This window comes from Herbiconiux sp. 320_LB, from assembly GCF_059691755.1.
In genome coordinates this window covers 1-57,671 of the sequence record NZ_JCAWAD010000005.1, presented here as the reverse complement: position 1 = coordinate 57,671, position 57,671 = coordinate 1, and the positions used below count along the sequence as shown (strand labels likewise).

The window sequence follows — 57,671 nt, the reverse complement described above, 5'->3', positions numbered from 1 at the left end:
TGACGAAGATGCCGCTGATCACCGCCAAGGTCGGTGTCGACCCGGATGACGCGGTCGCCATCTTCGCCCAGCACAAGATCGAGAAGCTCCCGATCGTCGACGACCAGGGCCGGCTCAGCGGTCTGATCACGGTCAAGGACTTCGACAAGAGCGAGAAGTACCCCAACGCGACGAAGGATGCGGCGGGCCGGCTCCGCGTCGGAGCGGCCATCGGCTTCTTCGGCGACGCCTGGCAGCGCGCGACCAACCTGCTCGACGCCGGCGTCGACGTGATCGTGGTCGACACCGCCAACGGCGACAGCGCCGGCGTGCTCGACATCATCAAGCGACTGAAGAACGACCCGGCCTTCGCCGAGGTCGACGTCATCGGCGGCAACGTCGCGACCCGCTCCGGGGCGCAGGCCCTGGTCGACGCGGGCGCCGACGCCATCAAGGTGGGCGTGGGCCCGGGATCGATCTGCACCACGCGGGTGGTCGCCGGCGTCGGCGTGCCCCAGGTCACCGCGGTCTACGAGGCCTCGCTCGCCGCCCGCGAGACCGGTGTCCCGGTGATCGCCGACGGCGGTCTGCAGTACTCCGGCGACATCGCCAAGGCCCTCGTGGCAGGCGCCGACACCGTGATGCTCGGCTCGATGTTCGCCGGCTGCGACGAGAGCCCGGGCGACCTGGTCTTCGTCAACGGCAAGCAATTCAAGAACTACCGGGGCATGGGTTCGCTCGGCGCGCTGCAGACGCGCGGCGAGAAGACCTCCTACTCGAAGGACCGCTACTTCCAGTCCGACGTGCCGAACGACGACAAGCTGATCGCCGAGGGCATCGAGGGCCAGGTTCCTTACCGCGGCCCGCTCGCCAACGTCGCGTACCAGCTCGTCGGAGGCCTGCGGCAGTCGATGTTCTACGTCGGCGCCCGCACCATCGGCGAGCTGAAGCAGCGCGGCAAGTTCGTGCGCATCACGCCGGCCGGGCTCAAGGAGTCGCACCCGCACGACGTGCAGATGGTCGTCGAGGCGCCCAACTATCGGGGCTGATGCCGGTGCTGGCGGGGTCTGGGTTTCCCTCCCCGCCTTCGGCTGAGGCGAGCTCAGAGGCGGCGGGGAGCGAAACCCAGACCCCGCCAGCACCGGCCCCGCTCTGTTGACGCCTCCACGCTGTGAGAAATGCCCCCGATAGGATGAGGCGTGATGGAAATCGAAATCGGTCGTGCCAAGCGCGGGCGCCGCGTCTACTCCTTCGACGACATCGCGGTCGTGCCCTCCCGGCGCACCCGCGATCCTCAGGACGTGTCGGTCGCCTGGTCCATCGACGCGTACCAGTTCGACATCCCGGTGCTGGCGGCCCCGATGGACTCGGTGGTCTCGCCGCAGACCGCGATCATGATCGGTCAGCTCGGCGGCGTCGGCGTGCTCGACCTCGAGGGTCTGTGGACCAGGTACGAGAACCCTGAGCCGCTGCTCGAGGAGATCCGCTCGCTGCCCGAGGGTCGCGCCACCCAGCGCATGCAGGAGATCTACTCCGAGCCGATCAAGCCGGAGCTGGTGGAGGCGCGCCTCGCCGAGATCCGTGCATCCGGTGTCACCGTCGCCGGCGCCCTGTCGCCGCAGCGCACCCAGGAGCTCTACGAGACGGTCGTCGCGGCGGGCGTCGACCTCTTCGTCATCCGCGGCACCACGGTCTCGGCCGAGCACGTCTCCAAGACGGTCGAGCCGCTCAACCTGAAGAAGTTCATCTACGAGCTCGACGTGCCGGTCATCGTCGGCGGCGCCGCCACCTACACGGCGGCCCTCCACCTCATGCGCACGGGCGCGGCCGGGGTGCTCGTCGGTTTCGGCGGCGGAGCGGCCTCGACCACCCGCGCGACCCTCGGCATCCACGCCCCGATGGCGACCGCGGTCGCCGACGTCGCCGGCGCGCGCCGCGACTACATGGACGAGTCGGGCGGGCGGTACGTGCACGTCATCGCCGACGGCGGCCTCGGCACCTCGGGCGACATCGTCAAGGCCATCTCGGTCGGCGCCGACGCCGTCATGCTCGGCACCGCGCTGGCGCGCGCCAGCGACGCCCCGGGCGGCGGCTGGCACTGGGGCCCCGAGGCCCACCACTCGCAGCTGCCCCGCGGCAACCGCGTGCACGTGGGCCAGGTCGCGCCGCTCGAGCAGATCCTCTACGGTCCCTCTCCGGTGGCAGACGGCACCGCCAACCTGATCGGTGCGCTGCGCCGCTCGATGGCGACGACCGGGTACTCGGACCTCAAGGAGTTCCAGCGCATCGAAGTGGTTGTGGCCCCCTACCGCGTTGATTAGCGTGGGAGCAGACACAGCGCGCTGCTGATCTGCGACGAAGGAGAGTCTCATGGCCACCACCTCGGTTTCGCACTCGACGAAGATCGGCCCCGAGGAGCGTGCGGCGGCCATCGAGACCTTGAAGACCAAGGAGCTCGACATCCTGGTGGTCGGCGGCGGCATCGTCGGCACCGGGGCGGCGCTGGACGCGGTGACCCGCGGCCTCCGCGTGGGCATGGTCGAGGCGCGCGACTGGGCCTCCGGCACGTCGAGCCGCTCGTCCAAGCTCGTGCACGGCGGCATCCGCTACCTCGAGCAGCTCGACTTCCGGCTGGTCCGCGAGGCGCTGATCGAGCGCGGTCTGCTGCTGCAGCGGATCGCGCCGCACCTGGTGAAACCCGTGCGCTTCCTGTACCCGCTCAACAAGCGCATCGTCGAGCGCGCCTACATCGGCGCCGGCATGCTGCTCTACGACATCTTCAGCTACTCCGGCGGCCGGCCGCCCGGGGTGCCGCACCACCGTCACCTCTCGCGGCGCCAGGTGCAGACCCTGATGCCGAGCCTGGCGAAGGACGCCCTGATCGGCGGCATCACCTACTACGACGCCCAGGTGGATGACGCCCGCTACGTCGCCAGCCTCGCCCGCACGGCGGCCTCCTACGGCGCCCACATCGCCAGCCGGGTCAGGGTCGAGGGCTTCCTCAAGGTCGGCGAGCGGGTGGTCGGCGTGACCGCGCACGACCTCGAGACCGACGAGCGGTTCGAGATCCGGGCCAAGCAGGTCGTCAACGCGACCGGCGTCTGGACCGACGACACCCAGGCCATGGTGGGCGAGCGCGGGCAGTTCAAGGTGCGGGCCTCCAAGGGCATCCACCTCGTCGTGCCGCGCGACCGCTTCCAGGGCAAGTCGGGGCTGCTGCTGCGCACCGAGAAGAGCGTGCTCTTCGTCATCCCCTGGGGCCGGCACTGGCTGATCGGCACCACCGACACCGACTGGCACCTCGACAAGGCGCACCCCGCGGCGACCGCGGCCGACATCGACTACCTGCTCGAGCACGTCAACAAGGTGCTCGCCGTGCCGCTGACCCGGGAGGACGTGGAGGGCGTGTTCGCCGGGCTCCGGCCGCTGCTGGCCGGCGAGAGCGACCAGACGTCGAAGCTGTCGCGGGAGCACCTGGTCGCGCACTCCGTCCCGGGGCTCGTCGTGGTGGCGGGCGGCAAGTGGACCACTTACCGGATCATGGCGAAGGATGCGATCGACGCGGCCGTCTCGGCCCTCGACGGCAAGATCTCGCCCTCGGTCACGCAGGACATCGCGCTGCTCGGGGCCGAGGGCTACCAGGCGGCCTGGAACAAGCGGGCGAAGATCGCGCGCAAGTTCGGGGTGCACACCGTGCGGATCGAGCACCTGCTGAACCGCTACGGCACGCTGACCGACGAACTGCTCGACCTCATCCTCGACGACCCGTCGCTCGCCGACCCGCTGCCCGGCGCCGACGACTACATCGGGGCCGAGGTGGTCTACGCCGCCTCGCACGAGAGCGCGCTGCACCTGGACGACGTGCTCGCACGGCGCACCCGGATCTCGATCGAGGCCTGGGACCGCGGGGTCTCCGCCGCCCCCGTCGCCGCGCGCCTGATGGCCGGGGTGCTGGGGTGGGACGACGAGCAGGTCGACCGCGAGGTCGCCTTCTACCTCGAGCGGGTGGCGGCCGAGCGGGCGAGCCAGGAGCAGCCGGACGACGCCTCGGCAGAGCGGGTCCGCCTCCAGGCCCCGGACATCGTCGAGGTCGACTGACATCGTCGAGGTCGACCGAGCCGTGCGCCCTCTGCGAACAGCGGCCCGCGACGGACGGCGCGCCGCGGCGCTCGCCTAAACTGGAAGCACCGCAGACCTTCCGGCCGCGGTGAGCTGGTGAGGAGACATCCGCATGGTCGACGTCCGTCGCGTCAAGCTTCCCGGAGTGGGGGTGCTGCACACCTTCTACACCTCCGACGGCGGGAAGGTGGGCGTCATCGCGCACCGGTCGGGTCACAGCGACCTGATCACCTTCGCCGACGCCGAAGACGGTCCCGACTCGAGCAAGGTGTCGCTCCGGCTCTCCGAGGACGAAGCGCACACGCTCGCCGAACTCCTCGGCGGCACGCAGATCACCGAGTCGCTCAGCGCCCTCGACCAGATCCCCGGTCTCAGCATCGACTGGTTCTCGGTCGACTACGAGGACCACATCGCCGGTCAGCCCCTGGGCAGCCCCGCCGAGCGCGGGATCGCGGGTCTCACCGTCGTCGCCGTCGTGCGCGGCGACTCGGCCAACCCCGCCCCCGCGCCCGACTTCAAGGTCTTCCCGGGCGACACGCTCGTGGTCGCCGGTTCGCCGGAGAAGGTCGCCAAGGCCTTCAACTTCTTCCGCACCGGCGAGATGAAGCCGAAGGCAGGGGTCGTCTCCACGCCGCCCAGAAGCTAGGGCGCGCGTATGCACCTCGGCCCCGACCTCCTCGTCCTCGGTGTCCTGTTCGTCATCGCGTACGTCCTGGGGCGTCTCGGCAAGTCCATCGGCCTCCCCGCCATCCCGATCTACATGGTGGTGGGGCTGCTCGCGAGCCCGTACTTCGCCTGGTTCCCGCTCGAATTCGCGCACACCGACTACATCGAGCTGATCGCGGTCTTCGGGCTGATCCTGCTGCTGTTCAACCTGGGGCTCGAGTTCGATCAGGACGAGTTCTTCGGCAACGCCGGTCGCCTGCTCGTCTCGGGCGGCTCGTACATCCTGATCAACATGGCCGTGGGCTTCGTCTTCGGCTTCCTGGTCGGCTGGGGCAGCCGGGAGGCGCTGGTCATTGCGGGCATCACCGCGACCTCCTCGAGCGCGATCGTCACCAAGCTGCTGATCGAGCTCAATAGGCTGGCGAACCGCGAGACCCCGATGATCCTCGGGGTGACCGTGGTGGAGGACGTCTTCATCGCGATCTACCTCGCGATCGTGTCGGTCGTGCTCTCCGGCGAGACCGAGATCTGGCCGGTCGTCGGCAAGCTCGGCATCTCGTTCCTCTTCCTGGTCGTCATGTTCGCGGTCGCGCGCTGGGGCGGGCGCTTCGTCTCGCGCATCTTCCGCACGAAAGACGACGAGCTCTTCACGATCCTGTTCTTCGGCCTGGCAATCATGTTCGGCGGCCTCGGCGAGATCCTCGGCGTCACGGATGCGATCGGTGCGTTCCTGATCGGCCTCGTGCTGGGCGCGACCCGGTACCGCAACCGGATCGAGCAGATCGCCATCCCGTTGCGCGACGTGTTCGGCGCCTTCTTCTTCCTGAACTTCGGGCTCGGGCTCGACCCGACGAAGTTCGGTGCGGTGATCGTGCCCGTGGTGCTCGCGGTGGTGATGACGATGGTGCTCAACATCATCGCGGGCCAGTTCGTCGCCTGGCTCAACGGCCTGGGGCCCCAGGCCGGCATCAACACGACCGCCATCCTGCAGAACCGCGGCGAGTTCGCGCTGATCCTCGCGACGCTCGCGCTCGCGGCCGGGCTGGACGAACGCATCCAGCCCTTCGCGGGCCTCTATGTGCTGATCATGGCCATCGTCGGGCCGGTGCTGGCGGTGAACTCGGAGCGGATCGGGTCGTTCGTGCTCGGGACCAAGCGCAAGCGGGTGCGGGCGGCGGCTGCGGCCGCTGCGGCGGCGGCTGCGTCTGCCTCGGGTTTGGCCTCGGCCTCGGCCGATGCCGGCTCGACGGGTCGGCCCGGCCTCTCCCAGGCCGAGGCCATCGCCCTGATGAGCGGGATCCCGACCCCGGCGTCCGGCGGAGGATCCGCGGCACCCGGCGCATCCCCGGCCGAGACCGATTTCGAGGCGGATGCCGACCTCGACGACCGCGACCCCGCCCAGCAGCGCCTGATCGAGCAGGCCATGCTCCAGTCCGACGAGACGCACCCGACCGCGAGGGAGGACGAGTATTGAGCACGGTGACCGTCTTCCAGGTGATGCGGCGTCCACGCTGGATCGCCGCCCTCGTGCTCGCGCTCGCAATCGCCGGGGGCTTCGCCGCACTCGGCCAGTGGCAGCTCGGCCGTGCCGTCACGAACGGGGCGGTGCTGAACACGGGCAGCGAGACGATGCAGCCGCTGCAGGAGATCGCGGCCCCGCAGAAACCGGTGCTCGAGGCGGAGGCCGCCCAGCGCATCGAGACCAGCGGCCACTGGGTCGGCTCGGGCTACGACGTGCTCGGAGGGCGACTGAACGACGACACGTCCGGCTACTGGGTGATCGGCCAGTTCTCGGTCGACCAGCCGGCCGACACCTATCTGGCGGTGGCGCTGGGCTGGACCACGGATCTGGATCTCGCTCGCACGACCGCACAGGCGTTGTCGGGCGCGGCAGCCGCATCCGGGGCCGCCGCATCCGCACCCGCCGCATCCGCCCCGTCGTCGGCGGAACCCTCGGTCACGCTGCAGGGCCGCTACCTCCCCACCGAGGCCCCGGTCGCGAGCGACCAGCAGCAGCCGGTGCCGGGGGAGTCGCTCGACGGCACCCCGCTGCAGACCAGCATGTCGGTCGCCGCCCTGGTCAACCGGTGGCCGCAGTTCGACTCCGACGCCGAGGTCTACGGCGGGTACCTCGTGCTCGACACCCCGCCCGCACCGCTCACCGCGATCGTGTCGCCCGAGCCCGACCGCTCGGTGCAACTGAACTGGCTGAATATCTTCTACGCCGCCGAGTGGGTCGTGTTCGCGGGCTTCGCGATCTACTTCTGGTACCGCCTGGTGCGCGACGCCTGGGAGCGCGAGACGGAGGAGCAGGCGGAGGCCTCCGCAGATAACGCTCCGGATGCGCGAGTAGGCTAGATCCATGGCCCTCGCCCCGAAACCGAAGGACTTCCCGCGCATCCGCGGTGCGCTGAAGTTCTACCAGGTCGCCTCCATCATCACCGGCACGATGCTCCTGCTGCTGTGCGCCGAGATGCTCCTGAAGTACACCCCGATCGGGCTCGAACTCGAGCTCGGCGGGCCCCGCGGCTTCCTCGCCTTCGTGCCGTCCGGCACGACCGTCGCCGTCAACCTCAGCCTCCTCATCCTGATCGCGCACGGCTGGTTCTACGTCGTGTACCTGTTCTCGGACTTCCGGCTCTGGAGTCTCATGCGGTGGCCCTTCCTGCGCTTCGTGCTGCTCGCGCTGGGCGGCGTCATCCCCTTCCTCTCCTTCTTCCTCGAGGCGCGGACGGCGCGCGAGGTGAAGGCCTATCTCGCCTCGCGTGAAGCCGAGGCCGCGACCCCCGACACTGCGACGACCGACACCGTGGAGGCCACTCATTAGCGGATCACCGACCCCCGACCACGACGAGCTCACCCGCCCGGTGCTGGTCGTCGACTTCGGCGCCCAGTACGCCCAGCTGATCGCGCGACGCGTGCGCGAGGCCAGCGTGTACTCCGAGATCGTGCCGCACTCGATCAGCGCCGCGGAGGTGGCCGCGAAGAACCCGGTCGGCATCGTGCTGAGCGGCGGGCCGTCGAGCGTGTACGAGGAGGGGGCCCCGGCCCTGGACCCGGCCATCCTCGAACTCGGCGTGCCCGTCATGGGCATCTGCTACGGCTTCCAGGTGATGGCGAAGGCGCTCGGCGGCGAGGTCGCGAAGACCGGTGCCCGCGAGTACGGCTCGACCGACATGGCGCTCGACGAGCCCGTGGCCGACGGATCGGTGCTGTTCGCCGGCCAGCCCGGCTCGCAGTCGACCTGGATGAGCCACGGCGACTCCGTCGTGCAGGCGCCCGAGGGCTTCGAGGTACTCGCGAGCACGGCGTCGACCCCCGTGGCCGCGTTCGCCAACCCGGAGCGCGGGCTCTACGGGGTGCAGTGGCACCCCGAGGTCAAGCACACGCCGTTCGGGCAGGACGTGATCGAGAACTTCCTGCACCGTGCCGCCGGCATCCCCGCCGACTGGAACCCGGGCAACGTGATCGCCGACCAGGTCGCCTCGATCCGGGCCCAGGTCGGCACCGGGCGGGTCATCTGCGCGCTCTCGGGCGGAGTCGACTCCGCCGTCGCGGGCGCCCTGGTGCACGAGGCCGTCGGCGACCAGCTGGTCTGCGTCTTCGTCGACCACGGTCTGCTGCGCGAGGGCGAGCGCCGTCAGGTCGAGGAGGACTACGTCAAGTCCACGGGCGTGCGCCTCGTGACGGTGGATGCGCGCGAGCGCTTCCTCACCGCTCTCGAGGGCGTCAGCGATCCCGAGGAGAAGCGCAAGATCATCGGGCGCGAGTTCATCCGCACCTTCGAGCAGGCCCAGGCCGACCTCCTCGCCGAGGCCGAGGCCGACGGCGACCCCATCCGCTTCCTGGTGCAGGGCACGCTCTACCCCGACGTCGTCGAGTCCGGCGGCGGCAGCGGGACGGCGAACATCAAGAGTCACCACAACGTGGGCGGGCTGCCGGAAGACCTGCAGTTCGAGCTCGTCGAGCCGCTGCGCGCCCTGTTCAAGGACGAGGTGCGCGCCATCGGCCGCGAGCTCGGCCTGCCCGAGGAGATCGTGTCGCGTCAGCCGTTCCCCGGCCCGGGGCTCGGCATCCGCATCGTCGGCTCGGTCACCTTCGAGCGCCTCGAGCTGCTCCGTCACGCCGACGCCATCGTGCGCGCCGAGCTGACGGCTGCGGGCCTGGATGCGGAGATCTGGCAGTGCCCGGTCGTTCTGCTGGCCGACGTGCGCTCGGTGGGTGTGCAGGGCGACGGCCGCACCTACGGTCACCCGATCGTGCTGCGGCCCGTCTCCTCCGAAGACGCGATGACCGCCGACTGGACGCGGGTGCCCTACGACGTGCTGGCCCGGATCTCGAACCGGATCACTAACGAGGTCGCCGGGGTGAACCGGGTCGTGCTCGACGTGACGTCGAAGCCGCCGGGAACCATCGAGTGGGAATGACAGAAGGGGCCGTCCAGCTGGACGGCCCCTTCTTCGTGCGGTGCGGGTGAGCGGGTCGCGTCTCGCGCGCTCGGCTCGCCTCGCCTCGCGCTAGTTGCGGAAGATCGCGATGATCCGCAGCAGCTCGAGGTAGAGCCAGACGATGGTGAGGGTGAGGCCGAAGGCCGCCGACCAGCCGTACTTCCGCGGCGCACCGGCCTTGACGCCGCGCTGCACGGAGTCGAAGTCGAGCACGAGCGAGTAGGCGGCGAGGATGACGGCGAGCACGCCGATCACGAGGCCGAGCGGGATGCCGAAGATCTCGACGCCGCGGAGGCCGAAGGCGTTCGGAACGGCGCCGGTGACCATCAGCACGAAGTTGATCAGCGAGAACACGCCGTAGCCGATGATCGCGATCAGGAAGATCTTGGTCGCCCGCTTCGAGGCGCGGACCTTACCGCTCGCGAACAGCGCCAGCGTGACGCCGAACACCGCGAAGGTGGCGAGGACGGCCTGGATGACGATGCCGGGGTACCGCGACTCGAAGAAGCCGGAGAGGCCTCCGACCGCGAGACCCTCGAAGGCGGCGTAGGCCAGGATCAGCGGAGCGGACGGCTCGCGCTTGAAGGCGTTGACGAGGCCGAGGACCAGACCGCCGATGACGCCGACGATCATGAGGCCGAGGCCCAGGGCGGTCGGCTGGGGGTAGTTCGCCAGGAAGCTGACCGCCGCGGTGGCGATCAGGATGACGAACATCACGACCGTCTTGACGATCGTGTCTTCGTAGCTCATCCGGCCGGTGTCGGTCGGGGTCGCGGCGGGTCGCTGGTACATCTCCTGGAGGCCTTCGGCGGAGATCGTGGGCGTGTTCGCCACGCCCTTGCCGTTGAACACCGGATTCCGTGCGAAGGCGGGGTTGCTGGACTCTGCTGCCATGTCGGTCTCTTCCATGTGGGAACGTGATCGTGGTCCTACAAAGGTATCGGGGATGCTCGTTCCCTGCCTGCCAATTCACTGTCGGCGGAATGCTGTGAGACCATTTAGCAATGTCCAAGGACGCTCCGAGCTCTCCGCTGGCCGTGCCGGCACCATCGCCGCTTCCGGCGACCGGGCGGGGCGGTCCCGGTTTCTTCGGCCTCCTCGACCAGTTGCGCGGCATCGCCGCCCTGCTCGTGGTCTGGGCGCACCTCGTCGGATTCTTCCTCGAGGCGGCCGGCCGGTCCTGGCTGCCGTTCCGCCTGGTCGACCGCTTCATCGAGAAGCCGCTGGCGATCGTGGAGAGCTTCGGCTGGTTCGGGGTGGCGCTGTTCTTCTTCATCTCCGGCTTCGTCATCACGCACGCCGCGACCCGTGAGACCGGGCGCGAGTTCATCACCAAACGCATCCTGCGGATCTACCCGCCGCTGGTCTTCGCGGTGCTGCTCGCGCTCGCCATCGCCTTCCTCACCGGGAGCCCGGCCAAGAGCGGCGACGGGGGAGCGCTCACCGGGTGGGACCTGCTGACCAACTTCAGCCTGGCGAACTATGTCGCCGAGCCGCGCACGATCATCCTGGTGGTGGCGTGGACGCTGGCGGTCGAGATGTCGTTCTACCTGCTGATGTGGGGGCTGAAGACGCTGCTCCCGAAGGTGCCGTTCCTGCTCAGCCCCGCCATCCTCGTGATCGTGCTGGTCGTCTTCGCGGTGAGCGGCCTGGCGCGCCCCCTGTTCTTCCTGATCATCACCGTCGGGATGGTGCCGCTGCTCGTGCTCGGGCAGCTGACCTACCTCGTGGTGACCAAGCGGCTGAAGCTGTGGCTCGCCGCGCTCTACGGCATCGCGGCCTGGGTGGTCTGGATCATCTGCATGGAGCTGATCTACCCCTCGAACCTGCTGCCGGACTACTCGTACCCGACGAACGCGATGTTCGCGTTCCTCATCTTCCTGATCGCCGTGCTCGCAGAGGGGCGGCTGAAGCCGTTCAAGCCGCTGTCGGTCGTCGCCCGGCGCAGCTACAGCCTCTACCTGGTGCACGCGCCGCTCGGCCTCGGCATCCTCGGGCTGCTCAACGCGCGCACCTCGCTGCCGTACACGGTCGAGCTCGCGATCGCGCTGGTGGCCGTCGCCATCGCGACCGAGGTCTGTTACCGCTTCGTCGAGCGGCCGAGCCAGGCGCTGGGCCGGCGGCTGTTCCCCAAGGCGAAGAAGGTCGCACGCGCTAGCGTGTGAGGGTGTCGTCGCCAGCTCGTCGCGTGTCCTCGTCTGCTCTCGTCATCGGGCATCGGGGGGACAGCGGCCATCGGCCCGAGCACACCGCCTCGGCGTACCGCTTGGCGTTCGCCTCCGGGGCCGACCTCGTGGAGCCCGACGTCGTGCTCTCGCGGGACGGCGTGCCGGTCGTGCGGCACGAGAACGAGATCTCGGGCACGACGGATGTGGGCGACCGCCCCGAGTTCGCCGATCGGCGCACCGAGAAGATCGTCGACGGCGTCGCCCAGAACGGCTGGTTCGCCGAGGACTTCACCTGGGACGAGCTCGCGACCCTGCGCGCGCGGGAGCGGCTGCCGGCGCTCCGTCCGGACAGCGCGGCCTTCGACGGCGCCGAGGGGGTGCTCCGGCTGCGGGACGTGCTCGCCATCGCGGCCGATGCGGGCCGAGGCGTGGTCGTCGAGATCAAGCACGCGAGCTACTTCGCGGGGCTGGGCATGCCGATCGGGGAGATCGTCGCTCGGGAACTGGCCGAGGCGGGGTGGGGCGACGGCGCGCATCCGCTCGTCATCGAGTCGTTCGAGAAGACCGTGCTGCTGGCGCTCCGTGCGTCGGGGCTGCCGGCGCGGTACGTCTACCTGCTCGAGGCCTCGGGCGCGCCCTTCGACGAGGTGGTTCGGCGCGGGGCGGCGGCGGCACCGTACTCCAGCTCGCTGACGGATGCCGGGCTGCGCGCGCTGGCCCGGGAGGTCGACGGGGTGAGCCTCGACAAGGATCTGATCCTGACCCGGGATGCGGCGGGGCGGTCGACCGGGGTCGCGGACGTCGTGGAGCGGGCGCAGGCCGCCGGACTCTCGGTGTTCACCTGGACGTTGCGGGCCGAGAACGCGTTCCTCCCGGTCGACTACCGGAGTGACGGCGGGCCGGCGGCGTTCGGGAGGTGGGCGGAGGAGTTCGCCGCCATCCTGGGCAGCGGGGTCGACGGGGTGTTCGCGGATCAGCCGGAGCTGGCGGTGCGGGTGCGCTCGGCCGGTGCCGGTGCCGGTGTCGGTGTCGGTGTCGGTGGGGGTGCTGGTGCTGATGGGCTTGGTGGCGGTGTCTCTGGCGGCGCCGACGCCGGTGTCGGTGGGGCGAACTAAACTTGTCGCAGCATGAGCGACACCACCGAATCGACCCCGGCCCGCATCACCCCCGTGATCGTGGACGGTCGTGGTGATGCCTCGGATCAGGGTTCGGGCGACGACCCGTTGCTCGAGGGGCTGAACCCCGAGCAGCGCGAAGCCGTCGTCTACCGGGGCCCCGCCCTGCTGATCGTCGCCGGTGCCGGCAGTGGCAAGACCCGGGTGCTCACCCACCGCATCGCCTCCCTCATCCGCAACGGCGAGGCCTGGCCCAGCCAGATCCTCGCCATCACCTTCACCAACAAGGCCGCGGCCGAGATGCGCGAGCGCGTCGGGCACCTGCTCGGTCAGGTGGCGGAGGGGATGTGGATCTCGACGTTCCACTCGGCCTGCGTGCGCATCCTTCGTCGCGAGGCCGAGAACTTCGGGTTCACGAAGGCCTTCACGATCTACGACTCGCAGGATTCGCGGGCGCTGGTGAAGCGGATCATCAAAGACCTGCAGGCCGACACCTACGGCTTCACCGTCGCGCAGGTGACGGGCAAGATCTCCAAGCTCAAGAACGAGCTCACCGACGTCGAGAGCTACGCGCGCCAGGCGAACTTCTCCGACCCGAACGACGCGATGTTCGTCGAGTGCTTCCGGGCCTACACGCGGGCGCTCCGCGATGCGAACGCCTTCGACTTCGACGACCTGATCAGCCAGACGGTGTACCTGTTCCGCGCCTTCCCGCAGGTGGCTGAGAAGTACCAGCGGCGGTTCCGCCACATCCTGGTCGACGAATACCAAGACACCAATCACGCCCAGTACGCGCTGATCCGCGAGCTCACCCGTCCGCCCGAGTCGAACGAGCTGGCGGGGCTGCCCGCCTTCGGTGGCGGGGGAGCCTCCCTCACGGTCGTCGGTGACTCCGACCAATCGATCTACGCCTTCCGGGGCGCCGACATCCGCAACATCGTCGAGTTCGAGCGTGATTTCCCGGGCGCCAGCGTCGTGCTGCTCGAGCAGAACTACCGGTCGACCCAGAACATCCTCACCGCCGCCAACTCGGTGATCTCGAACAACTTCGACCGCAAAGACAAGAAGTTGTGGACCGCGGTGGGCGACGGCGACAAGATCGTCGGCTTCACCGGGTACTCCGGGCACGACGAGGCGCAGTTCGTCGCCGACGAGATCGCGAAGCTGCACGAGGGCGGAACGCCCTACAACCAGATCGCCGTGTTCTACCGCACGAACTCGCAGACCCGTGCGCTGGAGGAGATCTTCATCCGCTCGGCGCTGCCGTACCGAGTGCTCGGTGGCACCAAGTTCTACGAGCGGGCCGAGATCAAGGATGCGATGGCCTACCTCACGGCCGTCGCGAACCCCTTCGACGGGCTCGCGCTCCGCCGCATCCTGAACACCCCCAAGCGCGGCATCGGCCCCGCGACCGAGACCCAGCTGGCCTCGTTCGCCGAGCGCGAGGAGATCAGCTACCGCGAGGCGATGCGCCGGGCGAAAGAGCTCGGGCTCGGGCCGAAGGTGACCGGCGCCATCCTGCAGCTGGCCTCGTTGCTCGACGAGGCCAGTGAGCTGGTCGACCCCGAGCGCCCGGGCGGCGAGGCGCAGGTCGGCGAGGTGCTGCAGGTGCTGATGGAGCGCAGCGGTCTGGTCACGAGTCTGCGGGCGACGCGGGATCCGCAGGACGAGGCGCGGGCCGAGAACATCGAGGAGCTCCTGGCGGTCACGAAGGAGTTCAACCGCAACAATCCCGACGGCACGCTGGTCGACTTCTTGACCGAGGTGTCGCTCGTGGCGGCGGTCGACGACCTCGACGACTCGAGCGGCACGGTGTCGCTGATGACGCTGCATACCGCGAAGGGCCTGGAGTACGACGCCGTCTTCCTCACCGGCATCGAGGAAGACCTGTTGCCGCACCGGATGTCGGCGAGCGAGCCCGGAGGCCCGGCCGAGGAGCGGCGGCTGTTCTACGTGGGGATCACGCGGGCGCGCAAGCGGCTGTTCCTCTCTCTGGCGATGACCCGCGCGCAGTTCGGCGAGACGGCGGTGGCGATGCCGAGCCGGTACCTGCAGGAGATCCCGGCCGAGCTGATCGAGTGGATCCAGTCGCCCGGGATGGCGACCTCCCGCGGCGGCACCGAGCCGCGGGCGCTGAACGCCTCGCGGGGCGGCCGTGGCTTCGGCGGTGGCGGGGGCGGCGGGAATTCTCGCTGGAATTCCGACTCCGGTTTCGGCATCCCGCCGGGGCCGCCCCGGCCGAAGACCGAGTGGGCGAACCGGGTCACCGGCCAGGTGCGTGACAACGGCGACCTCGAGCTGGCGCCCGGAGACCGCATCCGCCACACCGACTTCGGTGAGGGCCGGGTGAACCAGGTCACGGGCGAGGGCTCGAAGCGCGTGGCGCACGTGAACTTCGAGTCGGCGGGCCCCAAGAAGCTCCTCATCAAGATCGCCCCCATCGAAAAGCTCTGACCCGCCGACCGGCGCCCGCTGACCAATAATCAGTGGTTGTCAACCTGCGGCCGCTGGCCGGCAACTGGGCCGTGCGGGTCAGGGCCAGCGGCGGAGGGCCAGGGCTAGGCCGGCCAGGCCGGTCATGACGCCGAGGACTGCCGCGGCGATCGCGAGCGCCCCGGAGGGTGCGGGGGCGCCCGTGCTCGCGAGGGCGACCGGGCGTTCGGGAGCGGCGAAGGGCGGGGGAGTCGGCGTCGGCGTGCCCACGACCGGCGGTGCCGGCGGAGTCACCGCGGGTGGCGGGGTGAGCACGAACGATTCGGCCTGCAGCACCCGATTGTCCGAGAAGGCCGCCACCAGTACCGGTGCTTCTACCGCCACCGGCTCAGCCACCGGGCTTGATGGGTTTGCTCCGCGTGCTGCCGACGACGAATCGCCGCCCGGCTCGGTGCCGTCGAGGAGGCGGCGCACCTCGGTGGTGTCCTCACCGCTTGGACGGGACGACTCTGCCGACGGCACGGGTGACGGGACCGAGCCGGGGGTGGCCTCGAAGACGAAGTAGTAGAAACCCGGTGCGGTAACCGGGATGCAGTCGGTCAGGTGGGTGCCGTCTGCGCCGAGCGTCGTGGTCACGCGACCCGCCACCGGAAGCGACCCGGCGGGCCGGGCTAGCTCGCGCGCCACGCCCGCACTCGCATCCGCATCCGCACTCGCATCAGCATCCGCAGTCGCAGCCGGGTCCGCAGCCTCGGATGGGGTCTTTACAGTGTCGGCGGGGAGCGGCCCGATGAGGGTGGACACGACGGCGAGCGGCGGGGCGCCCTCGGGCAGCCCCGAGAGCACGAGCCGGTCGCGCGCGCAGAACGGTTCGCCACCCGAAGCCGGCGCCATCATCGACGGCGGTGCGCTGTCATCGGTGGGGGCGACCGCGGTGGGGCCCGAGGCGGGGGCGGGGGTGAAGGTGGCGGTGGTGTCGAGGCGGGGGGTGGCGGGGACGAGGGTGGTTTCGGAGGCGACTCCGAAGGGGGAGGTGAAGCCTTGGAGGCGCGTGCCACCGCGGTCGGCGGGGGTTCGGGCGGGGTCGATCGAGTCGGTCCAGACGTAGTAGCCGGGGGAGGGGATCGTGCAGGGGGCGCTCTCGTAGACGCCGGGACCGGTCTCGATCCGGAGCTCGCTCCGGCAGACGGCCCGCGCATCCGCCGGCACCGTCGACGACAACACGGGTGGGGTGCCGAACGGACCCCAGAGCACACTCGCCACCACGACCGGCACGGGCAGCAATGCGCCGTCCGGCGCCTGGTAGAGGCCCCACTGCCCACCGGTCGCCGACTCCGGATGCGCGTCGAGTGTCAGCCGGTCGGTCAGCGCGGTGCCCGGCGAGGCCACCGCGGCGCTGGTGACCGTCTCGACCCGCGGGCGGAAGGGCAGTTCCGAGGTCGAGGTCGTGTCGGCCGTGGCGGCCGCGCTCAGCAGGTTCGGCTCGCTGACCAGGAGGCTCTGGCTGCCACCGGTGTTGCGACCGAAGCGGAAGTCGGCCCCGAAGGGGAGCGCGTGGTACTCCACCCGCGCCGAGATGGTCTCGAGGCCGCCCTCCTCGTCGGGCACGATCTCCTGCATGACGCCGTTCGCCAGATAGGCGCGGTGGCTGCCGTCGGCGAAGGTCGCACCCACCAGGGTCACGTCGCCGTAGTAGCTCGCGGGAGCCAGCGGATGCGCGCCGCTCAGGAAGTCGACCCACAGATCGGTGAGGACCCGCGCGCCGACACCGCTCGCATCCAGGCCCAGCGTGGCGGCCACGCCTCGGGACGCACCGGAGTCGCCGTTCGCGAGCTCGAGCATCCGATTCGCCGTCTGGGTCACGAGCGCGGCATCGCCGTTGGCGCGACGGGCGAAGAAGGCCTGGTCGTGGCCGCCGAGGCCGGTGACCGTCCAGGTCGCGAGCTGCGCCGCGGCGGCCGTGAGCGCGTCGCCGGGCGCACCCCAGTGCCGTGAGAGGAACGCCAGTCGCGCGGCGTCGTCGGTCGAGTAGCCGGCGGAGGCGCCGGGGAGGTAGTCGACGTCGGACCCGCCGGGCGGCGCCTTGGTGACCTCGAGGCAGTAGCCCGAGCGTCCGTCGGCCAGACGGTAGTTGCCGAGCCAGGAGGTGTGGTCGCCCAGCCAGGTGACACCGTCGCCGTGTGCGAGGGCCCGGACGGCGTTGGCGGGTGGAGCCGCCCCCGCGAGGAGGAGGAGCGGGAGCAGGACGGCGCCGGAGAGGAGCGACGCGAGGAGTCGGAAGGTTCTGGTCATGGCCCAAGGGTCGTCGGGCGGACGCGAGGGCCGAGCCCGGGGACGGGATCTGTGGAGAACACTGCACCGATCCGCGCCAGGGGAGGACCGGGTGCAGGAGCGGACCCCGAGGTCGGACGCAGACGTTCAACGCCGAGGGCGGACAGACGAGCGCAGGCGCGGACACCCTCCGGCACCGAACCGAACTCTCCACATCCCCTGGGAGCCTCCGGAACGCCCGCCGACCCTGCGGGGGTAGAGTTCTCTACGGTGTCCGGAGCGACGGAGTGGGCATCCATTCCGCCGCGCCATCAGTCATGTCCCCCACCCGGGGACGACGAGTTGAAAGCGGATTGGAAGACCAGCGTGGATCTATTCGAGTACCAAGCCCGAGACCTGTTCGAGAGCTACGGGGTCCCCGTGCTCCCGGGCATCATCGCCGACACCCCCGAGGAGGTCAGGGCCGCAGCCGAGACCCTCGGCGGAGTGACCGTGGTGAAGGCCCAGGTCAAGGTGGGTGGCCGCGGTAAGGCCGGCGGCGTGAAGGTCGCGAAAGACCCCGAAGCCGCCGAGGAGGCCGCGAAGGCCATCCTGGGCCTGGACATCAAGGGCCACGTGGTCAAGCGCGTCATGGTCGCCGGTGGTGCCCGCATCGACCGGGAGTTCTACTTCTCGGTGCTGCTGGACCGCGCCAACCGCTCCTACCTCTCGCTGACCAGCTACGAGGGCGGCATGGAGATCGAGCAGCTCGCCGTCGAGCGCCCCGAGGCCCTCGCCCGCATCGAGGTCGACCCCATCGCGGGCATCGACCTCGAGACCGCGCGCCGCATCGCCGTGGACGCCAACTTCCCCGAAGACCTGGTCGAGAAGGTCGCCCCCGTCTTCGTGAAGCTGTGGGAGGTCTACAAGGGCGAGGATGCCACCCTGGTCGAGGTGAACCCGCTCGTGCTGACCGAGGAGGGCGAGATCATTGCCCTCGACGGCAAGGTCTCGCTCGACGAGAACGCCGACTTCCGTCACCCCGAGCACGAGGCGCTCGAAGACGCCGAGGCCGCCGACCCGCTCGAGGCCAAGGCCAAGAAGCTGGGCCTGAACTACGTGAAGCTCGACGGCGAGGTCGGCGTGATCGGCAACGGCGCCGGGCTCGTGATGTCGACCCTCGACGTCGTCTCCTACGCCGGCGAGAAGCACGACGGTGTGAAGCCGGCCAACTTCCTCGACATCGGCGGCGGAGCATCCGCTCAGGTGATGGCCAACGGTCTCGACGTCATCCTCGGCGACGAGCAGGTCAAGAGCGTCTTCGTGAACGTGTTCGGCGGCATCACCGCCTGCGACGCGGTGGCCAACGGCATCGTCGGCGCCCTCGAGGTGCTCGGCGACACCGCCACCAAGCCCCTCGTCGTGCGGCTCGACGGCAACAAGGTCGAGGAGGGGCGCCGCATCCTCGAGGAGGCGGCCCACCCGCTCGTGACCCTGGCACTCACCATGGACGAGGGCGCCGACAAGGCGGCCGAGCTCGCCGCGGCTGCGAAGTAAGAAGAGGACGAGAGAACATGTCGATTTTTCTGAACAAGGATTCCAAGGTCATCGTCCAGGGCATCACCGGCGGTGAGGGCACCAAGCACACCGCTCTGATGCTCAAGGCCGGTACCCAGGTCGTCGGCGGTGTCAACGCCCGCAAGGCCGGCACCACCGTCAGCCACACCGACCAGGACGGCAACGCCGTCGAGCTGCCCGTGTTCGGCACGGTCGCCGAGGCCATCGAGAAGACCGGCGCCGACGTGTCGATCGCGTTCGTGCCCCCGGCGTTCTCGAAGGACGCGATCATCGAGGCGATCGACTCCGAGATCCCGCTGCTGGTCGTCATCACCGAGGGCATCCCGGTGCAGGACTCGGCCGAGGCCTGGGCCTACGCCACGGCCAAGGGCAACAAGACCCGCATCATCGGGCCGAACTGCCCCGGCATCATCACCCCCGGTGAGTCGCTGGTCGGCATCACCCCGGCCAACATCACCGGCAAGGGCCCGATCGGCCTGGTCTCGAAGTCGGGCACGCTGACGTACCAGATGATGTACGAGCTGCGCGACCTCGGCTTCTCGACCGCCATCGGCATCGGCGGCGACCCGATCATCGGCACCACGCACATCGACGCGCTCGCCGCGTTCGAGGCCGACCCGGAGACCAAGGCGATCGTCATGATCGGCGAGATCGGCGGCGACGCCGAGGAGCGCGCGGCCGACTTCATCAAGGCGAACGTCACCAAGCCGGTCGTCGGCTACGTCGCGGGCTTCACCGCCCCCGAGGGCAAGACCATGGGCCACGCCGGTGCGATCGTCTCCGGCAGCGCCGGGACCGCTCAGGCGAAGAAGGAGGCCTTGGAGGCCGCCGGCGTGCGCGTCGGCAAGACCCCCAGCGAGACCGCCGCCCTCCTCCGCGAGGTCTACGCGGCGCTGTGAATTCCCGGGGGGCCCGTGCTGCGCGCGGGCTCCCCGGCTCGCGCCGCCACCCAGGGCCGTCGGCTACGGCCGGCGGCTTCCCGCTGACCTCGGCGGTTCTGGCAGGATGAAGGCGTGGAGACCGATGTGACCGGGGGCAGCAGAACAGTCGGCGACGGGCAGACCGTGTCGCTGTATCAGCGGCTGCGGCACGAGCTGGTGACGCCGGAGTCGATCTACGGCACCATCATCGTCAGCGCCCTGATCGTGCTCGTGGAGGACGGGGAGAGCGACTTCAGCCTGATGGTCGCCGTCGCCGCCACGAGCTTCGTGTTCTGGGTCGCGCACGTCTTCGCCTCGACGGTCGCCCACCACGGCAAGCGCGACGGCGTCGAGATCCCGCTCGGCGAAGCGCTCGGCCGCGCGGTCCGGCACTCCTCCGGATTGCTGCTCGCGGCGATCATCCCGGTCGCGGCCCTCGGGCTCGGGGCGGCCGGCGTGCTGCCGGAGGACGACGCCTATCTGCTGGCCCTGTTCGTCGGCGTCGCGGTGCTGTTCGTGCTCGGCTGGCTCGCCTTCGCCGAACGCGGCAGCCGCTGGTTCATCTGCCTGCTGGGGGCGGTGGGCACCGCGCTCCTCGGCGTCATCGTCATCCTCCTCAAGGCGTTCTTCCACTGACGGAACGGCCGCCGCAGAGTCGGAGCGCCGCCGGAGGATCCCCGGACTCGGCAGGTAGGCTCGGCCACGCATGAACCGCCCACTCACCGCCCTGCTCGCCGCCCTCGACGCCCTGATCGTCGTCGCGATCGGCGTCGGCATCCCCCTGATCCCGCTCACCCTCCTCTGGGCGACGCAGTTCGGGCTCGCGGTCGACTGGCTCGTGTTCTGGCGTGCCTCGGGCGACCTGTGGCTGCTCGGCAACGGCGTCGACGTGCTCTTCGCCATCGACCCGGCACTCGCCCTGCGCCTCGGCGTCGACGGCGCGGCCACCCCCTTCACCGTCGGGCTGGCCCCGCTCGGCTTCGCCTTCGTCACGGTGCTGCTGGGCACCCGCGCCGGCAGACGTCTCGGGTCGACGGCCTTCCCGGTCACCGGCGCGCTGGTCGGGATGCTCGTGGTCGGCCTGCTCGGACTCCTGGTGCAGCTGGGCGTGCGCATCGACGGCGCCGAGCCCTCCCTCGTGCAGAGCATCGTCTTCCCCGCCGTCGTCTACGGTCTCGGCATCGCGATCGGCTACGCCTGGACGGGTCGGCGGACGCCGCCGATCGAACTCGGCGCCGCGAGCGGCTTCCGCCGCCGGCTCACCGCCCGCTGGACCACGCTGCCGACCGGGGACCGCGGTCTCGTCGCCCTCGCCTTCCGGGCGGGTCTCGCCTCCGCCGCCGGGATCGTCGGGGTGTCGGCCGTCGCGCTGGCGATCGTCGTGGTCGCCGGCTTCTCTTCGATCGTCGCGCTCTACGAAGGGCTCCAGTCCGGCCTCATGGGCGGCATCTCGCTGACCCTCGGCCAGCTGGCCCTGCTGCCGAACCTCGTCGCGTGGACCATGTCGTGGTTCGTCGGCCCCGGGTTCGCGATCGGCGCGGGCTCGACCGTCTCCCCGCTCGCGACCCAGGTCGGGCTCGTGCCCTCGCTCCCGGTGCTCGGCGCCCTCCCGCAGGGCACGCCCGCGCTGGGGTTCGCGGGGCTCGTCGTGCCGGTGGCCGTCGGCTTCGTCATCGCATCGCTCCTGCGACCGGTCTACCTCGAGGCGGTCCGCGGCCGCGGCGGCCGGGTGGTCCGGCTGCTCGCCACCGCGGTCGGCGGCGCGCTCGTCGGGGCGACCGCGCTCGGACTCATCGCCCTCTGGTCCGGCGGCGCCGCCGGCCCCGGCCGTCTCGCCGAGGTGGGGCCCGACGCCGGTGCGGTCTGGCTGTGGTCGTTCGTCGAGCTCGTGGTCTCCATCGCCCTCGGTCTCGTCGCCGGCGCGACCCGGGCCACCCCGGGCGCCACCCCGGCCGCATCCACCCCGGCCGCATCCACCCCGGCCGCATCCGCCCCCACGCGCACCCCCGCATCCACCCCCGCCCCCGCGCGCACGACCCCCTCCGACCCGGCCGATACACTGTAGGCGTGCTGTCCCTCCTCGTCCTGATCTCCGGGGGAGGCTCCAACCTCCGCGCGCTGCTGGAGGCGACCACCGCCGGCGACCTCCCCGCCCGTGTCATCGCGGTCGGGTCCGACAACCACGCCGAGGGCCTCGCCCACGCCGAGGAGTTCGGCATCCCCGACTTCGTCGTCGAGCCCGGCGACTTCGACTCCCGTGACGCCTGGGGCCGCGCGCTCCTGGAGCGCATCGAAAGCTACTCGCCCGACCTCGTCGTCTGTGCGGGCTTCATGCGCATCCTGCCGCCTGTCGTGGTGGCGGCGCTCACCCCGCGACTGATCAACACGCATCCGGCCCTCCTCCCCGCCTTCCCGGGCGCCCACGCCGTGCGCGACGCGCTCGCCGCGGGCGTGGAGACGACCGGGGTCACCGTCCACGTGATCGACGAGGGCGTCGACACCGGGCCCGTGATCGTCCAGGAGTCCGTGCGGGTCGAGCCGGGAGACACCGAGCACGATCTGCACGAGCGCATCAAGACCGTCGAACGGCAGCTGCTGGTGCAGGCCGTGCGCGACATCGCAGACGGATTAGTCGACCTCAAGGAGACAGCAGCACGATGAGCGGCCCCCAGCACGACCCGAGCCTGTACACCCACCGCGACACGGTGCCGATCACCCGGGCGCTGATCTCGGTCAGCGACAAGCGGGGGCTCGCCGAGCTCGTGCAGGGCCTCGCGACCTCGGGCGTCGAGATCGTCTCGACGGGGTCGACGGCGAAGGCGATCGCGGATGCGGGGGTCGCCGTGACCGAGGTCTCCAGCGTCACCGGGTTCCCCGAGTCGCTCGACGGCCGGGTGAAGACCCTGCACCCCGGCGTGCACGCGGGCATCCTCGCCGACCTGCGCCTCGAGTCGCACCGCTCGCAGCTGGCCGACCTCGGCATCCGCCCGTTCGACCTCGTCGTGGTCAACCTCTACCCGTTCCGCGAGACGGTCGCCTCGGGGGCCGAGCCCGACGCGGTGATCGAGCAGATCGACATCGGCGGCCCCGCCCTGGTGCGCGCGTCGGCCAAGAACTTCGCCAATGTCGCGATCGTCGTCTCGCCGAACCGCTACGATGACATCGTCGCCTCGCTCGCCGAGGGCGGCACCACGCTCGACGTGCGTCGCACGCTCGCGGCCGAGGCCTTCGCCCACACCGCCTCCTACGACGGGTCGGTCGCCGGCTGGTTCGCCGAGCAGCTGGCCGAGGCCGATCCGGGCGCGTTCCCGGCGCCGGCTCCGGATGCGGTCGACGGCCCGGGTGCATCCCGCGCCTTCGCCGAGACCCTCACCGTCTCCGCGGCGCTGTCCTCGACTCTGCGCTACGGCGAGAACTCGCACCAGCAGGCCGCCATCTACACCTCGGCCGACGGGCACGGCATCGCCCAGGCCACGCAGCTGCACGGCAAGGAGATGTCGTACAACAACTACGTCGACGGCGACGCCGCCGTGCGAGCCGCCTACGACTTCGCCGAGCCCGCCGTCGCGATCATCAAGCACGCGAACCCCTGCGGCATCGCGGTGGCGGCCCCCAACGCCCCCGACGCGATCGCCTCGGCGCACGCCCGGGCGCACGCCTGCGACCCCGTGTCGGCGTTCGGCGGCGTGATCGCCGCGAACCGCCCGGTCACGCTCGCGATGGCCGAGTCGGTCAAAGACATCTTCACCGAGGTGCTGATCGCGCCCGCCTTCGAGTCGGACGCCTTCGAGCTGTTGAAGACGAAGAAGAACCTGCGCCTGCTGACCCTCCCCGAGGGCTACCGCCGCGAGGACACAGAGCTGCGCCAGATCTCCGGCGGCTTCCTCGCCCAGACCCTGGACCGCTTCGACGGCCTCGACCGCGGTCGGTGGACCCTGGTCGCCGGCGACGCGGCCGACGAGGCGACCCTCGACGACCTCGAGTTCGCCTGGAAGGCCTGCCGCTCGGTCAAGTCGAACGCCATCCTGCTCGCCTCGCACGGGGCGTCGGTCGGCGTCGGCATGGGTCAGGTGAACCGGGTCGACTCCTGCCACCTCGCGGTCTCCCGGGCGGGCGACCGCGCACGCGGCTCCGTCGCCGCCTCGGATGCGTTCTTCCCGTTCGCCGACGGGCTCGAGGTGCTGCTCGAGGCGGGCGTCTCCGCCGTCGTGCAGCCCGGCGGCTCGGTGCGCGACGAGGAGGTCATCGCGGCCGCCCAGAAGGCGGGCGTGACCATGTACTTCACGGGAGAGCGGCACTTCTTCCACTAGACCGGGTTCCACCCGTTCCCTGCGGGCATGCGGCCGGCTCGGAGCCGGTACGCAAGCCGCATACAGACAGCATCACCTAAGGTCGTCTCTATGTCTTCCTACCGGCTCCGTTCGGTCACGGCATCCGTCGTGGCGGCGGCGGTCGTGGCCGCGATCGCCCTCGTCGCGTCCGACCTCGCCCTGTTCCTCGCGAACGCGCTCAAGGCGCAGGCGTTCCTGGTCTTCACGCCCTACTTCCTGCCCTCCGCGCTGCTGCTGTTCGTGTTCGCGGCGGTCTTCGGGTTGGTCGGGGCGTACCGGCACTGGTACACGGCGTTCATCGCCGGCCTCGTCTCCGGGGCGCTCGCCGCCTTCGTGGGCACGGGCGTCGCCGCGCTGGGCCAGGGGATCGCGCCGGACGCGCTCCTCGCCCCGCTCGCCGCGACGCTGGTCGGCAACAATCTCATCTTCGTGCTGGCGGCGGTGCTCGCCAGTGTCACGCTGGCCCGCCGCATCCACTCGCGGATCGCGATCGACGAGCAGGAGGAGGTGCTCCGCAAGCACCTCGTGCTCGTGCGGCGCCCGGCGGCGACCCTCGACGAGGGGCTGGTCACGCACATCGAGCGGGAGCCGGTCGACCTCGAGCTCGCCGAGGAGCAGTGGGAGACCTACGTCGCCGCGCTGACCGGTTCGGGCTGGGAGCCGGTCGAGGTGGAGCCCGCCGACGACCTCCCGGACTCGGTGTTCGTGGAGGACGCGGTCGTGATGTTCGGCGCGCTCGCGGTGATCGGCAGCCCCGGAGCCGACTCCCGCATCCCGGAGATCCCGGCCGTCGAGGAGAGCCTGCGCTCGCTGGGCCTGGAGATCGTGCGGATCGAACGCCCGGGCACCCTGGACGGCGGCGACGTGCTGAAGATCGGCACGACCATCTACGTCGGCCGCGGCGGGCGCACGAACGCCGACGGCATCCGTCAGCTCCGCAAGATCCTCGCCCCGCGCGGCTACTCGGTCGTGGCCGTTCCGGTGTCGAAGGTGCTTCACCTCAAGAGCGCCGTGACCGCCCTGCCCGACGGCACGGTCATCGGCTACCCGCCGCTCGTCGACGATCCGTTCATCTTCGACCGCTTCCTCGAGGTGCCCGAGCCCAGCGGCGCCCACGTGGTGGTGCTGGCCGACGACACCGTGCTGGTCGCGGCGTCCGCCCCGGAGTCGGCGCGGCTGATCGAGGGGCTGGGCTACCGGGTCATCTCAGTGGACATCTCGGAGTTCGAGAAGCTCGAGGGCTGCGTGACCTGCCTGTCGGTGCGGATCCGCTGACGCGGAGTTGACGCGGCGAATCCGCTGACGCGAAGGTGACGGGGCGGTGACGCACCGGTGGCGGGCGGGTGACGTCTCGCTGCTCCTGGCAGACGCCGCCGCTGCGCTGTTGCGTTCGGCCGAAGCGGCCGATAGTCTATAAGGCTGCCATGACGCCGACACCCCCGATTCGGGGGTTATTCGGCGTGCCCGGCGCACGAGAACGAGGAAGCAGGAGATGCCAGAGACAGCGACCCCCGCCACCGGGACGGTGGCCACGCTGCTGCGCCTGCGACCCTTCGCGCGGCAGGCCCTGCCGCGGATCGGGGTCGCGATGGTCGTCTCGCTGGTGGCCAGCATCGTGGCCCTCGCCATCCCGCAGGTGCTGCAGTGGATGGTCGACGGCCCGTTCGCCGACCGGGACGCCGGCCAGGTCTGGCTCGGCGCCGGGATCGTGCTCGGCCTCGGCGTCTTCGAGGCCGTGCTGATCGGCGCCCGCCGCGCTCTGGTGCTCACCCCCGGCACCCACGTCGAGGCCCGGATGCGCAACGGCCTGTACGCCCAGCTCGAAGACCTGCCCGTCGCCTTCCACGACCGCTGGCCGAGCGGGCAGCTGCTCTCGCGCGCCGTCAGCGACCTCAACCTGATCCGGCGGTGGCTGTCGTTCGGTCTCGTGCTGCTCGTGGTCAACGTGCTCACGCTCGTCGGCGGGGTCGTCATCCTGATCACGCTGAACTGGGTGCTCGGCCTCATCTTCGCGGCCGCCGCCGTGCCGGTCATCGCCTACAGCTTCTCGTTCGAGCGCCGGTACTCGGATGTCGCGCGGCGCTCGCAGGACCAGGCGGGCGACCTGGCGACCAGCGTCGAGGAGTCGGTGCACGGCATCCGCGTGCTGAAGGCCTTCGGCCGGGGCCGCTACGCCCTCAAGCGCTTCGAGAGCCAGGCCGAGCAGCTGCGCGGCACCGAGATCGAGAAGGCCAAGGCGATCGCCGGGATCTGGCTCTACCTCACCCTGATCCCCGACATCGCCTTCGGGGTCTGCCTGGTCGTCGGCGTCTGGCTCGCCTCGACCGGCCAGACCTCGGTGGGGGCGCTCGTGGCGTTCTTCGCGACCGGCACGGTGCTGCTGTTCCCGATCTGGTCGCTCGGCTACTTCCTCGCCATGACCCTCGACGCCAAGACCGCGACGTTGCGCTTCTTCGAGGTGATGGACTCGGAGAACACGATCACCGACCCCGTGCATCCGGCCACCATCGTCGACGGCCGGGGGCGACTGAGCTTCGACGACGTGCACTTCCGGTACCAGGATGCGCCGGCCGCCTTCCCCGATCTCCTCGACGGCGTCGACCTCGTCGTCGAGCCCGGCGAGACCATGGCGCTGGTCGGGCTCACCGGCTCGGGCAAGTCGACGCTCACCGCGCTCACCTCGCGCCTGTACGACGTGACCGGCGGAGCGGTGCGGGTCGACGGGGTCGACGTGCGCGACCTCACCCGGGAGGATCTGCGGAGCCGGGTGGCGATGGCCTTCGAGGAGGCCACACTCTTCAGTCGCTCGGTGCGCGAGAACGTGCTGCTCGGGCGCCCCGACGCGAGCGAGGCCGAACTGCTCGAGGCGCTGGAGATCGCTCAGGCCGGCTTCGTGCACGACCTGCCCGAGGGGTTGGACACCAAGGTGGGGGAGGAGGGGATGAGCCTGTCTGGCGGGCAGCGACAGCGCCTCGCCCTGGCCCGGGCCATCGCGGCGAAGCCGAGCGTGCTCGTGCTCGACGACCCCCTCTCGGCCCTCGACGTCGACACGGAGGCCCTGGTCGAGGCGGCTCTGCGCCGGGTGCTGGCCCGCACCACCGCGCTGATCGTGGCGCACCGCCCGTCGACGGTCGCGCTCGCCGACCGGGTCGCCCTGCTGCAGGACGGCCGGGTCACCGCCGTCGGCACCCACGCCGAACTGCTCGCGACGAACGAGCACTACCGCTTCGTGATCTCGAGCTTCGATGCGGACGAGCGCAGTGCCGCCGACCGCGGTGCCGCCGAGCGCAGTGCCGCCCTGAACGCCGAGGAGGTGTCCTCATGAGCGTCCTCGGAGTCGAAGGAGAGGAGCGCGACGACCTGAACCGGACCGAGAGCGCGCAGATCCGCGCGCGGTCGTTGCGGTTGCTCGGCTCGCTGATCCGGCCGATGCGCGCCCGGCTCGTGCTGAGCATCGTCGTGGTCGTCATCAGCACGATCTCGCAGGTCGCCGGCCCGGCGATCATCGCCTACGGCATCGACACCGGCCTGCCCGCCCTGATCGGCGCCGACTGGATGCCGGTCGCGTTCGCCGGGCTGGCCTACCTGCTGGCCGGCGTCACCGGTGCCGGCTTGATCGCCTGGTTCACGGTGCTGTCGGCGCAGATCAGTCAGGCCATCCTGTTCGACCTGCGGCGCCGTGTCTTCCTGCACACCCAGCGGTTGAGCCTCGAGTTCCACGAGAGCTACACCTCCGGGCGCATCATCTCGAGGCAGACCAGCGACCTCGACGCCATCCGTGAGCTGCTCGACTCGGGCATCAATCAGCTGGTTCAGGGCGTGCTCTACATGCTCTTCACCGCGGTCGCGCTGTTCCTCCTCGATGTCGAGTCGGGCTTCATCCTGCTCGCCTCGCTCGTGCCGCTGGCCGCGCTCACCCGCTGGTTCCAGGTGCGCTCGCAGACGATGTACCGCCGCACGCGGGTCGCGTCGGCGCGCTTGATCGTGACCTTCGTCGAGACCATGACGGGCATCCGCGCGGTGAAGGCCTTCCGCACCGAGAAGCGCAACGAGGCCGAGTTCGGCGGGCTGGTCGAAGAGTACCGGGCGACGAACGCGCGCGTGATCAAGCTCTTCGGCATCTACGACCCGGGGCTCGTGCTGATCGGCAACGTCGCGGTCGCCGCGGTGCTGCTGGTCGGCGGCTTCCGGGTGGTCGACGGCGGGCTCGAGATCGGTGTGCTGCTGGCCGCCGTGCTCTACACCCGGCGCTTCTTCGACCCGATGGAGGACATGGCGATGTTCTACAACGGGTATCAGAGCGCGACCGCGGCGCTGGAGAAGATCTCCGGCGTGCTCGAGGAGCAGCCGAGCGTCGCCGATCCCGAACAGCCCGTCGACCTCTGGGAGTCGCGGGGTGCCGTCGCGTTCGACGGCATGGAGTTCGGCTACGTCGAGGGGCGCCCCATCCTGCCCCACTTCGACCTCGACATCCCGGCCGGGCAGACGATCGCGCTCGTCGGGTCGACCGGAGCCGGCAAGTCGACGCTCGCCAAGCTCGTCTCGCGGTTCTACGACCCGACCGAGGGGCGGGTGACGCTCGACGGCATCGATCTGCGACAGCTGCATCCGAAAGACCTGCGGCGCGCGATCGTCATGGTCACCCAGGAGGCCTACCTCTTCTCGGGCACCGTGGCCGACAACATCGCCATCGGCAAACCGGATGCGACGCGGGAGGAGATCGAGGCCGCCGCGCGCGCCGTCGGGGCCGACACGTTCATCCGCGGTCTGCCGAACGGCTACGAGACCGACGTCAACAAGCGCGGCGGCCGGGTGTCGGCGGGGCAGCGTCAGCTGATCTCGTTCGCGCGCGCGTTCCTCGCCGACCCGGCCGTGCTCATCCTCGACGAGGCGACCGCCTCGCTCGACATCCCGAGCGAGCGACTGGTGCAGGATGCGCTGCAGACCCTGCTGGCCGACCGCACCGCGATCATCATCGCGCACCGGCTGTCGACCGTCTCGATCGCCGACAGGGTGCTCGTGATGGAGCACGGGCGGATCGTGGAGGATGGCACGCCGGAGGACCTCATCGCGGGCACGGGGCGGTTCGCCCAGCTGCACGCGTCGTGGCGGGAGTCGCTGGTCTAGCGGAAGCGGGTCTGGCGGGAGCCTACGGCTTCCAGGCGTTCCACTCCGTGGCGCCGGAGATGAAGATGTGCCAGCCGTCCTGGCAGACGATCTGCTCGGCCGGCGGGAGCACCTGGTGCCACCAGGTGTCCTGCATCGGGGGGAGGTTGCCCGCGATGCTCGCGTCGCAGGGCGCGCCGATGGTCTGCGCGGCCGCCTGGAACTGCATGATCGTGTCGCCGGTCTCGGTGTTGGACTTGATGCGGATCATCGTCGCGTCATCCGGAACCCACGACGGCAGCGGGATGCTCGCGTTCGCGGCCTTCCCGTCGGCGGCGGTCGGGTAGAGCTGGGCGGACACCGGCGGGGTGATCGCGTTCGCCAGGGTGCAGCCCGACAGCGTGACGACCAGTCCTGCCGCCGCGATTCCGGCGAGAAGTGCGCGACTCTTCATCGGCTGTGCGGTGTCCTCTCCTCATGGGCGACCCGTGTCAGGGCCGCCACCGAGCCTTAGCGTAGTCGACGGCATAGCCAGGTTCCCGCGAGACCGCTCGGAGCGGTGTGCCCTCGGCCTCGTAATGGTCTCGGGCGCGGGCCTCGTGACCGGCCGGCGGAAGGCCGCCCGAGCGCACCACGCGCCACCACGGATGCGCGTGACCGTAGCGCCGCATCACGCTCCCGACGGCGCGCGCCGCCCGCGAGCCGAGGAGCGCGGCGACGTCGCCGTAGCTCAGCACCTGCCCCGCGGGGATCGCGTCGACGACCTCGAGCACCTCCTCCTCGAAGGAGGGCTGCTCGGTCACAGATCGAGGGCGGCGATCGTCTCCCCGTACGGCGTCTCGTCGATCGGCGCGAAGCCGAGCTTGTCGAAGAAGGCGGCGGGGCCGGCCTCGCCCGGCTCGAAGATGACGGTGATGCGTTCGAAGCCGCGGGCGCGCGCCTCGTCGGCGAGGGCCAGCACGGCGAAGCGCCCGACGCCGTGGCCCTGGGCGTCGGCGGAGACGTTGATCCGCCAGATGCAGCTGCGGAACTCGGGCTCCTGCGCATCCGGATCGAAGTTGCCCATGATGAAGCCGACGACCTCGTCGTCCTCCAGCACCACGCGCGGCCAGGCCGTCGCCGGGTTGACGTAGGCCTCGGCGATCGAGTGCGAGACGGGGGCGACGAACTGCTCCTGGCCGGGCTTGAGCGAGAGGGTGTTCGCCGCGACGATGTTGGATGCCGCCAGCTCTTCCAGCCTGAGTTCACTCATGGCATCAGGCTAGCCGCTGGGCCACGGAACCCGCTAGCCGGGGCCGGACCTGGCAGAAGTATCTCGATGTCGAGAGAGTTCTGCGGGCGGGGGTAAACTGGGCCACGGCCCATTTCCGGCGGCTGTTGAGGAGCTGAATTGTCCAAGATCAAGGTTGAAGGCACGGTCGTCGAACTCGACGGCGACGAGATGACCCGCATCATCTGGCAGGCCATCAAAGACACACTGATCCACCCGTACCTCGATGTGAACCTCGAGTACTACGACCTCGGGATCGAGTACCGCGACGAGACCGACGACCAGGTCACCATCGACGCGGCCCGCGCCATCCAGAAGCACGGCGTCGGCGTCAAGTGCGCCACGATCACGCCCGACGAGGCGCGCGTGGAGGAGTTCGGGCTGAAGAAGATGTGGAAGTCGCCGAACGGCACCATCCGCAACATCCTCGGCGGCGTCATCTTCCGCGAGCCGATCATCATCTCGAACATCCCCCGTCTGGTGCCGGGCTGGAACAAGCCGATCATCATCGGCCGTCACGCCTTCGGCGACCAGTACCGCGCCACCGACTTCGTCTTCAAGGGCAAGGGCAAGCTCACGGTCGAGTTCACCCCCGAAGACGGCTCGGAGCCGATGAAGTTCGAGGTCTACGACGCTCCGGACGACGGCATCGCGCAGGTGCAGTACAACCAGGACGCGTCGATCCGCGACTTCGCGCGCGCCTCGCTCAACTACGGTCTGACCCGCAACTACCCGGTCTACCTGTCGACGAAGAACACGATCCTCAAGGCCTACGACGGCCGGTTCAAGGACATCTTCCAGGAGATCTTCGAGACCGAGTTCAAGGAGCAGTTCGACGCCGCCGGGCTCACCTACGAGCACCGCCTCATCGACGACATGGTCGCGTCGGCCATGAAGTGGGAGGGCGGCTACGTCTGGGCCTGCAAGAACTACGACGGCGACGTGCAGTCCGACACCGTGGCCCAGGGCTTCGGCTCGCTGGGGCTCATGACCTCGGTGCTCGCGACGCCGGACGGCAAGGTCGTCGAGGCCGAGGCCGCCCACGGCACCGTGACCCGTCACTACCGCCAGCACCAGGCCGGCAAGCCCACGTCGACCAACCCGATCGCCTCGATCTACGCCTGGACCCGTGGGCTCGCCCACCGCGGCAAGCTCGACGGCAACCAGGAGCTGATCGACTTCTCGCTGACGCTGGAGGACGTGGTCGTCAAGACCGTCGAGTCCGGCAAGATGACGAAAGACCTGGCGCTGCTGGTCGGGCCCGACCAGCCGTGGCAGACGACCGAGGAGTTCCTCGCCACGCTCGACGAGAACCTCAAGGCGCGGATGGGCGCGGACGCGTAGGCGTTCGGCTCGCTTCTCGCGTTTCGCGTACTGGAGGCCCCCACCGCTTCGGCGGGCGGGGGCCTTCGGCGTTCGTGGCGCAACCACCGCCACCACCTGTCGCCGACCCGTCAGTTGTTGCCGCTATCGCTGTCTAGTGGCGACAAGAAGTGACGGGTCGGCGACAGTCGGGCGGGGGCCCGGCCCGGGCTCCGGCTCAGGCTCGGCCCGGAGTCAGGCTCGGGGGAGGCGGACGCGGAAGGCGGTTCGGGATGCGGTCGACGTCGCGTCGACCGTGCCCCCGGCCGCGGTGACCAGTTCGCGCACCATCGCGAGGCCCAGTCCGCTGCCGCCTTCGTCGCGGGCGCGGGCCTCGTCGAGCCGCACGAAGGGGTCGAAGACGGCGGCCAGGCGGTCCGCGGGGATCACGGGGCCGTCGTTCGCGATCTCGATCAGGACGGTCGCCCTCTCCGCCGTCTCGTCGGCGACGGTGATCTGCACCGTAGTGTCGGCATGGCGGACGGCGTTCTCGAGGAGGTTGCGGAGGATGCGCCAGAGCGGCGACCGGTCGAGCTCGACGACGGCGGAGCCGACCTGGTCGGCGACGACACGGATGCCGGGGCGAGAGACGAGCAGGCCGGGGTCGGCCAGCAGCTCGGTCAGCACCGCGCCGACGTCGGTGATCGGGGCCGAGCCACTCGCGCGGCCGGCGGTCGAGAGCGCGAGCAGGTCGTCGGCCAGATGCTGCAACCGGAGCGCCTCGACGGTGACGTGAGCCAGGGCCTCGCCGGCGGGGAAGGCGTCCGGATGCGCCTGGGCGATCTCGAGGGCGGCGAGCAGCGAGGTGATCGGGCTCCGCAGCTCGTGCGCGGCGTCAGCGGTGAAGCGACGCTGGCGGAGGGCCGCCTCGTCGAGCCGGTCGAGCATCCCGTTGAGCGTGTCGGCCAGTGCTCGGAGCTCGTCGTGCGCTGCGGGGACCTCGACGCGGATCGCCGCGGGGGCGTCGGTGACCGAGGCGACGGTGCGGCGCATCCGTTCGACCGGGCGCAGGGCGCGGCGGGCAGCGAGGGCGGCGGTCGCCGTGACGAGGGCCACGACGAGCAGGACCCCGCCCCAGAGGAAGGGGTCGAGGGCGCCGACGACCTGGTCGGCGGCATCGGTGGTGGCGAAGACGTAGGCGCGCACGGGGCCCCGGCCGGCGGTGGTGGATTCGCCGGTGGCATAACCGTCGGTGGTGGAACCGGCGGTGGCGGAACCCTCGCTGGTGGAACCCTCGGTGGCGCTGAGGGCGACGAGGGTCCGGCCGGCCAGGGGGCCGCTCGTGAAGGTGGCCGTCCAGCGCTCGCCGACGATCCGTTCGCCGGTCCCCGCTCCGTCATCCGGCGCGGGAGCAGGCATCACGGGGGAGCGGGTACCGTCGGGTCTGCCGGATCCGTCGGACCCACCTGCTCGATCGGCCCCGTCGCCCTGTTCTGGCCCGCCGGCTTCGGCGGCCTCGAGCTCGGGTGACGCCGCCACGACCGAGCCGTCGGCGGCGACGACCTCGTAGGGCAGCGCGCCGAAGCGACCGCCGACGGGCTGCCCGTTCGCGACGGCTCCGACGATCTGGTCGGCCTGGGTCGCGGCAAGGTTCTCGGTCGCCGTGAGCTGGGCGGAGTAGAGCGCCGCGCGCACGAGCAGACCCGCCGCCACGAGCAGCACGAGGGTGAGGGCGCCGGCGGTCGCGGCGATCCGAGCGGCGATCGGCAGCCGCGCCACCCGCGACCCGATCCGCCTCACGGCAGCGCCTCGCGACCGCCGTCGTCGCGCGCATCCGGTGCCCGCTCGCCGCCGCCGCGCGGATCGTGAGCCCGGTCGGTGCGACCCCGACGATCGTCGTCGCCACGCGTATCCGTAGCGACGTCGTCGCGCGTGTGCGGATTCGTGTCGTGGTGCTTGCGGGCACGCGCATCCGGAGCGTGCTCGGCGTCGCGGCCACGTTCATCCGGGGTGCGGTCGTCGACGAGGCGGTAGCCGGCCCCGCGCACGGTGACGATCGAGCGGCGGCCGAAGGGCAGGTCGAGCTTGCGGCGGAGGCTGCTGACCCGCGCCTCGACGAGATTGACGTCGACGGGCTCGCCCGGCCAGGCCTCGAGCAGCAGGCGCTCCTTGCCGACGACCGTGCCGCCGGCCCGCGCGAGGGCCTCGAGGATGGCCCACTCGCGGCTGCCGACCTCGATCGTGAGGCCGGCTCGGCGCACCTGGCGGCGTCCGGGATCCAGCACCAGGTCGCCGATCGTGAGCACGCCGCCGCCTGACACGAGGACGCCGGCGACGCCTCCGACGCCCGCCCCGCCCGAACCGCCCGCCCCGCCCGGGCCGCCCGAACCGCCCGGGCTGCGCAAACCGCCCGCGCCGCCCGAACCGCCCGCGCCCGCACCCACCCCCGCCACCGGCCGCCGCAGCATCGAGCGCAGCCGCGCGACCAGCACCGGGTAGCTGAAGGGCTTCCGCAGGTAGTCGTCCGCACCGCTCTCGAGGGCTTCGACCTCGTCGAGGTCGCCGTCCTTGGCGGTCAGCACGAGGATCGGGGTGGTCAGCCCCTCGGATCGCAGGCGCGCGGTGACCGCGAATCCGCTCATCCCGGGCAGCATCAGGTCGAGCACCAGCGCCGAGTACACCCCGGTCGCGGCCATGAGGTACCCGGTGCGCCCGTCGTACACGGTGTCGACGGCGAACCCCTCGGCGGTGAGGCCCCGCGACAGCACGTCGGCGAAGCCGCGCTCGTCGTCGACGATCAGGATGCGCATGCGCCGAGTGTCGCACACCTCGCGCCCGCGCTTCCTGACGCCGCCGTCAGGGTGCGTCAGCCCGACGTCAGCACCTCGGGCCGACCATTGGCCCCATGTCGTACCGCACCCCGCCGCCCGCCCTCGGGGCGCCCGCCGGCGCCCCGGCCGCGGCACTGCACGCGGGCGCCCCGGCCCCGGCACCGTCCGTCGGCGCTCCGGCTCCGGCCCTTGCACTGCACGCCGGCGCCCCGGCCCCGGCCCCGCACTCCGTCGGTCTGGCCGACCTCATCGGTCAGCGGACCCCGAGCGACGGGGGCCCTCCTACGGCCTCCGGCGACCCCCGCCGGGGGCGCAGGCCGCAGCGCCGAGCCCGCCACCGTCACTCCGACGGAGCCGCCGCGCTCCCATGGGCCGCCGCCCTCGCCCTCGCCGTGCTGTTCTCGGCGCTGGCCCTCCAGCGGCACGCCCACCTGCTCACCACGGGCTACGACCTCGGCATCTTCGAGCAGGAGGTGCGCTCCTACGCCGCCGGCCACCTCCCCACCTCCCTGCTCAAGGGCATCGACTACCCCCTTCTCGGCGACCACTTCTCGCCGATCGTCTCGCTGCTCGCGCCGTTCTACCTCGTGCATCCGGGCCCCGAGACCCTCCTCGTCGGGCAGGCCGTGCTGCTCTGCCTCGGAGTCGTGCCGCTGGCCGGCTGGGCCGCCCGCCGCCTCGGGCTCGTCGCGGCGATGATCGTCGCCACCGTCTACGGGCTCGCCGGCGGACTCGCCCACGCCGCCGCCTTCGACTTCCACGAGATCGCCTTCGCGGTGACGCTGCTGGCCTTCTCTCTCACCGCCCTCGGCCGTGGCCGGCTCCGCACCGCCGCACTCTGGGCGGCCCCGCTGGTGCTCGTCAAAGAAGACCTCGGACTCACCGTCGCCGCCATCGGCCTGCTCATCGCCGCCCGGGCCTGGCGAACGGATGCACGGGGTCGCGTCCTCGGAATCGCCACGGCCGCGTTCGGTGCCGCCGCCACCGCGATCGAGACGATGATCGTCATCCCCGCCGTCAACCCGGCGGGAGGCAACAGCTACACCGGACAGCTCACCCCCGCCTCGGCGGCCCACCAGCTCGCGACCCTGCTCACCGACGACACCCGCACCGGCACGATCGTGGCCCTGCTGCTCCCCACCGCGTTCGTCGCGCTGCGGTCGCCGCTCGTGCTCGCCGCGCTCCCGACCCTCGCCTGGCGGTTCCTGTCGGACAACCCGAACTACTGGGGCACCTCGTTCCACTACGACGCGGTGCTCGTGCCGATCGTGACGGCGGCCTTCATCGACGGGCTGATCCGGCTCCGACGGAGCGAGCATCCGTCGGAAGCCGCCGACCCCGCAACCCTCCGTCCCTCCCGCGGGTCATGGAGCCCGCACCCCACCCGCGCCGCTCTGGCCCTGACCGCCCCCGCCCGAACCGCCCCCACCCGCTTCGGCCTCGCCCTGGTCGCGAGCCTCGCCCTCACCATCGCGCTGCTGCCGGCCTCGCCGCTGGCCGCCCTGGTGTCGCCGGCGTTCTGGGCGCCGTCACCGCACGCCGAGGCGGCCCGGCGCATCCTCGACCGCATCCCGAACGGCAGCACGGTCGCCGCCTCGAACTCGCTGGCCCCGCAGCTGACGGCTCGGGCGGAGGTGAGCCTCCTCGGCATCCTGCCGCTCGACGCCACCCGCCCCGACTTCGTGGTCGCCGACACCTCGATCGCCCAGCAGTACCCCGTGGGCGGAGCGGCGCTCGCCGACCTCGTCGCCGAGGCCGAGCGCTCGGGCTACCGCCTGCTCGACACCACCGACGGCATCGTGCTGCTCGAGCGCTGACCGCCCCCGCCCGGCCCGCCCCCGACTGTCATCGAACCCCGGGCCGCCCACGCCCGGCCCGCCCCCGACTGTCATCGAACCCCGGGCCGCCCACGCCCGGCCCGCCCCCGACTGTCGTCGACCCGTCACTTGTTGCCGCTAAGACCGCCCGATAGCGACAAGAACTGACGGGTCGGCGACAGTCGGGGTGTGCGGGCGCACTACGCGCCCTCGACCACCCGCGCCCCCGCCGCGAACACCGCCTGCACCGCATACCCCTCGTCGAGCACCACGAGGTCGGCGAGGTGCCCGCGCCGCAGGTACCCGAGCTCGTGCGAACGCCCCAGCACCCGCGCCGGAGCCGCCGTCAGCGCCGCCACGGCCTCCGGCGCACCGACCCCGGCGGCCATCGCCCCGCGCAGCGCCGCCTCCTGCGTCAGCGTCGACCCCGCGATCGTGCCGTCGGGCAGCGTCGCGCGCCCCTCGGTGACCGTCACGTCGCGCGTCCCCAGCCGGTACGCGCCATCGGCCGAGCCAGCCGCCGCCATCGCGTCGGTCACCAGCACCACCCGGCCCGGCGCGCTCCGGAACGCCAGCTCGATCATCGACGGGTGCACGTGCACGCCGTCCGCGATCAGTTCGAGCGCGATCCGCTCGTCGTCGAGCGCCGCCATCACCGGCCCCGGGTCGCGATGGTGGATGCCGCGCATCGCGTTGAAGGCGTGCGTCAGCAGACGCGCCCCGCGGTCGAAGGCGGCGCGGGTCTGCTCGAGGTCGGTATCCGTGTGCCCGACCGCCACGATCGAGCCGGCCGCGGTGAACGCGCCGATCGCGTCGAGCGCGCCCGGCAGCTCGGGGGCGAGGGTCACCTGAGTGAGCCGCCCCCGGGCCGCAGCGATCAGGGAGGCGACGGTCTCGGGACGGGGATCGATCAGCGCGGAGGGATCGTGCGCCCCGCGCCGCGACGGAGCCAGGAACGGCCCCTCGAGGTGGGCGCCGAGCACCAGCGGGTCGGCCTCGGCGAGCGAGGCGATGAGCGCGAGGCTCTCGGTCAGCGCCGGCAGCGGGGCGGCGACGAGCGAGATCGCCGAACGGGTGGTGCCGTGCGCGCGGTGGAAGGCCAGCGCGGTGCGGATGCCCTCGGCCCCCTCGTCGAACGAGCCGCCCCCGCCGCCGTGCACGTGCAGGTCGATGAAGCCGGGGGTGAGGAAGGCGCCTTCGACGTCGAAGACCTCGAGCCCGCCGCCGCCCAGCATGCTGATCTCGGCCGCCAGGCTCCGCCACGACTCCCCGGTGCCGGTCTCGGCGATCCGATCTCCCGCGACGAGGATCCAGAAGTCGTCGACGACCCCGTCGGCGTCGAGCTTCGTAGCGCCGTGCAGGAGGAGCGAGGCGTGCCTGGTCACCGCAGTTCCTTGCGCCCGGCGATCACGCCGGTGACCACCGCGACCACGCCGAAGACCAGCGCGACGATCGGCTGACCGAGCATCAGCCAGGCCAGGGCGGCCGAGCCCATGATCACGATCTCGACGAGCGCCTTGCCGAAGGCGTCGATGTGGAAGACGGCCCGGGGCGAGCGGAACAACGCCCACACCACGATCGCGAAGACGGGGGCCAGGATGCCGAACGCGAAGTTCCACGGGAACGGCCAGGCCACGAAGCCCCAGAAGGCGAAGGTGAAGAAGGCGAACAGCTCCACGACGAGACGGAGCACGTCGTTGACGCCGAACTTCTGGCTGCGGGTTTCTTCGGTGGTATCGGACACCCTGCAATGGTAGATCCTCCGGACGGCCGTGTTACGGGTTTGTAAAGAGTGCGCACGAATCCGTGAGACCTCTTGATCCGAGTATGTTCGTACGCTTTACTAACAAACATGACTGCAGCGGAAGTGCAGCGAAGCCCTTCCCCCACCGACTCGGTCGCACCGACGACGGTTCAGGGCTTCGCACACGGAAAAGCCCCGGCCGGAGGCCGAACGGGTACCCCGCGACGGGCGCTCCGGCCCTCGTCGAAGGTGCTGCCCGAGCACGCCCGCAGCCACAACCGCTCGCTGGTGCTCCAGACGCTCTACCGCGAGGGATCGCGCAGCCGCGCCGACATCGCCCGCGAGACCGGCCTCACCCGGGTGACCGTCTCGGCCCTGGTCGCCGAGCTGATGGCCGACGGGCTCGTCGTCGAGCTCGGCCAGCGCGAGGACTCCCGGCCCGGCAAGCCCGCCACCCTGCTCGACCTCGACCGCTCGGCCTTCGTGATCGTGGGCCTCGACCTCTCCGAGCACTCGACCTTCTCGGGCGCTCTCCTCGACCTCGACGGCACGATCAGCGCCCGGGCCGAGGTCGAGCTGGCCGGCAGCACGGGCGATGAGGCCGTCGAGAAGGTCGTCGCCCTCGCCCGCTCCCTCGTCGACCAGGCCCAGGCCCCGGTGCTCGGCATCGGAGTGGGCTCGCCCGGCGTCGTCGACCTGGCCGGCGTCGTGCTCTCGGCCCCGAACCTCGGCTGGAACGGGATGCCGTTGCAGAGCATCCTCGCCACCCAGTTCGGTCTGCCGGTCGTCGTCGCCAACGACGCGAACGCCGCCGTGCTCGCCGAGCACGGTTTCGGCGGCGCCGCCGGCGACGCGATGCTGATCACGATCGGCCACGGTGTCGGCGCCGGCCTGCTGCTCGGCGGCACGCCGCTGTTCGGCAGCCGCTTCGCCGCGGGAGAGATCGGCCATGTCGTCGTGGGCACCGACGGCGGGGCGGTCTGCGCCTGCGGCAAGCGCGGGTGCCTCGAGACCTGGCTCAGCATCCCGAACCTGATGAAGCGGCTCGACGAGCTGCCGGATGCCGACCGCGAGCGGGTGCTCACCGAGGCGGGGGAGCGGTTGGGCATCGCCCTCGCACCCGTCGTCGGCGCGCTCGACCTCAGCGAGGTCATCCTGAGCGGCCCCACCGATCTGCTCGACGGACCACTGGCCGCGGCCACCGTCGAGACACTGCGCGCGCGCACGATGGCCGAGTTCCACGGCGATCTGACGCTGCGGATGACCACGCTCGGGCAGGACATCGTCCTGCGCGGCGCGGCCGTCATGGTCCTGTCCGGACAACTCGGGGTCTCGTAGCGGCCACGCCGCGGATCCTCGCACCGAGAGGCCAGTGCCCAGCTGGCATCCATCGCCCTAGGAAAGGTACGAACAATGAGAAGGAAAGCACTCGCGGTCACCGCCCTCGGCATCGTGTCCGCGCTCGCGCTCGCCGGCTGTGCCGGCGGCTCGTCCGGCGGCGACTCCGGAGGCAGCGGCGAGACCGCCGCGCTGCGGGTCTGGCTGAACGGCACCGACACCCCGGATGCTGCGCGCGAGTACCTGAAGACGACGTTCGAGAAGGAGCACCCCGGTTCGACGCTGACGATCGAGGAGCAGGCCTGGACCGGGCTCGTCGACAAGCTGACGACGAACCTCTCCGGCTCGGACAGCCCCGACGTCGTGGAGGTGGGCAACACGCAGGCCGCGGCCTTCACCTCGGCCGGTGCGTTCGCCGACCTGAGCGGCATCCAGCAGGAGCTCGGCGGCGACGACCTGCTCCCCGGCTTCGTGGAGGCCGGCTCCTACGACGGCAAGCTCTACGCCGCTCCCTACTACTCCGGCGCCCGCCTGGTGTTCTACAAGAAGGACCTGCTGGCGAACGCCGGGCTGACCGTGCCCACCACGCTCGACCAGTACGTCTCGAACGGGGTGGCGCTCGCGAAGGCGAACCCCGGCGTCTCGGGCATCTACTTCCCCGGCCAGGACTGGTACAACGCCCTGCCCTACATCTGGGAGAACGGCGGCGAGATCGCGACGGAGGACGGCGGGAAGTGGACCTCCACCTTCTCCAGCCCCGAGTCGATCGCCGGCCTGAAGCAGGTGCAGGAGGTGATGACCCAGGCCTCGGTCGCCGCCAAGGACGGCAACGAGACCGACCCGCAGGTGCCCTTCTGCGAGGGTGTCGTGGCGAACCTCTCGGCGCCGAGCTGGGTGAAGGGCTCGATCCTCGCCCCCGCCGACTCGGCCGCGCCCGGCTGCCCCGATCAGGAGGCCAACCTCGGCGTCTACGCCCTGCCGGGCAAGGACGGCGGAGCGGCGCACGTGTTCGCGGGCGGCTCGAACATCGCCGTCTCGGCGAACTCGGCCCATCCGGACCTCGCGACCGACGCCCTGAAGATCATGCTGAGCGACGAGTACCAGACGATCCTCGGCGAGAACGGCCTCGTGCCGGCGAAGATCTCGCTCGCCTCGACCCTCGGCACGGACGACGTGGCGAAGGCGATCGCGGAGGCCGCGGCCAACGCGAAGCTGACCCCCGCCTCGCCCAAGTGGGCCGATGTCGAGGCCTCCGGAGCGCTGCAGGACTTCTTCGTCGGCATCGCCCAGGGCGGTGACGTCGAGCAGCTCGCGACGGCGCTGGATCAGAAGATCGACGGCATCCTCAACTCGTAGGAGGGCCGTTCACCTGACGGTGGCCGGTGCGCCGCGCGCGAACACGGCCATCGGCCACCGTCAGCCCAGATGCCCATCGCCCTAGGAAGGTGAGAGGCACACCGCAATCGTAGTGGGAGTACCAAGACATGACCTCGTCCGTCCTGCTGGTCAGGGAACACGAGTCCGGAGGCGTGCAAGAGCTGCCGCTCGGGCCGGGATCGAAGAAGAAGAGGGGCGGATCGCGGGCGAAGGCCGGGCGCTTCACACCGTTGGTGCTGCTCGTACCGGCCTGCCTCATCCTGATCGCGGTGATCGGCTGGCCGCTGGTGCAGCTGTTCGTGATGTCGTTCCAGGAGTTCGGCCGGGCCCAGGTCTTCGGGGCCCCCGCGCCGTTCATCGGCTTCGACAACTACACCCGCGTGCTCGGCGACCCGCAGTTCTGGGCCGTGCTCGGCCGGAGCCTGCTGTTCTGCCTGGCCAACGTGATCACGGCGATGGTGCTCGGCACGCTCGTGGCCCTGCTGATGAACCGGGTGAACCGCTTCTTCAAGGTGCTCGTCTCGGTCGGCCTGCTGCTCGCCTGGGCGATGCCGGCGCTCACCGCCACGATCGTCTGGGGCTGGATGTTCGACACCCAGTACGGCGTCGTCAACTACCTGATGGAGGCGGTCTCGGGGCAGGACTTCTCGAACCACTCCTGGCTGATCGACCCGTTCAGCTTCTTCGTCGTCGCGACGATCATCGTGACCTGGGGTGCCGTGCCCTTCGTGGCCTTCACGATCTACGCCGGGCTCACCCAGGTGCCCGAGGAGGTGCTGGAGGCGGCCCAGCTCGACGGTGCCGGCGCGTTCCAGCGCTTCCGGCTCGTGGTGTTCCCGTACCTGCGCTCGATCTTCGTGGTCGTGATCATCCTGCAGGTGATCTGGGATCTGCGGGTCTTCACCCAGATCTTCGCGCTGCAGGGCATCGGCGGCATCAAGGAGCAGACCTCGACCCTCGGCGTGTACATCTACCAGACCTCGATCGGCGGCGGGAACTACGGCACGGGCGGGGCGATCGCGGTGATCATGGTCATCCTGATGGTCGCGATCTCGATCTTCTACGTGCGCCGCAGCCTCAAGGAGGAGGAGCAGTGACCCGCAAGCACCTGACCGCCGTGCTGCTCGGCGTCGCATCCGTCATCGTCTTCCTGTTCTCGGTCTTCCCCGTCTACTGGATGGTCAACACCTCGCTGCAGCCCAACAACGAGATCCGCGGCAGCGTGCCGAACTTCGTGCCGCAGTCGCTGACCACCGCCAACTACGAGACCGTGCTGTTCGAGCCCGCCCGGGCGCAGTTCCTCCCGGCGCTCGGCAACTCGCTGATGGTGACCGTCTCGACGGTCGTGATCGCCCTGGTCTTCGCCTTCCTCGCCTCGCTCGCGGTCACCCGCTACCGGTTCAAGAGCCGCAAGACCTTCATCTTCGCGATCCTGATCATCCAGATGATCCCCGCCGAGGCGATGATCGTCTCGACCTACCGGGTGCTCGACGGCTGGGGGCTGCTCAACACGATCGCCGGACTCACGCTCGTCTATGTGGCGACGGTTCTGCCCTTCACGATCTGGACCCTGCGCGGCTTCGTCAACGGGGTGCCGGTCGAGCTCGAGGAGGCCGCGATGATCGACGGCTGCAGCCGCAGCGGCGCCTTCTGGCGCATCACCTTCCCGCTGCTCGCCCCCGGCCTCGTCGCCACCGGGGTGTTCGGCTTCATCCAGGCCTGGAACGAGTTCCTGCTCGCCCTGGTCGTCAACTCGCGGCCGGAGATGATGACGCTGCCGGTGTGGCTGCGCACCTTCCAGGTGGCGACCGGCACCACGAACTGGGCCGCCATCATGGCCGGCTCGACCCTGATGGCGATCCCGGTGATCGTGTTCTTCCTGCTGGTGCAGGGGCGGATGACCTCGGGTCTCGTGAGCGGCGCGGTGAAGGGATGAGCGCCGTGATCGACGCGGGGCTGAAACGCCGCATCCTCGGCACCCTGCTCCCGGGCTTCGCGGGGGCGACCCTGCCCGGCTGGGTCGAGCGGATGCTCGGAGAGGGTCTCGCCGGCGTCTGCCTGTTCGGCGAGAACATCGTCTCGCGGCAGCAGCTGCGGGAGCTCACGACCGCGATCCGCACCGCGAATCCGGAGGCACTGATCGCGATCGACGAGGAGGGCGGCGACGTCACCCGTCTCTACTACGACCGCGGGGCGCCCTTCCCGGGCAACGCCGTGCTGGGTCGCCTCGACGACCTCGACGCGACCCGCGCGGTGGCGGCCTCGGTCGGCGCCGAACTCCGCGCGGCCGGCGTCGACCTCGACTTCGCGCCGGACGTCGACGTCAACTCCGACCCGCGCAACCCGGTGATCGGCATCCGGAGCTTCGGCAGCGACCCCGAGCGGGTGGCCCGGCACGCCGCCGCGTGGGTGCGCGGCCTGCAGGACCAGGGGGTCGCGGCCAGCATCAAGCACTTCCCCGGCCACGGCGACACGGCGCAGGACTCGCACCTGTCGCTGCCGACCGTCGACGTTCCGCTCGAGACGCTGCGGGAGCGGGAGCTCGTGCCCTTCGCGGCTGCCGTGGCCGCGGGCGCGCTGACCGTGATGACCAGCCAAATCCTGCTGCCGCAGGTCGACGCCGAGAACCCGGCCACCTTCTCGCGGAGGATCCTCAACGACCTGCTGCGCGGGGAACTCGGGTTCACGGGGGCGGTCGTGAGCGACGCCCTCGACATGGTCGGGGCCAGCGGCGAGATCGGCATCCCGGCCGCCGCGGTGCGCGCGCTCGCCGCGGGCTGCGATCTGCTCTGCATCGGCACCCGCAACACCGCGGGGCAGCTCGACGAGATCGTCGCCCGGATCGCCGAAGCCCTCGGTTCCGGGGAGCTCGACGGGGAGCGGCTGCTCGAGGCGGAGGGGCGGAAGGGTGCGCTGGTCGCGGCCATCGCCCAGGCCTCTCCGCCGGACGCGGAGGCGGCCGTTGCCACGCCGACCGTTGCCACGCCCCCCGCCGCCACGCTCGCCGCCGCCACGCCCGCCGCCGCCACGCCCGCCGTCGTCACACCCCCCGTCGTCACGCCCGATCGCATCGCCGACACCTTCGCGGTCTCGGAGGAGGCGGCGGATGCCCTGACGGGCCCCGGCTGGGTGATCGTGCGCGTCGACACCGTGGCTAACATCGCCGTCGGCGAGGTGCCGTGGGGGCCGTTCGATGCACTCCGCGGCTCCGCGGCCGAGCTCCCCGTGCATCCGGTCACCGAGCACGACTGGCGCGACCGGATCGGGGACATTCCCGCGACGGCATACGTCCTGGTGGTCGGGAAGGACAATGAGCGGCGGCCCGAGGTGGTCGCTCTCGTCGACGCCCTCCGCGCCCGGCATCCGCGGGTCGTCACGGCCGACCTCGGCTGGCCCGGGGAGGATCCCGCCTACGCCGGGATCGCGACCTACGGAGCCTCGGCACTGGTCGGCGAAGCGTTCGCCGCTGAGCTCGAACGACGAGGAGTGCGCGCATGAGACTCGGACTCGACATCGGCGGCACGAAGACGGATGCGGTCGCCGTCGACGTGAGCGGAGCGGTGGTCGACCGCATCCGGCTCGCGACCGGCTTCGGAGCCGAGGCCGTGATCCGCACCGCCCTGGAGGGCGTGGACCGGATCGCCGCCGCCGTGGGCCTCGCGCCGACCGAGGTCGAGACGATCGGCATCGGGATCCCGGGCCAGGTCGACGTCGTGACGGGCAGCGTCTCGCACGCGGTCAACCTCGGTTTCGACGAGCTCGAGGTCGGCGGGCTGCTGGCCCGGGCTCTCGGCCGCGAGGTCAAGGTCGAGAACGACGTCAAGGCCGCCGCGCTCGGGGCGTACCACTTGATGACCTCGGGTCTCCCGGCAGGCGCCCCGCGCTCGATGGCCTACCTCAACCTCGGCACGGGGCTGGCCGCCGGTCTGGTGATCGACGGCGCCCTCTGGCGGGGAGCGCGGGGCGCGGCCGGCGAGATCGGGCACATCCCGGTCGACCCGGGCGGTGTGCTCTGCGCCTGCGGGCAGCGCGGCTGTCTCGAGACCGTGGCCTCCGGGTCGGCGATCGCCCGCCAGTGGGCCACCGACGACCCGATCCCGGCGCGCTCGCTGCTCGCCGCGGCCGACGCCGGCGACGAGCGGGCCGTGGCCATCCGCTCGCTGCTGGTCGACAACGTCGCCGCGGCGGTGCGGGTGCTTGTGCTGACCGTCGACGTCGAGACCGTGATGATCGGTGGAGGTCTCAGCAACCTCGGGGCCTGGCTCCTCGACGAGGTGGCGCGGGTTCTGGCATCCTGGGCGCGGGAGTCGCCGTTCCTGGCCTCCCTGGAGCTCGACTCGCGGGTGCAGCTCGTGCCGGCCGGCTTCCCGGCCGCCGCGGTGGGCGCCGCCCTGGTCGGAGCCCCCACGGCTCGTCGTGCCGGAGCGCACGCCGGAGAGGAGAGAGTGGCCACGTGGCAGAAGTGATCGTCGTCGGCGGCCGGAAGGCGGCCGGAGCACTGGTCGCCGAGGCGATCGAGCGGCTCGTCGGCACGCGACCGGATGCAGTGCTCGGCCTGGCCACGGGCGACACGCCCCTGCCGGTGTACCGTGCACTCGCGGAACGCGTCCGGGCGGGCCTGGATCTCTCCGCGGTCCGCGGCTTCGCCCTGGACGAGTACGTGGGTCTGCCGGTCTCCCACCCGCAGAGCTACCACGCGGTGATCGAGCGCGAGGTCGTGACCCCGCTCCGGCTCACCGCATCCGGCATCCACGTGCCGGACGGCCGCCCGCTCGGCATCGAGACCGCGGGCGAGCGCTACGAAGACGCGATCCGGGCCTCGGGCGGGGTCGCGCTGCAGCTGCTGGGCATCGGCACCGACGGTCACATCGGCTTCAACGAGCCGGGCTCCTCGTTCGCCTCGCTCACCCGGGTGAAGACGCTCACCCGGCAGACCCGGGAGGACAACGCCCGGTTCTTCGACTCGATCGACGAGGTGCCCGTGCACAGCATCACCCAGGGCCTCGGCACCATCCTGCGCGCCGAGCGTCTGGTGCTGCTGGCCTTCGGCGCGGGCAAGGCGCAGGCGGTGGCGGCGGCCGTCGAGGGGCCGCTCACGGCGAGCGTGCCGGCCTCGGCCATCCAGCTGCACCCCCGGGCGACCGTGATCGTCGACGAGGATGCGGCGAGCCGGCTGACCGAGCTGGAGTACTACCGCGACGCGTTCGCGCAGAAGCCGATCTGGGACCCCGTCATACTCTGAGAACACGCATCCACCGGGATGCATCGGGTGCCCCGGGGATGCACCGTGATGGCCCGGGGCGCCTGGGCCGCTGTGAAAGGAAGGCCCGTCGTGTCGAAGCCCATCAGCCCTTTCTCCGCGGGATTCTCGGAGAATCCCGATCACGACTACGAGATCCGCACCGTGCTCGGTGCGGCCCGGGCCGGCGCGGCCGACGTGGGGGAGGTTCTGGAAGCCGTCGACGGGGTCGGGAAGAACGACCACGACGGGTGGTTCGCCGCCTGGGACGCGCTCGGCGACCGGGTGGCCGCCCAGAGCGCCGCCGCTGCGGCGGGCGGACACCGGGTGAGCGCCGCCGCCGCGGCACTGCGGGCCTCGCACTACTACGGGGTCGCCGTCAACGCCGTCTCGGGACTCGCCTCGAGCGACCGGCTGCTGCCGACCTTCCGCAAGCAGCAGGCGGCGTGGGCCGCGTTCCTGGCGAGCACGGAGGTCTCGGTCGAGACCTTCGAGATCCCCTACGGCGAATCCACCCTGCCCGGTCACTTGTTCCGCCCCGCGGGCGACGCGCTCGCCGCGGCCGTGCTCCGGCCGACGGTCGTCGCCGTCAACGGCAGCGACGGCTCGCTCGCGGCGCTCTGGGCCTCCTTCGTGGCCGACGGCCTGGCGCGCGGCTACAACGTCCTCGTCTTCGACGGCCCGGGTCAGCAGGCGATGCTCTTCGAGCGCGGCACCGTGTTTCGCCCCGACTTCGAGGCCGTGCTCACGCCGGTGCTCGACTTCCTGCTGCTGCAGCCGGGGGTGGATGCGCGGCGGGTCGCGGTCTACGGCATCAGCCAGGCGGGTTACTGGGTGCCCAGGGCACTCGCGTTCGAGCACCGGTTCGCGGCCGCGATCGTCGACCCCGGCGTGGTCGACGTCTCGACCTCGTGGACGGGGCACCTGCCGAAGAGCCTCACCCGGCTGCTGGATGCGGGGGAGAACGGGAAGTTCGACCGGGACATGGCCATCGGGCTGAAGCTCGCGCCGTCGACCGCGCGGACCTGGACCTTCCGCGCCCGCCCCTACGGCACGACGGGCTACGCGGAGACGATCGAGGCGGTCCGTGCCTACACCGTCGCCGAGGTCGCCGGCTCGATCACGACGCCGCTGCTGATCACCTCACCGGAGGACGAGCAGTTCTGGCCCGGCCAGTCCGCCCGGCTCGCGGCCCTCACGCCCGGTGTCTCGACCCTCGTCCCCTTCACCCGCGCCGAGGGCGCGAACCTCCACTGCCAGCCGCTCGCCCGCGCGCTCACCGCCGAGCGCCTCTACGACTGGCTCGACGCCCACCTCGCCCGCTGATCCTCGCCGTCGCTTTCTAGCCGTTGGTGGTTCGTGAGTAGAAATTGCTCACGGTGGTGAGGGCCCTTTTGGCGGCAGTGTGATCAGGTGTCCGCATCTGTTCTCCGCCGCTCGCGATCCGGAGTGTTCCTCGCGCTTGTTGCCCTCGTCGGATCGCTCGTCGCAGCGATACCGGTACCGGGAGCCGTGGCAGCCGGATTCGAACCAGGCCAGGAGTCGCGCTTCAGCCTGCCCGACCCCGGCTCGAAGCCGACCGGAATCGTGTCGGGCGCCGACGGGGCCCTCTGGGTCGCGGAGTCGAACGGCCATGCCATCGTCCGTATGCAGACCGACGGCACGACCACGCGGTACGCGATCCCCTCGGGTGCGAACCCGACCGATCTCGCGGCGGGCGCGGACGGCACGATCTGGTGGGTCGCCGCTGTCGACAACAGCTACGGGCGTATCACGCCCCAGGGTGCGCTCGAAGAGTGGGAACCGCCGGTCGCGTCGCACCCTGCCGCGGTAGCTGTCGCGAGCGACGGGTCGGGCTGGTTTATCAAGCCGGGAGCGTTCTACAAGCTCGATGCCATGCGTTCGTCCGCCAACCCGACAGGATTCCAGGGGCTGATCGAGATCGGCCACGGGGTGTCGTCTCCGACGAGCATCGAGGCGATCGGCGGGAAGATCTGGGTATCTGACTCTGCCGCGAACCTGATCGTCGTGTTCAGCGAGACCGGTGTCTACGAGAGATCGATCAGCATCCCCAGCCCCAGCGCCATGACCGCCGGAGACGGTGGCGTCTACGTGGTTTCGGCGAGCAGCGGGATCATCAAGGTCAACTTGGATGGCACGCCGGCCTTCAACGAGTGGCAGGACCCCGGGTTCCCCCTGATCAGCGATGTCGTCGTGCCGGCCCCGGGCGAACAGTGGTTCTCCGAACTGCGGGGTCGTCAGGTCACCGTCCGCTCGCAGGTGCCGGGCATCCCGGAGACGGTGGGTCTGCCCGACGCGGGGGGCCCGAGCGACCTCACGGTGGGCCCGGACGGCGCGATCTGGTACACCGCTCAAGACACCGCAGAGGTCGTCCGCATTGCTCGCGACTACGAGGCGCCCGGCGCCGGATTCCCGAACCCCCAGCAGGCACCGCACCTCTTCGCCTACGTCGGCGAGCCCCTGGGTCCGGTCGTCGAGAACGACCGCGGAAGCGGCATCGTGAGGACCGTGATCTCCGGCACGCTCCCGTCGGGCGTCGTCGCGGACCCCTCCCACCCCGACACCCTCGTCGGAATCCCAACTGCGCGGGGATCGTCGGACTACGTGGTGACGTCAAAGAACACCTACTACGGGGGCGTCGAGGCGACCATCGAGCGCCACCGCACCCTCTTCGTCCGGGACAGGCCGAACGTCACCCGAATCGGCGGTGCCGACCGATACGAGTCGGCCGTGAATGCGTCGAAGAGCAGTTTCACGGGCGGCGCGCCCAAGGTCTACCTGGCGAGTGGCGAGACGTTCGCCGACGCGCTGAGCGCGGGAGCCGTGGCGATCGCCTCGAACGCGCCTCTGCTCCTGACCACGCGCATGGCGCTGCCTCCCGCGACCGCGGGAGAACTGGCGCGACTGAAGCCGAGCAAGGTGATCGTCATCGGCGGGCCGGCAACCATCTCCGACGGTGTGATCGACCAGGTCTCCGCGATTTCGGCTCCCGGCACGAACGTGACCCGTGTCGGGGGAGCCGATCGCTACGACGTGTCGTTGAAGCTCGCTCAGGCCACGGACTCCGGGCCCTCGATCTATCTCGCCTCCGGTCTGAACTATCCCGACGCCCTTGCCGCCTCCCCAGTGGCGGGCGCTGCGAACCGCAGCGTCCTCCTGGTCAATGGCGCACTCGACCGGCTCCCGGACGCCACGATGGCCTTCCTCCTCGCCCGGCCCTTCACCTCGGTTCGTCTCGCAGGTGGATCGGCCTCGGTGTCGGAGGGAATCCGAATGCAGGTCGAGGCTGCCGGGATACCGGTCACCAGACTGGGTGGGGCTGACCGTTACGAGACGGCCACGCTTATCAACCGCGACGTCATCCAACAACCCGGGATCCAATCGCGAACGAAGAGTAACCCGGTCACTTTGACGACACGAAGCACCATCTACCTGGCCAGCGGTGAGAACTATCCCGACGCGCTGGCCGGGGGAGTCTCCGCGGGTCTGAGCGGCGCGCCCCTCTACGTCACCCCCAAGTCGTGCGTGCCACGGCCGGTGCTGCTCGACATCGGCTCGAGTCAGGCCACGAAAGTCGTGGTGCTGGGAGGGCCGAACACGCTGGCTGTGCCAGTCGAGTCACTCACGGTCTGTCCCTAGCGCCCGCAGGACAGCCGCGCACAGCTGGCGGGCTAGCGGAAGATGATGGTGCGGGCTCCGTCGAGGAGCACGCGGTCCTCCGCGAACCACTTCACCGCCTGCGTGAGCGTGCGGCTCTCCTCGTCCTGCCCGATCGCGACCAGCTCGGCCGTCGTGCGGGTGTGGTCGACCCGCACCACGTTCTGCTCGATGATCGGGCCCTCGTCGAGGTCGCTGGTCACGAAGTGCGCCGTCGCGCCGATCAGCTTCACGCCGCGGGCGTGCGCCTGCTTGTAGGGGTTCGCGCCCTTGAACCCCGGCAGGAACGAGTGGTGGATGTTGATCAGCCGGCCCGCGAGCCGCTCGCAGAGCTCGGGCGAGATGATCTGCATGTACCGGGCCAGCACCACCAGCTCGATGTCGTAGGTGTCGACCGCCTCGATCACGCGCTCCTCGAACGCGGCCTTGGACGCCGCATCCGTCACCGGCAGCGACTCGAAGGGCACGTCGTAGAAGCCGGCCAGATCGCGCAGCACGCCGTGGTTGCTGAGCACCAGCGGCACCTCGACCGGCAGCTGGCCGTTGCGCTGGCGGAACAGCAGGTCGTTGAGGCAGTGCGCAGCCGTCGAGACGAGCACGAGGGTGCGCAGCGGGCGGCCGACCACGTCAAGCCGCCAGGTCATCCCGTACCGCTCGACCACCGGCGCGAGGGCCTCCTCGAAGCTCTCGCGGGAGGCCTCGGACTCGACCTGGAGCCGCATGAAGAACCGGCCGGTGTCGGCCGAGGAGAACTGCTGGCTCTCGGTGATGTTGCCGCCCGAGGTGACGACCGCGCCGCTGACCGCGTGCACGATCCCCGGCAGGTCGGGGCAGACGAAGGTGAGCACCCAGTGGTTGTGCGGCAGTGACATGGCGAATCTCCTCTTGCCGGGGCAATCCCCTCAGCTACAATAGTCAGTGGTCGCACGGTCATCGTTCGGCCACGGGCATGTACGAAGTCGTCACCGGCCGCGCAGCTTTCCTCCGTCGGCCCGTGCTTCAGGTCGTCAGGAACGGCACTCGAGCCTCCTCTGTCCGCCGAATTTCGAGATGTCTTCGAATGGTGCGCACTGCTGTGACCACAACCTCCTTCCCTCAGACCGGCACGACGCCGGTCGACCGACCCTTCCCCTGGGGCGGCCTGTCCGTCCTGGCCGTCTCCGTGTTCCTCTCGGTCACCGCCGAGATGATCCCGACCGGCTTGCTGCCGGAGATGAGCTCCTCGCTCCGCGTCTCCGAGTCGCAGACGGGTCTCCTGATCAGCTTCTTCGCCTTCGCGGTGGTGCTGACCAGCGTTCCGCTCACCTTCCTGTTCCGCCGCGTGCCCCGGCACGCGCTGCTGATGCTCGTGCTCGTCGCGATCGCGGCCTCGAGCATCGCGGGCGGTCTGGCCCCGAGCTTCGAGTTCCTCGTCGTCGTGCGCATCATCGGCGGCATGGCCCACGGGGTGTTCTGGGGCGTCGTCGGCGCCTACTCGGCCCACCTCGTGCCCAAGGAGCAGATCGGCCGCGCCGTGGCCATGACGACCGGAGGCGGCACCCTCGCCTTCGTGCTCGGCGTGCCGCTCGCGACCACGGTCGGCCACGCCTTCGGCTGGCGGGTGCCGTTCCTCGGCATCGGCGTGCTCGCCGTGCTCGGCGCCGTGCTCATCTGGCTGCTGCTGCCGCGGGTCGACCATCGCAAGCACCTCGACGTGTCGACCGACACCGCCTCGATCCGTGCGGCGCGACGCCGCGGCCCGCTCGACCAGACGATCCCCGTGGTCGCCCTGATCTGCATCCTGGTCGCCGTCGTCATGATCGGCAACTACTCCTTCTACACCTACATCGCGCCGTTCATGATCGGCGAGATGGGGGTCCCCGAGGGCCAGGTCGGTCTGCTCCTGCTGGTCTACGGCATCGCCGGCGCGATCGGTGTGCTGACGGCCGGCGCGGTGTTCGGGCGACGGCCCACCACCGGTCTCGTGGTAGCGCTCGCCGCCACCGGCGCCTCGGTGCTGCTGCTGGCGCTGTTCGCGGCTCAGCCCGTCGTGGCGATCGGCGCCTTCTTCGTCTGGGGGATCGCATTCGGCGTCATCCCGACCCTGCTCCCGACGCGGCTGATGCACGCGGCCTCACCGGCGATCCGGGATTCGGCCAGCGCGTTCTACTCCACCGCCTTCAACGCCGGCATCGGCCTGGGCGCGCTCGTCGGCGGCTTCTTCCTCGACGCCTTCGGGCTCGGCTCGCTGCCGTGGATCTACCTGATCGCCCTCGCACTCGGCCTGGGGCTCCTCGCCGTCACGCCGGCGCTCACCCGCCGGGCGCAGCGCGGCTGACCCTCGCGTGTCCGAACCCTCCTGAGGTAGGCTCTGGATGTCGCAACTGGCGTTCAGATGGTCACCATCGGGAAGCGACGGACAGGGATTCGGCCGCGCGCCTGGGTCGATACGGATCCCGACACCCTTGAGTCCGTCACGCCGAAAAGGAGCCCGCCATGTCCGACAACCTCGACACCTTCACTGCGCCCCTCAGTGAGGTCGATCCCGAGATCGCGGAGGTGCTGCAGCTCGAGCTCGGCCGCCAGCGCGGCACGCTCGAGATGATCGCCTCCGAGAACTTCGTCCCCCGGGCGGTCCTGGAGTCGCAGGGCTCCGTGCTCACCAACAAGTACGCCGAGGGCTACCCCGGCCGCCGCTACTACGGCGGCTGCGAGTACGTCGACATCGCCGAAGAGCTGGCGATCGCCCGCGCGAAGTCGCTGTTCGGCGCTGAGTACGCCAACGTGCAGCCGCACTCCGGTGCCACCGCGAACGCGGCGGTGCTCAGCGCCATCGCGACGCCCGGCGACACGATCCTCGGTCTCGAGCTGGCCCACGGCGGCCACCTCACCCACGGCATGAAGCTCAACTTCTCGGGCAAGCTCTACAACGCCGTGTCCTACGGCGTCGACCCCGAGACCTTCCTGGTCGACATGGACGTGGTGCGCGACAAGGCGCTCGAGCACAAGCCGCAGGTGATCATCGCCGGCTGGTCGGCCTACCCCCGCCACCTCGACTTCGCCGCCTTCCGCGCGATCGCCGACGAGGTCGGCGCGAAGCTCTGGGTCGACATGGCCCACTTCGCCGGTCTCGTGGCCGCGGGCGTGCATCCCTCGCCCGTGCCCTTCGCCGACGTGGTCTCCTCCACAGTGCACAAGACGATCGGCGGCCCGCGCTCGGGCTTCATCATCAGCCGCGACACCGAGCTCGCCAAGAAGCTCAACTCGAACGTCTTCCCCGGCCAGCAGGGCGGCCCGCTGATGCACGTGATCGCCGCCAAGGCCACCGCGTTCAAGCTCGCCGCGACCCCGGAGTTCCGCGACCGGCAGGAGCGCACGCTCTCCGGCGCGCGGCTGCTCGCCGACCGGCTGACGGCCCAGGACAGCCGGCGTGCCGGCGTCGACGTGCTGACCGGGGGCACGGACGTGCACCTCGTGCTCGCCGACCTGCGCACCAGCGAGCTCGACGGCAAGCAGGCCGAAGACATCCTGCACGAGGTCGGCATCACCGTGAACCGCAACTCGGTTCCCTTCGACCCCCGCCCGCCGATGGTCACCTCGGGGCTCCGCATCGGCACCCCGGCCCTGGCCACCCGCGGTTTCGGCGACACCGAGTTCACCGAGGTCGCCGACATCATCGCGACCGCGCTGCAGCCGGCGCCCGACGTCGAGGCGCTCCGCGCGCGCGTGCTCACGCTCACCGACGGCTTCCCGCTCTACCCGGGGCTCGAGAAGTGGTAGCCGTCAGGCTCGACGGCGTCGCCACGGCCGCCGCGATCAAGTCCGAGATCGCCGAGCGGGTGGCTGCGCTGCGCGCCCGCGGCATCGTCCCCGGCCTCGGCACCCTGCTCGTCGGGGAGGACCCGGGATCCATCTCGTACGTCGCCGGCAAGCACCGCGACTGCGCCGAGGTGGGCATCGAATCGGTGCGCGTCGACCTGCCGGCCACCGCCAGCGAGGCCGACGTGCGCGAGGCCATCGCGTTCTTGAACGCCGACTCCTCGGTCACGGGCTACATCGTGCAGCTGCCGCTGCCGAAGGGCATCGACGAGAACGCCATGCTCGAGCTGATCGACCCGGCCAAAGACAGCGACGGCCTGCACCCGACCAACCTCGGGCGCCTGGTGCTCGGTGTCGAGGGCGAGCTCGACTCCCCGCTGCCGTGCACGCCGGCCGGCATCGTCGAGATGCTCACCCGCTACGGCGTCGAGCTGAGCGGCAAGCACGTGGTCGTCGTCGGCCGTGGTCTCACGGTCGGTCGCCCGCTGGGCCTCCTCCTCACCCGCAAGGGCGTGGATGCGACGGTCACCCTGACGCACTCGCGTACGACCGACCTGGCCGCCGAGGTGCGGCGGGCGGATGTGGTGGTCGCCGCGGTGGGCGTGCCTGGTCTGATCAAGGCCGACTGGGTGAAGCCGGGTGCGGCGGTGCTCGACGTGGGCATCACGCGGGTGGTCGACACGGAGACCGGCAAGGCGCGCCTGGTCGGCGACGTCGATCCCGGGGTCGCCGAGGTGGCGGCCTTCCTGTCACCGGTTCCCGGAGGCGTGGGGCCGATGACCAGGGCGATGCTGGTGAAGAACGTGGTCGACGAGGCGGAGCGGCGCGCGAGCGCAGTTGTGTAACAACTTTGTTTCCCCGGTTTCGCTTCGATTAAATCGACAGCCGGAGAATTGATCCCTCGATAGGTTCGGAGTCACCCACCGTCGGGCACGTACCGGAGTGTGGGGCTCCTTCACGGGTGCCAGGCGGCGGGACATCCGAATCCCTATCGCTGAGGAGCACTGTGTCCCCCTCCTTCCGACCATGGCGACGGCTCGCGCTCGCGACCGCCCTCTGTCTCGCCGCCACACCCGTCCTAGCGACGACGCCCGCCTTCGCCGCCCCCGCGGTGACCCAGGACGTCGTCGTCACCCAGGGCTCCGACTGGAGCGTCGTGCCCGTGCCGGGCGGCTACCAGGTCACCAAGACCCTCGCCGAGCCGATCGAGCTGCGCGGAGCCGCGCCGACGCTGTGGGCCGACGGGGTCGAGCTCGGCATCGCCCAGGAATCCCTGGACGGACTGACCCTGACCGTCACGACCTCCGACCCGGCCGCCGCCTCCGCCACCTCGGTGCTCCAGGGCTGGGACGGCGAGGGCGACCCGGCCTCCCCGGTCGACGCCGGAGCCGCCTCGGGCGCCGGAACCGGTGAGGGCGCCGGTTCGGCGCAGACCCTCGCCGCCCCCGTGCTCGCCGACGACCCCGCCACCCACGGCCAGTACGCGGTCGAGCGGGCCGACTACGACCTCGGGGACGAGGCCGAGGACATCCGCGGCTTCGGCCGCAAGGGCGAGATGCGCGCCGCCGTGTTCATGCCGGTCGGCGCGACGGGCGAACGCCCGGTCGTGATGTTCCTGCACGGCCGGCACACCTCCTGCTCGGGCGGAACCCGCAACCCCGCCTCCTGGCCCTGCAACCCCGACCAGGTCGACATCGACAGCTACCTCGGCTACAACGCCTCGGCCGAGGCGCTCGCCAGCCAGGGCTACGCCGTCGTGTCGATCTCGGCCAACGCGATCAACGCGCTGGACGGCACGCTCTCCGACGACAACGGCGCGGTCGCCCGCGGCCAGCTCGTGCTCGACCACCTGCAGGTGCTCAAGGAGGCCGATGCCGGCACCGCTCCCGCGGGTGTCAGCGCCGCGCTCAAGGGCCGCCTCGACCTCGGTCACGTCGGACTCATGGGCCACTCGCGCGGCGGTGACGGCGTCGTGCGCGCCGCCCTGCTGAACGCCGAGCTGCCCGAGCCCTTCGGCATCGAGTCGGTGCTGCCGCTCGCGCCGACCGACTTCGGCCGGATGACGTTGCCGGACGTGCCGATGGCCGTCATCCTGCCCTACTGCGACGGCGACGTGTCGAACCTCCAGGGTCAGCACTTCTTCGACGACTCGCGCCACGCCTACGGCGACGACGTGCTCCGCTCGTCGCTCCTGGTGATGGGCACCGACCACAACTTCTTCAACACCTCGTGGACGCCGAGCAAGTACCCCTACTCGACCTCGGACGACTGGGCCGCGCAGGACCGCACGCAGACCAACCCGGTCTGCGGCTACGGCACCGCGCCGACCCGACTCACCGACGACGAGCAGTACGCCGTGGGAACCGCCTACATCTCGGGCTTCTTCCGCCTCACCATGGGCGGCGAGAACCAGTTCCTGCCGATGTTCGACGGCTCCGACGCGAAGCCGGTCTCCGCCGGCCGCGCCGACATCCGCGTGTCCGCCTCCCTCCCCGCGTCGCTCCGCAGCGACATCAACAACTTCGACACCGTGGACTCCACCGTCCGCGTGCTCGGGGCGGGGACGTACGCCTACTGCGAGAGCCTGGCCAACCGACCGGTCCCCGGCACCCTCGCACCCTGTGCGACCACGGCGCTGGCGACCTCGCAGGTGCCCGACTTCACCCCGGCGAACTTCGCCCAGTCGGTGCCCGCGACCCCGTCGCTGCACTTCACGTACACCGCGCCGGCGAGCCCGACGGCTGCGGCCGGTCAGCTGCGCGTGCCCACGAAGGAGGGCGCGAAGGACTTCACCGCGTTCGAGAAGCTGTCCTTCCGCGTCACGCCCGACGAGACCGTCGTGGGGTCGACCGACCTCACGGTGACCCTCGTCGACTCCAAGGGCGGGGTGGCCGCGGTCCCCGCGTCCTCGTTCGGCGACGCCCTGACGGTTCTGCCAGGAACGGCGACCCCGCTGCGCAAGATGCTGCTGCAGCAGATCGCCGTCCCGCTGACCGCCTTCACCGGCGTCGACCTGACCGACGTGCAGGAGGTGCGGTTCACCGCTCCCCGTGCCGCCGGGGGCGTGCTGCTCTCCGACCTCTCGGTGATCAAGCCGGCCACCATCGGCACGGCGAAGATCTCGACCCGCCCGACCCTGTCCATCCCGGACGTGAACATCGAGGAGGGTAACGGCGTCGGAAGCGTCGACGTGCCGATCGTGCTCTCGCGGGTGCAGGACGTCCCCACCACCGCGTACTTCAGCGCGGTCGGGACGGCCGACGGCAAGGTCGACCTCGCGATGCAGAAGCTCACCTTCCAGCCGGGCCAGCGCTGCATCGCGGTGTCGGTCCCGACCAACGGCGACACGGCGACCAGCGCGGCGACCACGGCGAACTTCCGTGCCACCGTCTCGAACACGCAGGAGGGCTCGACCATCGGGGACTCCTTCGCCTACGTCAAGGTCCGTGAGGACGACGGCGTCGTGGTCGGCGGCCAGCCCGTGCCGCTCGCTCCGGCGGTCGGTGTGCAGGGCGACGCCTGCGCCGAGGCGCTCGCCGCCCCGGGCACGCTCGGTCTCTCGGCCGGCACCGTCAACCCGGGCGACATCGTCACGGTCACCGGCACCGGCTTCCGGGTCGGCGAGTCGGTCTCCCTCACCCTGGGCGGCGCTCCGGCGACGTCCCCGGTGATCAGCACCGACGGCTCCGTGTCCTTCACGGTCACGATCCCCGAGGACGCCGCTTTCGGCCCGGTCGCGCTCAGCGCGGTCGGTGCGGGATCGGCGCTGACCCAGACGGCCGAACTGACCATCGCCATCCCCGTCGACCGCATCGCGGGCGCCGACCGCTACGCGGCCTCCGTGGCCGCGTCCAAGGCTGGCTTCCCCGGCGGCGCCGGCACGGTGTTCATCGCCTCGGGGGAGTCGTTCCCCGACGCGCTGTCGGCGGCCCCGGCGGCGACCGCGGCCGGCGCGCCGATCCTGCTCACGCAGGCCGGCTCGATCCCGGCCGGTGTGATCGGCGAGGTCGGGCGTCTCGACCCGAAGTCGATCGTGATCGTCGGTGGCGACAGCACGGTCAGCCCGGCCGTGGAGTCCGCGCTCGAGGAGATCGCTCCGGTGACGCGTCTGCAGGGTGCTGACCGGTACGCGACGTCCCGGGCGATCGCGGAGGCGACGTTCGG

Annotated in this window: 45 protein-coding genes and 1 riboswitch (1 of these 46 running past the window's edge); of the genes, 35 read left to right on the top strand and 10 right to left on the bottom strand. The window is 70.8% G+C overall.

What is annotated here, in order from left to right:
- The 8 genes from guaB to guaA form a co-directional block, all read left to right on the top strand.
- Window positions 1-1,028 carry the 3' portion of an IMP dehydrogenase gene (gene guaB, locus AC59HU_RS13650; protein WP_497223981.1) on the top strand. 475 nt of this gene lie to the left of the window's left edge, so 1,028 of the gene's 1,503 nt are visible here — the last part of the coding sequence; the start codon falls outside the window, past its left edge; the stop codon is at window positions 1,026-1,028.
- Between the two features lie 153 nt (window positions 1,029-1,181).
- Window positions 1,182-2,300 carry a GuaB3 family IMP dehydrogenase-related protein gene (locus AC59HU_RS13645; protein WP_497224295.1) on the top strand — a complete coding sequence of 373 codons (1,119 nt, stop codon included), beginning with the start codon at window positions 1,182-1,184 and terminating at the stop codon, window positions 2,298-2,300.
- Window positions 2,301-2,349: 49 nt separating this feature from the next.
- Window positions 2,350-4,077 (top strand): glycerol-3-phosphate dehydrogenase/oxidase, encoded by a 1,728-nt coding sequence (locus AC59HU_RS13640; RefSeq protein ID WP_497223980.1) that lies wholly within the window; start codon window positions 2,350-2,352, stop codon window positions 4,075-4,077.
- Between the two features lie 133 nt (window positions 4,078-4,210).
- Entirely contained in the window at window positions 4,211-4,744 is a 534-nt protein-coding gene (locus AC59HU_RS13635) for a cation:proton antiporter regulatory subunit (protein ID WP_497223979.1), read from the top strand.
- Window positions 4,745-4,753: 9 nt separating this feature from the next.
- A complete protein-coding gene (locus tag AC59HU_RS13630; protein WP_497223978.1) occupies window positions 4,754-6,238 on the top strand; it encodes a cation:proton antiporter in 1,485 nt (494 codons plus the stop codon).
- Window positions 6,239-6,243: 5 nt separating this feature from the next.
- Window positions 6,244-7,122: an SURF1 family cytochrome oxidase biogenesis protein gene (locus AC59HU_RS13625; protein ID WP_497224294.1), complete on the top strand. Its 879-nt coding sequence runs from the start codon at window positions 6,244-6,246 to the stop codon at window positions 7,120-7,122.
- A gap of 4 nt (window positions 7,123-7,126) precedes the next feature.
- Window positions 7,127-7,591: a DUF3817 domain-containing protein gene (locus tag AC59HU_RS13620; RefSeq protein WP_497223977.1), complete on the top strand. Its 465-nt coding sequence runs from the start codon at window positions 7,127-7,129 to the stop codon at window positions 7,589-7,591.
- A gap of 40 nt (window positions 7,592-7,631) precedes the next feature.
- Window positions 7,632-9,191 carry a glutamine-hydrolyzing GMP synthase gene (gene guaA, locus AC59HU_RS13615; RefSeq protein WP_497223976.1) on the top strand — a complete coding sequence of 520 codons (1,560 nt, stop codon included), beginning with the start codon at window positions 7,632-7,634 and terminating at the stop codon, window positions 9,189-9,191.
- Window positions 9,192-9,281: 90 nt separating this feature from the next.
- On the opposite strand, the gene AC59HU_RS13610 is transcribed toward guaA, so the two are convergent.
- Window positions 9,282-10,106: a Bax inhibitor-1/YccA family protein gene (locus AC59HU_RS13610; RefSeq protein WP_497223975.1), complete on the bottom strand. Its 825-nt coding sequence runs from the start codon at window positions 10,104-10,106 to the stop codon at window positions 9,282-9,284.
- A 110-nt stretch (window positions 10,107-10,216) separates the two neighbouring features.
- Here AC59HU_RS13610 and AC59HU_RS13605 point away from each other — a divergent pair, with 110 nt between their 5' ends.
- The 3 genes from AC59HU_RS13605 to AC59HU_RS13595 are packed head-to-tail and all read left to right on the top strand — an operon-like array spanning window position 10,217 to window position 14,949.
- The gene (locus AC59HU_RS13605) at window positions 10,217-11,377 is read left to right on the top strand and encodes an acyltransferase family protein (RefSeq protein WP_497223974.1); all 1,161 of its coding nucleotides are present in this window, start codon (window positions 10,217-10,219) and stop codon (window positions 11,375-11,377) included.
- Between the two features lie 2 nt (window positions 11,378-11,379).
- Window positions 11,380-12,495 (top strand): glycerophosphodiester phosphodiesterase family protein, encoded by a 1,116-nt coding sequence (locus AC59HU_RS13600; protein ID WP_497223973.1) that lies wholly within the window; start codon window positions 11,380-11,382, stop codon window positions 12,493-12,495.
- Between the two features lie 12 nt (window positions 12,496-12,507).
- The gene (locus AC59HU_RS13595) at window positions 12,508-14,949 is read left to right on the top strand and encodes an ATP-dependent helicase (RefSeq protein ID WP_497223972.1); all 2,442 of its coding nucleotides are present in this window, start codon (window positions 12,508-12,510) and stop codon (window positions 14,947-14,949) included.
- A 78-nt stretch (window positions 14,950-15,027) separates the two neighbouring features.
- On the opposite strand, the gene AC59HU_RS13590 is transcribed toward AC59HU_RS13595, so the two are convergent.
- Window positions 15,028-17,220: a hypothetical protein gene (locus tag AC59HU_RS13590; protein WP_497223971.1), complete on the bottom strand. Its 2,193-nt coding sequence runs from the start codon at window positions 17,218-17,220 to the stop codon at window positions 15,028-15,030.
- 345 nt (window positions 17,221-17,565) lie between these two features.
- On the opposite strand from AC59HU_RS13590, the gene sucC reads away from it, so the two are divergent.
- The 9 genes from sucC to AC59HU_RS13545 all read left to right on the top strand — a co-directional run bounded on the left by sucC (window position 17,566) and on the right by AC59HU_RS13545 (window position 29,134).
- Window positions 17,566-18,735, top strand: a complete 1,170-nt coding sequence (gene sucC / locus AC59HU_RS13585; protein WP_497223970.1) for an ADP-forming succinate--CoA ligase subunit beta — start codon at window positions 17,566-17,568, stop codon at window positions 18,733-18,735.
- Window positions 18,736-18,752: 17 nt separating this feature from the next.
- Window positions 18,753-19,655, top strand: coding sequence for a succinate--CoA ligase subunit alpha (gene sucD, locus AC59HU_RS13580; RefSeq protein ID WP_497223969.1), 903 nt, complete (start codon window positions 18,753-18,755; stop codon window positions 19,653-19,655).
- Between the two features lie 114 nt (window positions 19,656-19,769).
- Complete coding sequence (locus AC59HU_RS13575) at window positions 19,770-20,312, top strand: hypothetical protein (RefSeq protein ID WP_497223968.1); 543 nt, start codon at window positions 19,770-19,772, stop codon at window positions 20,310-20,312.
- 70 nt (window positions 20,313-20,382) lie between these two features.
- Window positions 20,383-21,741, top strand: a complete 1,359-nt coding sequence (locus AC59HU_RS13570) for a cell division protein PerM (protein ID WP_497223967.1) — start codon at window positions 20,383-20,385, stop codon at window positions 21,739-21,741.
- A 2-nt stretch (window positions 21,742-21,743) separates the two neighbouring features.
- Entirely contained in the window at window positions 21,744-22,337 is a 594-nt protein-coding gene (gene purN, locus AC59HU_RS13565; protein ID WP_497223966.1) for a phosphoribosylglycinamide formyltransferase, read from the top strand.
- Window positions 22,334-23,986, top strand: a complete 1,653-nt coding sequence (gene purH, locus AC59HU_RS13560; RefSeq protein WP_497223965.1) for a bifunctional phosphoribosylaminoimidazolecarboxamide formyltransferase/IMP cyclohydrolase — start codon at window positions 22,334-22,336, stop codon at window positions 23,984-23,986. Before purN ends, purH begins: the two co-directional genes overlap by 4 nt.
- Window positions 23,987-24,076: 90 nt before the next feature.
- Window positions 24,077-25,282 carry a dimethylargininase gene (gene ddaH / locus AC59HU_RS13555; RefSeq protein ID WP_497223964.1) on the top strand — a complete coding sequence of 402 codons (1,206 nt, stop codon included), beginning with the start codon at window positions 24,077-24,079 and terminating at the stop codon, window positions 25,280-25,282.
- Between the two features lie 217 nt (window positions 25,283-25,499).
- A complete protein-coding gene (locus AC59HU_RS13550; protein WP_497223963.1) occupies window positions 25,500-27,332 on the top strand; it encodes an ABC transporter ATP-binding protein in 1,833 nt (610 codons plus the stop codon).
- Window positions 27,329-29,134 (top strand): ABC transporter ATP-binding protein, encoded by a 1,806-nt coding sequence (locus tag AC59HU_RS13545; protein ID WP_497223962.1) that lies wholly within the window; start codon window positions 27,329-27,331, stop codon window positions 29,132-29,134. The genes AC59HU_RS13550 and AC59HU_RS13545 overlap by 4 nt, the downstream gene beginning before the upstream one ends.
- 22 nt (window positions 29,135-29,156) lie before the next feature.
- Here AC59HU_RS13545 and AC59HU_RS13540 read toward each other — a convergent pair whose 3' ends face one another.
- Genes AC59HU_RS13540 through AC59HU_RS13530 form a run of 3 tightly spaced genes read right to left on the bottom strand, consistent with a single transcriptional unit; the run spans window position 29,157 to window position 30,365 of the window.
- Entirely contained in the window at window positions 29,157-29,567 is a 411-nt protein-coding gene (locus AC59HU_RS13540; protein WP_497223961.1) for a hypothetical protein, read from the bottom strand.
- Window positions 29,568-29,604: 37 nt separating this feature from the next.
- Window positions 29,605-29,916, bottom strand: coding sequence for an MGMT family protein (locus AC59HU_RS13535; protein ID WP_497223960.1), 312 nt, complete (start codon window positions 29,914-29,916; stop codon window positions 29,605-29,607).
- The gene (locus AC59HU_RS13530) at window positions 29,913-30,365 is read right to left on the bottom strand and encodes a GNAT family N-acetyltransferase (RefSeq protein WP_497223959.1); all 453 of its coding nucleotides are present in this window, start codon (window positions 30,363-30,365) and stop codon (window positions 29,913-29,915) included. Before AC59HU_RS13530 ends, AC59HU_RS13535 begins: the two co-directional genes overlap by 4 nt.
- A gap of 138 nt (window positions 30,366-30,503) precedes the next feature.
- Here AC59HU_RS13530 and AC59HU_RS13525 point away from each other — a divergent pair, with 138 nt between their 5' ends.
- A complete protein-coding gene (locus AC59HU_RS13525; RefSeq protein ID WP_497223958.1) occupies window positions 30,504-31,727 on the top strand; it encodes an NADP-dependent isocitrate dehydrogenase in 1,224 nt (407 codons plus the stop codon).
- A gap of 213 nt (window positions 31,728-31,940) precedes the next feature.
- On the opposite strand, the gene AC59HU_RS13520 is transcribed toward AC59HU_RS13525, so the two are convergent.
- Together AC59HU_RS13520 and AC59HU_RS13515 are read right to left on the bottom strand one after the other, a co-directional pair.
- Window positions 31,941-33,485: a sensor histidine kinase gene (locus AC59HU_RS13520; RefSeq protein WP_497223957.1), complete on the bottom strand. Its 1,545-nt coding sequence runs from the start codon at window positions 33,483-33,485 to the stop codon at window positions 31,941-31,943.
- The gene (locus AC59HU_RS13515) at window positions 33,482-34,495 is read right to left on the bottom strand and encodes a response regulator transcription factor (RefSeq protein ID WP_497223956.1); all 1,014 of its coding nucleotides are present in this window, start codon (window positions 34,493-34,495) and stop codon (window positions 33,482-33,484) included. Before AC59HU_RS13515 ends, AC59HU_RS13520 begins: the two co-directional genes overlap by 4 nt.
- Before the next feature lie 95 nt (window positions 34,496-34,590).
- Here AC59HU_RS13515 and AC59HU_RS13510 point away from each other — a divergent pair, with 95 nt between their 5' ends.
- On the top strand, window positions 34,591-36,333 hold the full coding sequence (locus AC59HU_RS13510; protein ID WP_497223955.1) for a DUF2079 domain-containing protein: 1,743 nt from the start codon (window positions 34,591-34,593) through the stop codon (window positions 36,331-36,333).
- A gap of 200 nt (window positions 36,334-36,533) precedes the next feature.
- On the opposite strand, the gene nagA is transcribed toward AC59HU_RS13510, so the two are convergent.
- Window positions 36,534-37,718 carry an N-acetylglucosamine-6-phosphate deacetylase gene (nagA, locus tag AC59HU_RS13505; RefSeq protein WP_497223954.1) on the bottom strand — a complete coding sequence of 395 codons (1,185 nt, stop codon included), beginning with the start codon at window positions 37,716-37,718 and terminating at the stop codon, window positions 36,534-36,536.
- On the bottom strand, window positions 37,715-38,077 hold the full coding sequence (locus AC59HU_RS13500; protein ID WP_497223953.1) for a YrdB family protein: 363 nt from the start codon (window positions 38,075-38,077) through the stop codon (window positions 37,715-37,717). The genes nagA and AC59HU_RS13500 overlap by 4 nt, the downstream gene beginning before the upstream one ends.
- A 108-nt stretch (window positions 38,078-38,185) precedes the next feature.
- Between AC59HU_RS13500 and AC59HU_RS13495 the strand changes: the two genes are divergently transcribed.
- The 9 genes from AC59HU_RS13495 to AC59HU_RS13455 all read left to right on the top strand — a co-directional run bounded on the left by AC59HU_RS13495 (window position 38,186) and on the right by AC59HU_RS13455 (window position 49,691).
- Window positions 38,186-39,415 (top strand): ROK family transcriptional regulator, encoded by a 1,230-nt coding sequence (locus AC59HU_RS13495; RefSeq protein ID WP_497223952.1) that lies wholly within the window; start codon window positions 38,186-38,188, stop codon window positions 39,413-39,415.
- A 75-nt stretch (window positions 39,416-39,490) separates the two neighbouring features.
- Window positions 39,491-40,771, top strand: a complete 1,281-nt coding sequence (locus tag AC59HU_RS13490; RefSeq protein WP_497223951.1) for an extracellular solute-binding protein — start codon at window positions 39,491-39,493, stop codon at window positions 40,769-40,771.
- 128 nt (window positions 40,772-40,899) lie between these two features.
- Window positions 40,900-41,889 (top strand): carbohydrate ABC transporter permease, encoded by a 990-nt coding sequence (locus tag AC59HU_RS13485; protein ID WP_497223950.1) that lies wholly within the window; start codon window positions 40,900-40,902, stop codon window positions 41,887-41,889.
- Complete coding sequence (locus tag AC59HU_RS13480; protein ID WP_497223949.1) at window positions 41,886-42,728, top strand: carbohydrate ABC transporter permease; 843 nt, start codon at window positions 41,886-41,888, stop codon at window positions 42,726-42,728. Before AC59HU_RS13485 ends, AC59HU_RS13480 begins: the two co-directional genes overlap by 4 nt.
- The gene (gene nagZ / locus AC59HU_RS13475) at window positions 42,725-44,290 is read left to right on the top strand and encodes a beta-N-acetylhexosaminidase (protein WP_497223948.1); all 1,566 of its coding nucleotides are present in this window, start codon (window positions 42,725-42,727) and stop codon (window positions 44,288-44,290) included. Before AC59HU_RS13480 ends, nagZ begins: the two co-directional genes overlap by 4 nt.
- Window positions 44,287-45,258: an ROK family protein gene (locus AC59HU_RS13470; RefSeq protein WP_497223947.1), complete on the top strand. Its 972-nt coding sequence runs from the start codon at window positions 44,287-44,289 to the stop codon at window positions 45,256-45,258. The genes nagZ and AC59HU_RS13470 overlap by 4 nt, the downstream gene beginning before the upstream one ends.
- Window positions 45,246-46,034: a glucosamine-6-phosphate deaminase gene (locus tag AC59HU_RS13465; protein WP_497223946.1), complete on the top strand. Its 789-nt coding sequence runs from the start codon at window positions 45,246-45,248 to the stop codon at window positions 46,032-46,034. Before AC59HU_RS13470 ends, AC59HU_RS13465 begins: the two co-directional genes overlap by 13 nt.
- A gap of 90 nt (window positions 46,035-46,124) precedes the next feature.
- On the top strand, window positions 46,125-47,357 hold the full coding sequence (locus AC59HU_RS13460) for an alpha/beta hydrolase family protein (protein ID WP_497223945.1): 1,233 nt from the start codon (window positions 46,125-46,127) through the stop codon (window positions 47,355-47,357).
- A 186-nt stretch (window positions 47,358-47,543) separates the two neighbouring features.
- A complete protein-coding gene (locus tag AC59HU_RS13455) occupies window positions 47,544-49,691 on the top strand; it encodes a cell wall-binding repeat-containing protein (RefSeq protein WP_497223944.1) in 2,148 nt (715 codons plus the stop codon).
- A gap of 32 nt (window positions 49,692-49,723) precedes the next feature.
- Here AC59HU_RS13455 and purU read toward each other — a convergent pair whose 3' ends face one another.
- The gene (purU, locus tag AC59HU_RS13450; protein WP_497223943.1) at window positions 49,724-50,581 is read right to left on the bottom strand and encodes a formyltetrahydrofolate deformylase; all 858 of its coding nucleotides are present in this window, start codon (window positions 50,579-50,581) and stop codon (window positions 49,724-49,726) included.
- A gap of 203 nt (window positions 50,582-50,784) precedes the next feature.
- Here purU and AC59HU_RS13445 point away from each other — a divergent pair, with 203 nt between their 5' ends.
- From AC59HU_RS13445 to AC59HU_RS13430, 4 genes are all read left to right on the top strand, one after another.
- Window positions 50,785-52,026: an MFS transporter gene (locus AC59HU_RS13445; protein ID WP_497223942.1), complete on the top strand. Its 1,242-nt coding sequence runs from the start codon at window positions 50,785-50,787 to the stop codon at window positions 52,024-52,026.
- Window positions 52,027-52,058: 32 nt separating this feature from the next.
- Window positions 52,059-52,140, top strand: a riboswitch (ZMP/ZTP riboswitch).
- 44 nt (window positions 52,141-52,184) lie between these two features.
- On the top strand, window positions 52,185-53,468 hold the full coding sequence (gene glyA, locus AC59HU_RS13440; protein ID WP_497223941.1) for a serine hydroxymethyltransferase: 1,284 nt from the start codon (window positions 52,185-52,187) through the stop codon (window positions 53,466-53,468).
- Window positions 53,462-54,352, top strand: coding sequence for a bifunctional methylenetetrahydrofolate dehydrogenase/methenyltetrahydrofolate cyclohydrolase (locus AC59HU_RS13435; RefSeq protein ID WP_497223940.1), 891 nt, complete (start codon window positions 53,462-53,464; stop codon window positions 54,350-54,352). Before glyA ends, AC59HU_RS13435 begins: the two co-directional genes overlap by 7 nt.
- A gap of 161 nt (window positions 54,353-54,513) precedes the next feature.
- A partial coding sequence (locus AC59HU_RS13430) for a cell wall-binding repeat-containing protein (RefSeq protein ID WP_497223939.1) occupies window positions 54,514-57,671 on the top strand: 3,158 nt, incomplete at its 3' end.

Excerpts from the sequence above, each read along its gene's own strand:
- AC59HU_RS13510 (WP_497223955.1), top strand. The coding sequence starts at position 34,591 with ATGTCGTACCGCACCCCGCCGCCCGCCCTCGGGGCGCCCGCCGGCGCC.
- AC59HU_RS13645 (WP_497224295.1), top strand. The coding sequence starts at position 1,182 with ATGGAAATCGAAATCGGTCGTGCCAAGCGCGGGCGCCGCGTCTACTCC.
- AC59HU_RS13570 (WP_497223967.1), top strand. The coding sequence starts at position 20,383 with ATGAACCGCCCACTCACCGCCCTGCTCGCCGCCCTCGACGCCCTGATC.
- AC59HU_RS13640 (WP_497223980.1), top strand. The coding sequence starts at position 2,350 with ATGGCCACCACCTCGGTTTCGCACTCGACGAAGATCGGCCCCGAGGAG.
- AC59HU_RS13595 (WP_497223972.1), top strand. The coding sequence starts at position 12,508 with ATGAGCGACACCACCGAATCGACCCCGGCCCGCATCACCCCCGTGATC.
- nagZ (WP_497223948.1), top strand. The coding sequence starts at position 42,725 with ATGAGCGCCGTGATCGACGCGGGGCTGAAACGCCGCATCCTCGGCACC.
- AC59HU_RS13550 (WP_497223963.1), top strand. The coding sequence starts at position 25,500 with ATGCCAGAGACAGCGACCCCCGCCACCGGGACGGTGGCCACGCTGCTG.
- AC59HU_RS13610 (WP_497223975.1), bottom strand. The coding sequence starts at position 10,106 with ATGGCAGCAGAGTCCAGCAACCCCGCCTTCGCACGGAATCCGGTGTTC.
- AC59HU_RS13485 (WP_497223950.1), top strand. The coding sequence starts at position 40,900 with ATGACCTCGTCCGTCCTGCTGGTCAGGGAACACGAGTCCGGAGGCGTG.
- purU (WP_497223943.1), bottom strand. The coding sequence starts at position 50,581 with ATGTCACTGCCGCACAACCACTGGGTGCTCACCTTCGTCTGCCCCGAC.
- sucD (WP_497223969.1), top strand. The coding sequence starts at position 18,753 with ATGTCGATTTTTCTGAACAAGGATTCCAAGGTCATCGTCCAGGGCATC.
- AC59HU_RS13590 (WP_497223971.1), bottom strand. The coding sequence starts at position 17,220 with ATGACCAGAACCTTCCGACTCCTCGCGTCGCTCCTCTCCGGCGCCGTC.
- glyA (WP_497223941.1), top strand. The coding sequence starts at position 52,185 with ATGTCCGACAACCTCGACACCTTCACTGCGCCCCTCAGTGAGGTCGAT.
- AC59HU_RS13635 (WP_497223979.1), top strand. The coding sequence starts at position 4,211 with ATGGTCGACGTCCGTCGCGTCAAGCTTCCCGGAGTGGGGGTGCTGCAC.
- AC59HU_RS13515 (WP_497223956.1), bottom strand. The coding sequence starts at position 34,495 with ATGCGCATCCTGATCGTCGACGACGAGCGCGGCTTCGCCGACGTGCTG.
- AC59HU_RS13545 (WP_497223962.1), top strand. The coding sequence starts at position 27,329 with ATGAGCGTCCTCGGAGTCGAAGGAGAGGAGCGCGACGACCTGAACCGG.
- AC59HU_RS13630 (WP_497223978.1), top strand. The coding sequence starts at position 4,754 with ATGCACCTCGGCCCCGACCTCCTCGTCCTCGGTGTCCTGTTCGTCATC.
- purH (WP_497223965.1), top strand. The coding sequence starts at position 22,334 with ATGAGCGGCCCCCAGCACGACCCGAGCCTGTACACCCACCGCGACACG.
- AC59HU_RS13490 (WP_497223951.1), top strand. The coding sequence starts at position 39,491 with ATGAGAAGGAAAGCACTCGCGGTCACCGCCCTCGGCATCGTGTCCGCG.
- AC59HU_RS13620 (WP_497223977.1), top strand. The coding sequence starts at position 7,127 with ATGGCCCTCGCCCCGAAACCGAAGGACTTCCCGCGCATCCGCGGTGCG.
- ddaH (WP_497223964.1), top strand. The coding sequence starts at position 24,077 with ATGTCTTCCTACCGGCTCCGTTCGGTCACGGCATCCGTCGTGGCGGCG.
- AC59HU_RS13540 (WP_497223961.1), bottom strand. The coding sequence starts at position 29,567 with ATGAAGAGTCGCGCACTTCTCGCCGGAATCGCGGCGGCAGGACTGGTC.
- AC59HU_RS13470 (WP_497223947.1), top strand. The coding sequence starts at position 44,287 with ATGAGACTCGGACTCGACATCGGCGGCACGAAGACGGATGCGGTCGCC.
- AC59HU_RS13495 (WP_497223952.1), top strand. The coding sequence starts at position 38,186 with ATGACTGCAGCGGAAGTGCAGCGAAGCCCTTCCCCCACCGACTCGGTC.
- AC59HU_RS13605 (WP_497223974.1), top strand. The coding sequence starts at position 10,217 with ATGTCCAAGGACGCTCCGAGCTCTCCGCTGGCCGTGCCGGCACCATCG.
- AC59HU_RS13530 (WP_497223959.1), bottom strand. The coding sequence starts at position 30,365 with ATGAGTGAACTCAGGCTGGAAGAGCTGGCGGCATCCAACATCGTCGCG.